General features: G+C 73.2%; 42 protein-coding genes and 1 pseudogene. 12 read left to right on the plus strand and 31 right to left on the minus strand.

Annotated features, from left to right (window positions below; all coding sequences use genetic code 11):
* From IE249_RS36575 to IE249_RS07320, 10 genes and pseudogenes are all read right to left on the minus strand, one after another.
* Positions 1-224: pseudogene (locus IE249_RS36575) on the minus strand (hypothetical protein); the annotation flags it as partial.
* The gene (locus IE249_RS07280) at positions 221-1,711 is read right to left on the minus strand and encodes an aldehyde dehydrogenase (protein ID WP_189703934.1); all 1,491 of its coding nucleotides are present in this window, start codon (positions 1,709-1,711) and stop codon (positions 221-223) included. The gene IE249_RS07280 and the pseudogene IE249_RS36575, both read right to left, overlap by 4 nt.
* A gap of 72 nt (positions 1,712-1,783) precedes the next feature.
* Positions 1,784-3,241 carry an APC family permease gene (locus tag IE249_RS07285; protein ID WP_189703935.1) on the minus strand — a complete coding sequence of 486 codons (1,458 nt, stop codon included), beginning with the start codon at positions 3,239-3,241 and terminating at the stop codon, positions 1,784-1,786.
* Positions 3,242-3,361: 120 nt separating this feature from the next.
* Positions 3,362-3,931, minus strand: a complete 570-nt coding sequence (locus IE249_RS07290; RefSeq protein ID WP_229857850.1) for a TetR/AcrR family transcriptional regulator — start codon at positions 3,929-3,931, stop codon at positions 3,362-3,364.
* A gap of 313 nt (positions 3,932-4,244) precedes the next feature.
* A complete protein-coding gene (locus IE249_RS07295) occupies positions 4,245-5,090 on the minus strand; it encodes a fumarylacetoacetate hydrolase family protein (protein WP_189703936.1) in 846 nt (281 codons plus the stop codon).
* Between the two features lie 15 nt (positions 5,091-5,105).
* Complete coding sequence (locus tag IE249_RS07300) at positions 5,106-6,035, minus strand: 3,4-dihydroxyphenylacetate 2,3-dioxygenase (protein ID WP_189703937.1); 930 nt, start codon at positions 6,033-6,035, stop codon at positions 5,106-5,108.
* Positions 6,028-7,491 carry an aldehyde dehydrogenase gene (locus IE249_RS07305; protein ID WP_189703938.1) on the minus strand — a complete coding sequence of 488 codons (1,464 nt, stop codon included), beginning with the start codon at positions 7,489-7,491 and terminating at the stop codon, positions 6,028-6,030. Before IE249_RS07305 ends, IE249_RS07300 begins: the two co-directional genes overlap by 8 nt.
* A gap of 34 nt (positions 7,492-7,525) precedes the next feature.
* Positions 7,526-8,332 carry an acetoacetate decarboxylase family protein gene (locus IE249_RS07310; RefSeq protein WP_189703939.1) on the minus strand — a complete coding sequence of 269 codons (807 nt, stop codon included), beginning with the start codon at positions 8,330-8,332 and terminating at the stop codon, positions 7,526-7,528.
* 12 nt (positions 8,333-8,344) lie between these two features.
* Positions 8,345-9,553 carry an NAD(P)/FAD-dependent oxidoreductase gene (locus tag IE249_RS07315; protein WP_189703940.1) on the minus strand — a complete coding sequence of 403 codons (1,209 nt, stop codon included), beginning with the start codon at positions 9,551-9,553 and terminating at the stop codon, positions 8,345-8,347.
* A 3-nt stretch (positions 9,554-9,556) separates the two neighbouring features.
* A complete protein-coding gene (locus IE249_RS07320; RefSeq protein ID WP_189703941.1) occupies positions 9,557-9,745 on the minus strand; it encodes a ferredoxin in 189 nt (62 codons plus the stop codon).
* 353 nt (positions 9,746-10,098) lie between these two features.
* Here IE249_RS07320 and IE249_RS07325 point away from each other — a divergent pair, with 353 nt between their 5' ends.
* The 3 genes from IE249_RS07325 (at position 10,099) to IE249_RS07335 (ending at position 14,151) form a co-directional block, all read left to right on the plus strand.
* A complete protein-coding gene (locus IE249_RS07325; protein WP_189703942.1) occupies positions 10,099-11,454 on the plus strand; it encodes a glutamine synthetase family protein in 1,356 nt (451 codons plus the stop codon).
* A gap of 19 nt (positions 11,455-11,473) precedes the next feature.
* Positions 11,474-12,832 carry a cytochrome P450 gene (locus IE249_RS07330; protein ID WP_308434316.1) on the plus strand — a complete coding sequence of 453 codons (1,359 nt, stop codon included), beginning with the start codon at positions 11,474-11,476 and terminating at the stop codon, positions 12,830-12,832.
* 98 nt (positions 12,833-12,930) lie between these two features.
* Positions 12,931-14,151, plus strand: a complete 1,221-nt coding sequence (locus IE249_RS07335; protein WP_189703943.1) for an MFS transporter — start codon at positions 12,931-12,933, stop codon at positions 14,149-14,151.
* A gap of 284 nt (positions 14,152-14,435) precedes the next feature.
* On the opposite strand, the gene IE249_RS07340 is transcribed toward IE249_RS07335, so the two are convergent.
* On the minus strand, positions 14,436-16,973 hold the full coding sequence (locus tag IE249_RS07340; RefSeq protein WP_189703944.1) for an ATP-dependent Clp protease ATP-binding subunit: 2,538 nt from the start codon (positions 16,971-16,973) through the stop codon (positions 14,436-14,438).
* A 151-nt stretch (positions 16,974-17,124) separates the two neighbouring features.
* On the opposite strand from IE249_RS07340, the gene IE249_RS07345 reads away from it, so the two are divergent.
* The gene (locus IE249_RS07345) at positions 17,125-17,868 is read left to right on the plus strand and encodes a maleylpyruvate isomerase family mycothiol-dependent enzyme (RefSeq protein WP_189703945.1); all 744 of its coding nucleotides are present in this window, start codon (positions 17,125-17,127) and stop codon (positions 17,866-17,868) included.
* 23 nt (positions 17,869-17,891) lie between these two features.
* Here the strand turns inward: IE249_RS07345 and IE249_RS07350 are convergent, their stop codons facing one another.
* The 3 genes from IE249_RS07350 to IE249_RS07360 all read right to left on the minus strand — a co-directional run bounded on the left by IE249_RS07350 (position 17,892) and on the right by IE249_RS07360 (position 20,699).
* Positions 17,892-18,557: a response regulator transcription factor gene (locus IE249_RS07350; protein ID WP_189703946.1), complete on the minus strand. Its 666-nt coding sequence runs from the start codon at positions 18,555-18,557 to the stop codon at positions 17,892-17,894.
* A complete protein-coding gene (locus tag IE249_RS07355; RefSeq protein WP_189703947.1) occupies positions 18,554-19,780 on the minus strand; it encodes a sensor histidine kinase in 1,227 nt (408 codons plus the stop codon). The genes IE249_RS07350 and IE249_RS07355 overlap by 4 nt, the downstream gene beginning before the upstream one ends.
* Before the next feature lie 229 nt (positions 19,781-20,009).
* Positions 20,010-20,699 carry a TetR/AcrR family transcriptional regulator gene (locus tag IE249_RS07360; RefSeq protein ID WP_189703948.1) on the minus strand — a complete coding sequence of 230 codons (690 nt, stop codon included), beginning with the start codon at positions 20,697-20,699 and terminating at the stop codon, positions 20,010-20,012.
* 127 nt (positions 20,700-20,826) lie between these two features.
* On the opposite strand from IE249_RS07360, the gene IE249_RS07365 reads away from it, so the two are divergent.
* Positions 20,827-21,306: a nitroreductase family deazaflavin-dependent oxidoreductase gene (locus IE249_RS07365; protein ID WP_229857770.1), complete on the plus strand. Its 480-nt coding sequence runs from the start codon at positions 20,827-20,829 to the stop codon at positions 21,304-21,306.
* On the opposite strand, the gene IE249_RS07370 is transcribed toward IE249_RS07365, so the two are convergent.
* Positions 21,296-22,549 carry a geranylgeranyl reductase family protein gene (locus IE249_RS07370; RefSeq protein ID WP_189703950.1) on the minus strand — a complete coding sequence of 418 codons (1,254 nt, stop codon included), beginning with the start codon at positions 22,547-22,549 and terminating at the stop codon, positions 21,296-21,298. The genes IE249_RS07365 and IE249_RS07370 overlap by 11 nt on opposite strands.
* Before the next feature lie 216 nt (positions 22,550-22,765).
* Between IE249_RS07370 and IE249_RS07375 the strand changes: the two genes are divergently transcribed.
* Positions 22,766-24,118: a dipeptidase gene (locus tag IE249_RS07375; protein ID WP_189703951.1), complete on the plus strand. Its 1,353-nt coding sequence runs from the start codon at positions 22,766-22,768 to the stop codon at positions 24,116-24,118.
* A gap of 690 nt (positions 24,119-24,808) precedes the next feature.
* Here IE249_RS07375 and IE249_RS07380 read toward each other — a convergent pair.
* Together IE249_RS07380 and IE249_RS07385 are read right to left on the minus strand one after the other, a co-directional pair.
* Positions 24,809-25,849 carry an NUDIX hydrolase gene (locus IE249_RS07380; RefSeq protein ID WP_189703952.1) on the minus strand — a complete coding sequence of 347 codons (1,041 nt, stop codon included), beginning with the start codon at positions 25,847-25,849 and terminating at the stop codon, positions 24,809-24,811.
* 195 nt (positions 25,850-26,044) lie between these two features.
* On the minus strand, positions 26,045-26,239 hold the full coding sequence (locus tag IE249_RS07385) for a hypothetical protein (protein WP_189703953.1): 195 nt from the start codon (positions 26,237-26,239) through the stop codon (positions 26,045-26,047).
* A 244-nt stretch (positions 26,240-26,483) separates the two neighbouring features.
* On the opposite strand from IE249_RS07385, the gene IE249_RS07390 reads away from it, so the two are divergent.
* Positions 26,484-28,565 carry an NPCBM/NEW2 domain-containing protein gene (locus tag IE249_RS07390; protein WP_189703954.1) on the plus strand — a complete coding sequence of 694 codons (2,082 nt, stop codon included), beginning with the start codon at positions 26,484-26,486 and terminating at the stop codon, positions 28,563-28,565.
* A 21-nt stretch (positions 28,566-28,586) separates the two neighbouring features.
* Here IE249_RS07390 and IE249_RS07395 read toward each other — a convergent pair whose 3' ends face one another.
* On the minus strand, positions 28,587-29,543 hold the full coding sequence (locus IE249_RS07395) for an ROK family protein (RefSeq protein WP_189703955.1): 957 nt from the start codon (positions 29,541-29,543) through the stop codon (positions 28,587-28,589).
* A gap of 180 nt (positions 29,544-29,723) precedes the next feature.
* On the opposite strand from IE249_RS07395, the gene IE249_RS07400 reads away from it, so the two are divergent.
* Positions 29,724-30,821: a LacI family DNA-binding transcriptional regulator gene (locus IE249_RS07400; protein WP_373304355.1), complete on the plus strand. Its 1,098-nt coding sequence runs from the start codon at positions 29,724-29,726 to the stop codon at positions 30,819-30,821.
* Positions 30,822-30,847: 26 nt separating this feature from the next.
* Here the strand turns inward: IE249_RS07400 and IE249_RS07405 are convergent, their stop codons facing one another.
* From IE249_RS07405 to IE249_RS07425, 5 genes are all read right to left on the minus strand, one after another.
* Positions 30,848-32,164 (minus strand): DUF6986 family protein, encoded by a 1,317-nt coding sequence (locus tag IE249_RS07405; RefSeq protein ID WP_189704184.1) that lies wholly within the window; start codon positions 32,162-32,164, stop codon positions 30,848-30,850.
* Positions 32,165-32,345: 181 nt separating this feature from the next.
* On the minus strand, positions 32,346-33,308 hold the full coding sequence (locus tag IE249_RS07410) for an electron transfer flavoprotein subunit alpha/FixB family protein (protein ID WP_189703957.1): 963 nt from the start codon (positions 33,306-33,308) through the stop codon (positions 32,346-32,348).
* A gap of 54 nt (positions 33,309-33,362) precedes the next feature.
* The gene (locus IE249_RS07415) at positions 33,363-34,148 is read right to left on the minus strand and encodes an electron transfer flavoprotein subunit beta/FixA family protein (RefSeq protein ID WP_189703958.1); all 786 of its coding nucleotides are present in this window, start codon (positions 34,146-34,148) and stop codon (positions 33,363-33,365) included.
* A gap of 221 nt (positions 34,149-34,369) precedes the next feature.
* A complete protein-coding gene (locus tag IE249_RS07420; protein ID WP_189703959.1) occupies positions 34,370-34,879 on the minus strand; it encodes a flavin reductase family protein in 510 nt (169 codons plus the stop codon).
* Between the two features lie 244 nt (positions 34,880-35,123).
* Positions 35,124-35,516 (minus strand): TlpA family protein disulfide reductase, encoded by a 393-nt coding sequence (locus IE249_RS07425; protein ID WP_189703960.1) that lies wholly within the window; start codon positions 35,514-35,516, stop codon positions 35,124-35,126.
* Positions 35,517-35,792: 276 nt separating this feature from the next.
* Here IE249_RS07425 and IE249_RS07430 point away from each other — a divergent pair, with 276 nt between their 5' ends.
* The gene (locus tag IE249_RS07430) at positions 35,793-36,515 is read left to right on the plus strand and encodes a lysophospholipid acyltransferase family protein (RefSeq protein WP_189703961.1); all 723 of its coding nucleotides are present in this window, start codon (positions 35,793-35,795) and stop codon (positions 36,513-36,515) included.
* Positions 36,516-36,573: 58 nt separating this feature from the next.
* Here the strand turns inward: IE249_RS07430 and IE249_RS07435 are convergent, their stop codons facing one another.
* From IE249_RS07435 to IE249_RS07455, 5 genes are all read right to left on the minus strand, one after another.
* Positions 36,574-37,167 carry a transglutaminase domain-containing protein gene (locus IE249_RS07435; protein ID WP_189703962.1) on the minus strand — a complete coding sequence of 198 codons (594 nt, stop codon included), beginning with the start codon at positions 37,165-37,167 and terminating at the stop codon, positions 36,574-36,576.
* Positions 37,168-37,419: 252 nt separating this feature from the next.
* Entirely contained in the window at positions 37,420-37,740 is a 321-nt protein-coding gene (locus IE249_RS07440; protein ID WP_229857771.1) for a barstar family protein, read from the minus strand.
* Positions 37,741-37,957: 217 nt separating this feature from the next.
* On the minus strand, positions 37,958-39,028 hold the full coding sequence (locus IE249_RS07445; protein ID WP_189703964.1) for a threonine aldolase family protein: 1,071 nt from the start codon (positions 39,026-39,028) through the stop codon (positions 37,958-37,960).
* Entirely contained in the window at positions 39,025-39,780 is a 756-nt protein-coding gene (locus tag IE249_RS07450) for an SDR family NAD(P)-dependent oxidoreductase (protein WP_189703965.1), read from the minus strand. The genes IE249_RS07445 and IE249_RS07450 overlap by 4 nt, the downstream gene beginning before the upstream one ends.
* 41 nt (positions 39,781-39,821) lie before the next feature.
* Entirely contained in the window at positions 39,822-41,219 is a 1,398-nt protein-coding gene (locus tag IE249_RS07455) for a DUF6421 family protein (RefSeq protein ID WP_189703966.1), read from the minus strand.
* 427 nt (positions 41,220-41,646) lie between these two features.
* Here IE249_RS07455 and IE249_RS07460 point away from each other — a divergent pair, with 427 nt between their 5' ends.
* The gene (locus tag IE249_RS07460) at positions 41,647-42,330 is read left to right on the plus strand and encodes a glycerophosphodiester phosphodiesterase (RefSeq protein ID WP_189703967.1); all 684 of its coding nucleotides are present in this window, start codon (positions 41,647-41,649) and stop codon (positions 42,328-42,330) included.
* 16 nt (positions 42,331-42,346) lie between these two features.
* On the opposite strand, the gene IE249_RS07465 is transcribed toward IE249_RS07460, so the two are convergent.
* Positions 42,347-42,919, minus strand: a complete 573-nt coding sequence (locus IE249_RS07465; RefSeq protein ID WP_189703968.1) for a GNAT family N-acetyltransferase — start codon at positions 42,917-42,919, stop codon at positions 42,347-42,349.
* A 71-nt stretch (positions 42,920-42,990) separates the two neighbouring features.
* On the opposite strand from IE249_RS07465, the gene IE249_RS07470 reads away from it, so the two are divergent.
* Together IE249_RS07470 and IE249_RS07475 are read left to right on the plus strand one after the other, a co-directional pair.
* Positions 42,991-43,392 (plus strand): VOC family protein, encoded by a 402-nt coding sequence (locus IE249_RS07470; RefSeq protein ID WP_189703969.1) that lies wholly within the window; start codon positions 42,991-42,993, stop codon positions 43,390-43,392.
* Positions 43,393-43,484: 92 nt separating this feature from the next.
* Positions 43,485-44,249, plus strand: a complete 765-nt coding sequence (locus IE249_RS07475) for a VOC family protein (RefSeq protein ID WP_189703970.1) — start codon at positions 43,485-43,487, stop codon at positions 44,247-44,249.
* A 3-nt stretch (positions 44,250-44,252) separates the two neighbouring features.
* Here the strand turns inward: IE249_RS07475 and IE249_RS07480 are convergent, their stop codons facing one another.
* Positions 44,253-44,846 carry a MarR family winged helix-turn-helix transcriptional regulator gene (locus tag IE249_RS07480; RefSeq protein ID WP_189703971.1) on the minus strand — a complete coding sequence of 198 codons (594 nt, stop codon included), beginning with the start codon at positions 44,844-44,846 and terminating at the stop codon, positions 44,253-44,255.
* A 179-nt stretch (positions 44,847-45,025) separates the two neighbouring features.
* Positions 45,026-46,705 (minus strand): FUSC family protein, encoded by a 1,680-nt coding sequence (locus tag IE249_RS07485; RefSeq protein WP_189703972.1) that lies wholly within the window; start codon positions 46,703-46,705, stop codon positions 45,026-45,028.
* Positions 46,706-46,743 lie beyond the last annotated feature (38 nt).

Here is a 46,743-nt window from a genome sequence, read left to right on the forward strand (position 1 = left end):
GCGAGCCGCGCGGCCACGTCGTCCCGGGCGGGGTCGGCCGGGTGGATGCTCACCGGTTCGCCGCCGGCCCGCCACACCGCCGTGACCAGGGCGCGGGCGTTGACCTCGGCGGCGTGGCGCAGGGCCGAGGTGGTGGCGGAGAAGCGGGCCGGGATCGCGATGAGGGGGCGGGCGGGTGCCGCGACGAAGGGGCGGGCGGGTGCGGGGTCCGGGGTGCGGGTCACAACTGGATCCAGGTGGTCTTCAGTTCGGTGTACTTCTCCAGGGCGTGCGCGGACTTGTCCCTGCCGTTGCCCGACTGCTTCATGCCGCCGAACGGCACGGTCAGGTCGCCCTCCTCGTAGCAGTTGACCCAGACCGTGCCGGCCTTGAGGGCGCGGGAGACGCGGTGGGCGGTGGACAGGTCGGAGGTCCACAGGCCGGCGGCGAGGCCGTACTCGGTGGCGTTGGCGAGGGCGACCGCCTCGTCGAGGTCGTCGAAGGCCAGCACGGACAGGACCGGTCCGAAGATCTCCTCGCGGGCGAGCCTGCTGCCCGGGTCCACGCGGTCGAAGACGGTGGGTTCGAGGAACACCCCGCCGGTCTCCGCCAGGGTGCGCGAACCGCCGGTGCGCAGCCGGGCGCCGTCCTCGCCGCCGTGCCGCACATGCTCCAGTACGCGGCCGAGGTGCGCCTCGCCGACCAGGGCGCCCATCTCGGTGTCCGGGTCGAGCGGGTCGCCCACCCGCAGTGCGCGCGCCCGGGCCACGACCGCCTCGGTGACCCGCTCGGCCACGGAGGAGTGCACCAGGAGCCGGGAGGGCGCGGTGCACATCTCGCCCTGGTTGAAGAAGATGCCCCAGGCCGCGGTGGCGGCGGCCCGGTCCAGGTCGGGGGCGTCGGGCAGGACGATGTTGGGTGACTTGCCGCCCAGCTCCAGCCATACGCGCTTGAGGTTGGAGTCGGCGGAGTAGCGCAGGAAGTGCCGGCCGACGGCCGTCGAGCCGGTGAAGGCGAGCACGTCGACGTCCGGATGGAGTCCGAGGGCCCGTCCCGCGACCGGTCCCTCACCGTTCACCACGTTGAGCACGCCGGGCGGCAGACCGGCCTCGGTGGCCGCCCGGGCGAGCAGCAGCGCGGACAGCGGGGAGTTCTCGGAGGGCTTCAGTACGACGGTGCAGCCGGCCGCGAGCGCCGGGGCGACCTTCCAGCCGGCCAGCGTGAGCGGGAAGTTCCACGGCACCACCGCGCCGACCACTCCGGCCGGCTCCCGGGTGACCAGGGCGAGGGCGTCCGGCGCGGTGTGCGGGGACTCGTCGGTGAGCTTGCCGGCGAGCTGCCCGTACCAGCGGAAGGTGTTGACGACCGCCCGCAGTTCGATGTCGTGGGCGTCGGTGACGGGCTTGCCCATCTCCAGGCTCACCGTGAGCGCGAGTTCCTCGCGCCGCTCCTCGAGGAGGTCGGCGAGGCGCTGGAGGACCCGGCCGCGGTCGGCGGGCGCCCACCGCGGCCACGGCCCGCTGTCGAAGGCCCGGCGAGCGGCGGCCACGGCGGCGTCCACTTCGGCGGTGCCGCCGTCGGCGACCTCGGCCAGCACCTGGCCGTCCCGGGGCGAGACCACGGTGAAGGCGGCGCCGCCACCGGGTTCCTCGGCGCCGTCGATGTGGTGCGCGCGAGGCGGTCGGTACGCCTTCGCCCGGCGGAGCCATTCGTCGTGGGTGACAGCGGGCATGCGGTCCTCCAGACCACGTCGATCGTTCGGAAGAGCGGGTGGGGCGGGGTGGAGCGGGTGGAGCGGGATCGGCTACTGCCCGGTGGTGCGGCCGCGCCGCCTGACCCGTTCGCCGACCACCCCGAGCAGCAGCACCGCCGGCACCGAGAGGGCCAGCCACACGGCCGTGCTGGTCTCCCCGCCGATGAGGGTGGTGAAGTTGGCGAGGATCAGCCAGATCGCGCCCGCGAGGCCGACAGCGCCCAGGGCCGGGGCGATCAGGGTGTTCCAGCGGCGGGTGTCGAGGCGCTCGCGCCGGAAGAAGACGATCACCGACACGGACGTCAGCAGGTAGAGCAGCATCATGGCGAGCACGGCCAGTCCGCTGAACCAGGAGAAGAGGGTCAGCACCGGGTCCTTGCCGGCGAGCGCGAAGGGGACGACCAGGGCGAGGGCGATGACGGTCTGCACCCAGCCGGCGACCCACGGCGAGCGGCGGGCGTTGAGCCGGCACAGGCCCTTGGGCAGCCGGCCGTCGCGGCCGAGCGAGAACAGGTAGCGGTTGGCGGAGTTGTGGAAGGTGAGGATGCCGGCGAAGAGGGAGGTGGCGAGCAGGACGGGCAGCACTTCGTTGACCCAGCCGCCGAACTGCGCGGCGATCGGGGCGAAGACGAAGCCCGCGGAGTCGCCGCTCTCCAGGGCCCGGCCGGCGGCCGCCGGTGCGTGCGAGGCGCCGTAGGCGGAGATGAGCATCCAGGAGGTCAGGGCGAAGAAGCCGGTGACGACCACCACGGCCAGGTAGGTGGCCCGGGGGACGGTGCGCCGGGGGTTGCGGGCCTCCTCGCCGTAGATCGCGGTGGCCTCGAAGCCGAACATGGAGGCGACCGCGAACATCACGGCGACGCCCGGCGCGCCCTGGAGCGCGGCGGAGGGCGAGAAGCTGTCGACCACGCCCAGGCCCTCGGGGCCGCCGCCCTTGAACAGGGTGACCAGGCCGAACACCAGCAGGATGCTGAACTCGGCCGTGACGAAGACGGCCAGCACGCGGGCGCCCATCTCGATTCCGGTTGCCCCGAGCGCCTGCACCACGGCCATGGTGACCAGGGCCCAGACCCACCACGGCAGGTCGAGGCCGAGGTGGCTGTCGACCAGACCGGCCACGATCGAGCCGTAGAGCCCGTACATGGCGGCCTGGATGGCGCAGTACGCGAACAGCGCGACACCCGCGCTGCCGGCGCCGGCGGTGCGGCCGAGGCCGGTGCCGATGTAGGTGTAGAAGGCGCCGGCGTCGACCACGTGGCGGCCCATCGCGACGAAGCCGACCGAGAACAGCAGGACCATCGCGCCCGCCAGCACGTAGGCGGCGGGGGTGCCGGCGCCGTTGCCGATGGCCACGGAGATCGGGGCCGCCCCGGCGATGCCGGTCAGGGGGGCCTGGGCGGACAGGACGAAGAAGAGGATGCCCAAAACGCCCAGCGCATTGGGCTTGAGCGTGGAAGCGGTGGATGTGTCCCGCACGGTCCGCTGCGCGGAGGCCGTCTGACTGTCCACTCGGATCACCTGCCAGAAGTGGGGAGGGTCGTTTCAGGCCAAACGAGTTGCCTCATCGTGCGGGCAAACTATCCGTTTGACAAGGGGTCCAGGACGCCCAATTGCCCTCGCCCCGGATCCTCACCGCGCGGGCGGGGGCTCCTCGGCCAGGTGCGTGAGCAGGGCGCGGAGGGAGGTGAGGGCTTCCTCGGTGACCTCGCGCTCCCCGAAGACCAGCTGGTGCAGCACCAGGCCCTCGAGGGCGGCGAAGACCAGCCTGGTCAGGCCGCGGTCGGCCGGGGCGGGGAGCATACGGGTCAGGTCGCGCCGGGTGGCCTCGAAGTACTCCTCGTACAGCGCGCGCAGGTGGCGCAGCAGCTCCGGGCGGCGCCGGGCCTCCAGGAGCAGTTCGTACTGGAAGGCCTGGAGGTCCGGCCCGTTGTCCACCATGTCCGCCAGGCCCCTGGCGAAGTCGACGGGCCGACCCGTGCCGGGGTCCAGCGCGCTGCTGTCCAGCGAGGAGCGGATGGCGTGGGTGACGGCCTCCTCGATCAGCGCGTCGCGCGAGCCGAAGTGGTGCACGACGAGCCCGTGGGTGACCCCGGCCTCCTCCGCCACGGCCCGGTAGGTGAGCCGGCGCAGCCCGCCCCGGGCCACCACGCGCACGGCGGCGTCGAGCAGGGCCTCCCGGCCCGCGCCGTAGTTCCGCACCCGCTTGCGCGGCCGGGACCCGCCGGCGGACCCGGCGGATCCCGGAGCACCCGGTCCAGCCGACTTCGCACCACCGGACTCGTGGGAGGCCGCACGTCCGGACCCGGCCGACTCCCCGCCACCGGACCCGGCGGATCCCGGAGCACCGGACCCGGCCGGCTCCGCGGCCCCGGCGTCCGCCATGCCGCCTCCCGCGCCGTCCGCCGGACCGGCCCCGCGGGGCGCCGCGGGGCTCGCGGGCTCGGCCGGGTCGGCGGGCGTGGGCGCGGGTACGGGCTCGGTCATGGCCCCGACCCTACCGACGCGCCCCCGCTCAGCGGCGAGGCGGCCGGATCCCACGGAACTCCCAGTCGCCGCCGAGCGCGGTCGACAGCACTTCCTCGGACTCGGTCGGCTGCGCCCCGACGTCCGCGCGGACCGGCGTGGGACCGGTGACGACGTGGTTGGTGAGCCGCCCCAGCCCCTCGACCTCCACCTCGACGACGTCGCCCGGTCGCACGGGGCGCGAGTTGGCGGGCGTGCCCGACAGCAGCACGTCACCGGGGTGGAGGGTGATCGTGCGGGCGATGTCGGCGACCAGGTAGTGCATGTCCCAGGTCATCTCGTCGGTGGAGCCGTCCTGGACCACCTCGCCGTTGACGTAGGTGCGCAACCGCTTGCCGTGGAAGTCCCAGTCGGTGACGAGGCCGGGGCCGAGCGGGCAGAGGGTGTCGGAGCCCTTGACCCGGAGCATGGAGCCGGCGTCGGTGTCGCGGAAGTCGTGCAGGCCGAAGTCGTTGGCGACGGTGTAGCCGGCGATGTACTCGCCCGCCTCGGCCGGGGCTATGTTGCGCGCGGTCCGGCCGATGACGATGGCGACCTCGCCCTCGTAGTTGAGCCACTTGCAGCCCTCGGGGCGCACGATCGCGCCCCGGTGCGAGTTGAGGGCGGAGGTCGGCTTGTGGAAGTAGGTCGGGGTGCGGGGCAGGCCGATGCCGAACTCCTCCACCCGGCTGCGGTGGTTGAGGTGGACGGCGATCACCTTGGAGGGGACGACCGGGGGCAGGTGCCGGGCGTCTTCGGTCTTCACCCGGCGGCCGTCCCCGGCGACGAGTTCGTCCCCGTCGACGGTGACCTGGACGGCGGCGCCGTCGAGGAGGACGCGGCGGAATTCAGGCATGGGGGACCTTCCTGGTTACGGCTGTGAGGTGGGGGCGGCGGTGGAGGCGGGCAGGCCGGCGCCGGTCCAGCCCCCGGCCGGGCGGTCGAACCACAGGTGGACCTGGCCGGTGCCGATGGAGTTCTCGTACTCCCCGTACTGGCGGGCCCGCGCCACGCAGGCCCGCTCGCCGAGCGCGCCGGCCATCATCAGGTAGTGGAAGAACCTCGCCTCGGGCCTGTACTTCCAGAACTCGTCCATGGTGTCGAGGACCTTGTCGTGGCGGCCCTCCTTGAACCAGGCGATCCGCTCGTGGTCGGCCTCGCGGGCGGCGGGCGTGAAGATGTGCGCCGGGTCGCTGGACTCGTGGTCGCGCAACTCGCGCAGCGGCCAGAAGGTGTGCGACAGCGCACCGGAGGCGATCAGCAGGACGCGCCGGCCGGGTGTGGCCGCGATGCCGTCCGCGAGCGCCCGGCCCAGGCGCAGGTGGTCCTCCATGTCGCCGGTCTGGCAGACCCCGATGGTCACCCACCGCTTGCCGGGCAGGCCCTCGCCGAGGAACTTCCAGAGGTTGATGGTGGCGTAGTAGACCGGCAGGAAGGCGTCGTCGACGGGGGTGATCCAGGTGCCGTGCTTCTCGGCGAACCCGGCTATGTTGCGAGCGAGTTCGGGGTCGCCGGGATAGTCGTACGGCATTCTGCACATGCCGCGCGGCAGTTCCTCGGAGGTGAACAGGCCGGCCCGGCGCTCCTGCGCGGTGACGACGAACTCGACGGTGGTGGCCCAGTGCGAGTCGAGGACGACGACGGTGTCGTAGTCGTCGCGCGCGAAGACGTCCTCGCGCAGTCGGCGCAGGCCGGTGACGAGGGTGATCTCCTTGCCCTCGTTCAGGGCGAGCCGGTCGGCCTCGGGCAGCACGATGGTGGGGACGTGGGCGAGCAGTCCCGCCCCGGTGATCTCACCCATGGCCGTTGAATCCCTTCGAGGCGGTGACGGTGTTCTTCAGGTCGCAGTAGAAGTCGAAGCTCCAGGTGCCGCCCTCGCGGCCGACGCCGGAGTGGCGGGAGCCGCCGAAGGGCGCGCGCAGATCGCGGACGAAGAAGCAGTTGACCCAGACGGTGCCGGCGACGAGCCGCTCGGTGACGCGTGCGGCGCGCTCGGCGTCGCCGGTGGCGAGGGTGGCGGCGAGGCCGAAGCGGGTGTCGTTGGCCAGCCGGACGGCCTCGTCCTCGGTGCTGAAGGTCTGCAGGGTCAGTACGGGACCGAAGACCTCCTCCTGGACGATCTCGGAGTCCTGGGCGACGTCGGTGAGCAGGGTCGGCGCGTAGTGGTGGCCGTCGCCGCGGTGTCCGCCGAGGACCACGCGGGCGCCGGCCGCGACCGCCCGCCGTACGAAGCCGTCGATCTTCTCCAGCTGGCGCTCGTGGATGTTGGGCCCGATGTCGGTGCTCTCGTCGCGGGGGTCGCCCTGTCTGAGGGCCGAGGCCCTCTCGGTGAAGCGGCGGGTGAACTCCTCGGCGACCGTCTCCTCGACCAGGAGGCGGGTGGCGGCGAGGCAGACCTGCCCGGCGTTGTCGTACTGCTCGACGGCGAGGTCGACGGCGAGGTCCAGGTCGGCGTCGGCGAACACCAGCAGGGGCGACTTGCCGCCGAGTTCGAGGCTGAGGGGGGTGAGGTTCGCGGCGGCCGACGCGGCGATCCGGCGGGCGGTGGGCACCGAGCCGGTGAAACTGATCCGGCGCACGTCCGGGTGCGAGGTGAGCGCGTCGCCGATCTCGCAGCCGTAGCCCTGGACGACGTTGAGGACGCCGGCCGGCAGGCCCGCCTCGGCGGCGATGTCGGCGAGCAGCGAGGCGGTGAGCGGAGACCACTCGGCGGGCTTGAGGACCACCGTGTCGCCCGCGGCGAGGGCCGGGGCGACCTTCCAGGTGGCCAGCATCAGCGGGGCGTTCCACGGGGTGATCAGGACGCAGGGCCCGGCGGGGTCCCAGCTGACGTGGTTGGTGTGGCCGCGGGTGTCGAAGTCGTCGTGGCCGAGGGTGAGCAGCCAGTCGGCGAAGAAGCGGAAGTTGTGCGCGACGCGCGGCATGACGCCTCGGCGGTGGGAGCGCAGCAGGGCGCCGTTGTCGCAGGTCTCGACGATCGCGAGGTCTTCGAGGCGCTTCTCCACGCCGTCGGCGATCGCGTGCAGGATGCGGGCGCGCTCGGCGCGCGGGGTGGCGGCCCAGCCGGGGAAGGCGGCCTTGGCCGCGGCCACGGCCGCGTCCGCCTCCGCCGCGGTGCCCCGGGCGATCCCGCCGAGGGTCGCGCCGTCGACGGGCGAGACGTCGGGGAAGGTCGTGGCGGAGGCGACGCGTTCGCCGCCGATCCAGTGCCGGGTGTCGACGGCGACCCCGGCGACGGTGAGGGTGTGCTCGGTCATGTCCGGGTCTCCAAGTCCTCTGGTGAATGGGGGGTCACTGAGCGCCGGAGGTGCCGGACTCCAGGAGCCGTCCCCCGTCCCACACCACGCCGACCTGCCGGTAGTACGCGGCGATCGGCTCGCGGATCTCCAGCCGGGCCAGTTCCTCATTGGGCGCCTCGAACAGCTCCAGCTCGGCGTCGCCGGTCCAGGCCTGCCCGCCCTCGAAGGAGGCGGCGCCGGACTCGATCAGCTCGTCCAGTGCGAGGCCCTTGCCCTTCTCGATGGAGGGCAGCCAGCGGTGGTGGGCCATGGGGTGGCCGTTGACGAAGCCGTTCACCGGGGACGGCTCGCGCAGGGTGACCACGGCCTGGGCCAGACGCCGGTCGGCGGCGGCCAGGGTCGCGCCGAAGCGGGCGCCCGCCTCGACGCGCGGGGCGGGGCCGTAGGGGTGCGGGCGGGTCTGGTGGATGGAGCCGAGCTTCTTGGGATAGCCCTGGTGCAGTCCGCGCGCGATGGCGAAGTCCTTGTCCACCCAGATGTAGACGCAGCGCGTGTAGGTCTGTCCGCGGTACTGGCAGCGGACCACGGCGAAGGCCTCCTTGTACTGGGCGCGCACGGGGTCGAGCAGCTCCTCGGCCGAGGACGAGCAGGACTGCCAGTCGGCCCAGATCAGCGCTACCGCGCCGGGGTCCTCATCGGCCAACTCCAGTGGTTCGGGCAGCAGTTCGCGCACGCGGTCCGGGTCGGTGCGGTACTCGACGGTGAGCAGGTCGCCGGAGTAGTGCCAGGGCGGCGAGGGGATCAGCGACGAGGCGCCCGTCGCCGTCTTGGGGTGGAGGTATCCGCGGACGGTGGTCATGGCAGGCGTTCCTTACGCGGTGAGGGCGGGCGTCTTGAGCAGTTCGGCGCGGTGGCGGGCGGCGGCGGCCGCGGCACCCGTTCCGCCGAGGGCGACGACACCGACGAGCCGGCCGCCCCGGTGGTAGCCGGCGAGCAGGTCGCCGTCCGGGCCGCCTTCGATGACCCGCACGTCGTCGAGGCCGAGGGCGGGAGCGCCGAAGGACTGGAGCCGGAAGTCGTGCTGGTCGCTCCAGAAGGTGGGCAGCGGCGCGAAGGGCGCCGGCTCGGGCTCGGCGCCGCCGAGCTGGGCGGCGAGCACGCGGGCGGCGTGCTTGGCGGTGTCGGTGGGGATGGACCAGTGCTCGACCCGGCGGGGTACGCCGTCGTAACGGGCGTTGGGGAAGCGGGCTACGTCGCCGACCGCGACCACGTCGGGGCGGCCGCCGGCGCGCAGGTGCTTGTCGGTGAGGACCCCGTCCGTGAGGTCGAGGCCGTTGCCGTCGAGCCACTCGGTATTGGCGACCGAGCCGACCGACTCGACCACCACGTCGGCCGGGAGCACGGTGCCGTCGTCCAGCACCACTCCGGTGACGTGGCCGTCACCGTCGAAGCCGGTGACGCCGGCGCCGAGCGCGAAGCGCACACCGCGCGCCTCGTGCCGCCGGAGCAGGGCCCGGCCGAGGAGTTCGCCGAGGGGTCCGGCCATGGGCAGGGGCAGCGGGTCGACGACGGTGACCTCGGCGGCGCCGAGGGCGACGGCGGTGGCTGCGACCTCGCAGCCGATGAAGCCGGCGCCCACCACGACCACGCGGACGCCGGGCCGGGTGAGGGCCGCGCGCAGTCCGCGGGCGTCGGCGAGGGTACGCACGGTGTGGCGTCCGGCGAGGGGGCCGGGGCAGCGCAGCCGGCGGGGGCGCATGCCGGTGGCGACGACGAGAGCCGCGTAGGACAGGGTCCCGCCGTCGTCGAGCCGGACGCGCCGCCGGTCGAGATCGGCGGAGACGACCTTGGTGCCCAGGCGCCACTCGACGTCGGCGACGGCGGCGCGGGGCCGGAAGGCCAGCGACTCGAAGGAGGCCTTGCCGGCCAGCACCTCCTTGGACAGCGGCGGCCGGTTGTAGGGCATGTGGGGCTCGTCGCCGATCAGGGTGATCGGCCCGGTGTGTCCGGCGGCGCGCAGCTGCTCGGCGGCGCGCAGGCCGGCCATGGAGGCGCCGGCCACCACGACGGGTGCGCTCACGGCTCAGTCCTCGATCCGGATGGCCTGCAGCGGGCAGACGTCGGCGGCCTCCTCGACCTCGTCGCGCAGCGCGTCGTCGGGGTCGGGGACGTAGGCGAGGCGTCCGGCCTCGTCGAATCGGAACACGTCGGGGGCGGCGAAGACGCACTGTCCGTGGTCCTGGCACTTGTTCATGTCGACGACGACCTTCATGGCCGGTCCTCCTGGTGCTGAGGGCGTCGGGGCGGGGGACTGGGAAGACGGGGAGAGGAAGGGGCCCGGTCCGGATGCGGCCGGGCCCCGGCCAACGGGGTGGGCGAGAGCCGTACCCCGGACTCGTTTGGCGTCAAACAACATAGGAACCGAGCCGGCCCTGGTCAATACCTATCCGGATGGATAAATTTTTCGGGCCGGCCTCTTGCGGCGAGGCGGGCGGGCTCCATACCGTTTGGTACCAAACGTTGAGCGGCCCCTGCTCCTCCCCGCAGTGCGACGCCGCCCCCGCGCCCCTCCCCCGGCGCCCGCTCGGGCCCGGGAGCGCCCCCCATCCCGCAGAGGAGACACCGGTGAGCGCATCCGACTCCCCATCCCCAAGCCGGCACCTGGACCGGCTCGCCGCCGAGGGCGTCGACGTGGTCCGGGTGACCTATCCCGACCTCATCGGCACCGACCGCGCCCGGGACGTCCTGCTGGAGCACCTGCCCTCGGCCTGCGACCACGGCCTGGCCTTCTGCCGCGCCGTCTACCACACCACCCCGCAGGGCGACGTCGTCCCGGTCGCCGGCGGACTGGACGCGGGCCTGCCCGACGTCTGCGTACGGCCCGACCTCGGCACCCTCCTGCCGCTGCCCTGGGAGCCGGGCGTCGCGAGCTGTCTGGGCGAGGTCACCGACCCGGTCACCGGACTGCCGGCCCCCGAGTCGCCCCGCGACCTGCTGCGCACGGTGCTCGGCCGGGCCCACGAGCGCGGACTGCGCCCGGTGGTCGGGCCCGAGCTGGAGTACTTCCTGTGCGAGGCCGCGCCCGGCTCCCCGCGCGGCTGGCGCCGCTACAGCGAGGCCCGCGGCGTCGTCTACACGGCGGGCCTGCGCGCGGACCACGACAACCACCTGCTGCGCACCCTGCGCCTGCTGCGCGACGCCGGGCTCGGCGTCAGCAGCGGCAACCACGAGTTCGACGGGTCGCAGTTCGAGATCAACCTGACCCACTCCGGGGCCCTGGACGCGGCCGACCGCGCCTTCCGTTTCAAGGCGGCGGTCAAGGAACTGGCCCGCAAGGAGGGCCGCCTGGCCACCTTCATGGCCAAGCCCTTCGCCGACGCGGGCGGCTCCGGCTTCCACCTCCACCTGTCCTGCGAGGACGAGGACGGCGCCAACGCCTTCGACGACCCCCCGGCGCCGCACGGCCTGTCCGCCACGGCACGCCACGCGGTGGCGGGCGTCCTCGCCCACGCGCCCGCCCTCGCGGCTCTCGCCAACCCGACGGTCAACTCCTACAAGCGCTTCGGCCCGGACACACTGGCGCCCTGGCTGATCGACTGGGGGCTCGACAACCGCAGCGCGATGGTCCGCGTCCCGCCCGAGCGCGGCGCCGGCGCCCGCTTCGAACTGCGGCTCGGCGACGCCGGTGCGAACCCGTACCTGCTGATCGCCGGGACCGTCGCCGCCGCCCTGCTCGGCATCGAGGCCGGCGAGGAGCCCCCCGCCCCGCTCGACGGCTACGGCTACGACACCGCCAGGGCCGCCATGCTCCCCACGAGCCTGTCGGCCGCCCTGGACGCCCTGGAGGCGGACACCCCCCTGACCGACCTCCTCGGCAAGGCCTTCACCACCTCCTACCTGACCTACAAGCGCGACGAGGTCGAACGCTTCCGACGGCACGTCACCGACTGGGAGTTCACCGAGTACGCCTACCACCTGTGACGCCGAGGAGACGCCACCCATGAGCACGCCCACCACCGCGCGGACCGAGCCGTCCGCGACCGACGCGCCGGCCGTGACCACCGCGTCCGCGGCCGCCGCGCCGTCCCCGGCCGACGCGATCCGCGAGCCGCTGGCGCTCGCCGACGTGAACCTCGCCGACCTCGACAACTTCACCGACGGCATCACGCCCTGGCGCATGTTCCACACCCTGCGCCACGAGGACCCGGTGCACTGGCAGCCCGAGGAGGCGCCCAACTCCGGCTTCTGGGCCGTGACCCGGCACGCGGACATCGCCCGCGTCGACCGCGACGCGGAGACCTTCACCTCCACGAGGTTCGTCAATCTCGAGGAGGTCGACGACGACCAGATCAAGAAGCGCGCCTCCATCATGGAGCTGGACGGCGTCCGCCACCGCGCGCTGCGCAGCCTGATCCAGCGCCAGTTCGGGGCGGGCGTGATCAACAGTTACGCCGACTTCCTGCGCGGCCTGACCGCGACCACGCTGGACAAGGCGCTCGCCAAGGGCACCTTCGACTTCGTCAAGGAGGTCTCGGCGGACTTCCCGATCAACGTGCTGGCCCGGCTCCTCGACGTGCCGCAGGACGACAACCAGCAGCTCATCGACTGGGGCAACCGCATCATCGGCAACACCGACCCCGACTACGCCGACGTACTGCTGCACAGCGAGGAGAGCGAGAAGTACCGCGACCTGCCCTTCCGCTCCCCCGCCTCGCTGGAGGTCTTCGCCTACGGCCGCGAACTGGCCCGGCAGCGGCGCGGGGGCGAGGGCACCGACCTGGTCTCCCGGCTGGTCAACGGCTCCCCGCGCGACGGCGTCCCGCTCTCCGCACAGGACTTCGACAACTACTTCCTGCTGCTGGTGGTGGCCGGCAACGAGACCACCCGGCACACCATCACCCACTCGATGCTGGCCCTCCTCCAGCACCCGGAACAGCTCGCCCGGCTCCAGGAGGACCCTTCCCTGATCCCCGCCGCCGTCGAGGAGTTCCTGCGCTGGGCCTCCCCCGTCTACCACTTCCGCCGCACGGCCACCCGGGACGTGGAGCTGGGCGGCAGGCGCGTCAAGGAGGGCGACAAGGTCGTCATGTGGTTCGCCTCCGGCAACCGCGACGAGGAGGTCTTCGGCAACCCCTACGACTTCGACGTCACCCGGCAGAACAACGACCACGTCACGTTCGGCAAGGGCAGCCCCCACCTGTGCCTGGGCAACCTCCTGGCCCGCACCGAGATCCGCATCATGTTCGAGGAGCTGATCCCGCGCCTGGCCGGCATCCGTCTCGCCGGCGACGTTCCCCGGGTGCGCTCCAACTTCGTCAACGGCATCAAGCGGCTGCCGGTGGAGGTCACGCTCGCCTGACGGGCGCCGGCGCTCCCGTGGCCGCCCTTGCCGCGGAGCGCCGGGCCTCCTAACCTGCATTTGTGCCGCTACTAAACAAAGTCCGTTCGCACAGTGCCGTGCCGGACCACACCCTCGCCCGTCTCCGTGTCGCCCTGACCACCTTCTTCGCCCTGGACGGCTTCGTCTTCGCCGGCTGGGTCGTGCGCATCCCCGCCATCAAGCACCAGACCCACGCCTCCGCGGGGGCCCTGGGCATGGCCCTGCTCGGCGTGTCCGCGGGCGCGGTGATCACGATGACCCTGACCGGGCGGCTGTGCCGCCGGTACGGCAGCCATCCCGTCACCGTCGTCTGCGCGGTCCTGCTGTCCCTCAGCGTCGCGCTGCCCCCGCTCACCCACTCCGTGTGGGCCCTGGGGGCCGTACTGCTGGTGTTCGGCGCCGCGTACGGGGGCATCAACGTCGCCTTCAACAGCGCGGCCGTCGACCTGGTGGCCGCGCTGCGGCGGCCGGTGATGCCGACTTTCCACGCCGCCTTCAGCCTGGGCGGCATGGCGGGCGCGGGCCTCGGCGCGATCGTCGCCGGGCACCTGTCCCCCGCGCGCCACCTGCTCGGCCTCACCGTGATCGGGCTCGCCGTCACGGCGGTCGCGGGCCGCACACTGCTGCGGATCCAGCCACCGGCCCCGGCGGACGAGCCGGTCCCGGCGGACGAGCCCGGCCCGGTGGACGAGCCCGCCGGCCCGTGGGGCCGCGAACGCCCCGGCGGTTCCGCCGTGCGCCACGCGGGCGGCCGGACCCGGGGGGTCGTGCTCGTGCTGGGGCTGGTCGCCCTGTGCACGGCGTACGGCGAGGGGGCCATGGCCGACTGGGGCGCGCTCCACTTCGAGCAGGACCTGGGCGCCTCGCCGGCTGCCGCCGCGGTCGGCTACTCGTGCTTCGCGCTGGCGATGACGGTCGGGCGGCTGAGCGGGACGGCCCTGCTGGAACGGCTGGGCCGCACCCGTACGGTCGTGGCGGGCGGCGCCACCGCCGCGGCGGGCATGCTGCTCGGCGCGCTCGCGCCCTCCGTGTGGGCCGCGCTGCTCGGCTTCGCCGTCACCGGCCTGGGGCTGGCCAACCTCTTCCCGGTTGCCGTCGAGCGCGCCGGCGCCCTCGCGGGCCCGAGCGGCGTCGCGACCGCCTCCACGCTCGGCTACGGCGGCATGCTCCTCGGCCCCCCGGCGATCGGCTTCATGGCCGACTGGCTCTCCTTGCCCGCCGCGCTCACCAGCGTCGCCGCACTCGCGGCCGTCGCCGCCACGATCGGCTTCGTGACCCGTCGAGCGCTGCACGACTGACGCGGAACGGCCGCCCACGCGGCGGGGCCCGACGCCGAGGCGGAGGACGCGGCGGCCGTCACCGCGACGACGGCCGGCAGTCGCCCACGGACGTGCTGTGCAGCCACCCGCGGCACATGGCCGAGGCGGAGTGCGCCGCGGCCCGAGCCGCGGCGCCACCGCCGAGCCCGGTGGTCCCGGCGGCGCCACCGCCAGGACCACCGGGACGGTCCACCACGCCGGCCCCGCCGGCCGCGTCCGCCCCGCCGGCGCCGCTCGCTTCCCCCGCGCCGCTCGCGGGAAGGTCAGGCGGTCGGCGCGGTGGCGGTCGCCTGGCCGTCGCCGCCCGGCGCCGTCGGCCGTTCCACCCGGCAGACCAGGGCGTCGTTGACGACGTCGGCCACAATCGTGTCGCCCGGGTCGGCCGAGTCGCTGAGCAGCAGGGAGGCGATGCGGTTGTCCAGCTCGGACTGGATCGTGCGGCGCAGCGGGCGGGCGCCGAACTCCGGCTGGTGGCCGTGCGCGACGAGCAGCCTCTTCGCGGCGTCGGTGACCTCCAGCTCCATGCCCTGGGCCCGCACGCGCCGCCTGCTGTTGTCGAGCAGCAGGTCCACGATCCGGTCGAGGTCCCGCTCACCGAGCGCGTGGAAGATGATGATCTCGTCGATGCGGTTGAGGAACTCGGGCAGGAACCTCGCCCGCAGGTCCTCCATCAGCTCGTCCTTGATGGCGCTCACGTCGCCGTGGTGGGCCAGGATCCGCTGGGCGCCGATGTTGGAGGTCATGATGACCACGGTGTTGCGGAAGTCGACGGTGCGGCCCTGGGCGTCGGTGAGCCGGCCGTCGTCGAGGACCTGGAGCAGGGTGTTGAAGACGTCCGGGTGGGCCTTCTCCACCTCGTCGAACAGCAGCACGCTGTACGGCTGGCGGCGCACCTTCTCGGTGAGCTGGCCGGCCTCCTCGTGGCCGACGTAGCCGGGCGGGGCCCCGACGAGCCGGGAGACCGTGTGCTTCTCCTGGAACTCGCTCATGTCGAAGCGGACCATGCGGCTCTCGTCGCCGAAGAGCAGTTCGGCGAGCGCCTTGGCCAGCTCGGTCTTGCCCACGCCGGTGGGACCGAGGAAGAGGAAGCTACCCACCGGCCGGTCGGGGTCGCTCATGCCGGCGCGGCTGCGGCGCACCGCCTGGGCGATGGCGGTGACGGCCTCGTCCTGTCCGACGACCCGGTCGTGCAGGGCGTCCTCCAGCTTCAGCAGCCGTTCCTTCTCGGTCTCGGTCAGCTGGGCGACAGGGATGCCGGTGCGCCGGGACAGCACGTCGGCGATGTCGTCGACGGTGACCTCCAGGACGCCCTCGCGGCGCTCGGCGAGCCCTTCGAGCTCGGTCTCCACCTCGACGATGCGGTCCTTGAGCCCCGAGGCGCGCTCGAAGTCCTCGGCGGCGACGGCCTCGTCCTTCTCGCGGCGCAGCTTGGCCAGCCGGTCCTCGCGCTCGGCGACCTCGGTGGACCGGCCCAGCGAGCGCAGCCGCACCCGGGCCCCGGCCTGGTCGAGCAGGTCGATGGCCTTGTCGGGCAGGAACCGGTCGGTGACGTAGCGGTCGGAGAGCCCGGCCGCGGCGGCGAGGGCGCCGTCGCTGTAGCGGACCTGGTGGTGGGCCTCGTAGGAGTCGCGCAGGCCCTCCAGGATCTGCACGGTCTCCTCGACGCTCGGCTCGGGCACCATGACCGGCTGGAACCGGCGCTCGAGGGCGGCGTCCTTCTCCACGTACCGCCGGTACTCGTCGAGGGTGGTGGCGCCGACGACGTGCAGTTCGCCGCGGGCGAGGGCCGGTTTGAGGATGTTGCCCGCGTCCATGGAGCCCTCGCCGGTGGCGCCGGCGCCGACGACGGTGTGCAGTTCGTCGAGGAAGAGGACCGTCGACTCCGAGGCCGCCTTGACCTCGTCGATGACGTTCTTCAGCCGCTCCTCGAACTGCCCGCGGTACTGGGCGCCCGCCACCAGCCCGGTCAGGTCGAGCGCGACCACCCGCTTGTTCTCCAGCGTCTTCGGCACGTCCCCGGCGACGATCCGCTGGGCGAGGCCCTCGACGATCGCGGTCTTGCCGACGCCGGGCTCGCCGATGAGGACGGGGTTGTTCTTGGAGCGGCGGGAGAGGATCTCCACGGTCTGCTCGATCTCCAGCGCCCGCCCGACCACGGGGTCCAGCTTCCCGGCCCGGGCCTCCTCGGTGAGGTCGCGGCCGTACTGGTCGAGGGTCGGGGTGGTGCTCGGGGTCTCGGCACCGCCCTGGCCGGCCTCGGCGCGCGCGGCCGTCTCGGCGCCGCGGCGCAGTTGCTCCGCCTCGAGGCCGTGCGTGGCGAGGACCCGGCCGGCCGCCGCGCCCGGGGTGTCCAGCAGGGCGCCGAGGATGTGTTCCGGGCCGATGTACGACACTCCGGCCGCCCGCGAGTGCTCGTAGGCGCGCAGCAGCACGCGCTTGGCGGCCGGGGTGAGGCCCGGCTGGGCGGAGGGGACGCCGCTCTCGCCGGGCAGCGCCTCGGCGAGGTCGGAGCCGAGCCGGTCGGGGTCGGCCCCGGCCTGGGCGAGCAGACCGCGGGTCGGTTCCACCTGGGTGCACGCCCACAGCAGGTGCTCGGTGTCCAGGTCGGAGCTGCCGTCCTCGGCGGCCCGGCTGGTGGCGCGGTTGATCAGTTCGCGCGCGGACTCGGTCAGCAGCCGTCCGATGGGCACCCTCTGCACCTGCGGGGGCGAGGCTCCCGGCGTCATGCCGAAGAACCGGTTGAGGATCTCGGAGAACGGGTCCGGGCCGCCGAAGGAGGCGCCGAAGGGGGACATCGTCATGATCGCCGTCCGGGACACTGGGAAGTGAGTCCTCTCCACCCCAACCCACCGGATGGCCCACCGCAACGCGGCATACGCCGACCCGGGACGCGGGGCCGCCGGGCGGGACCCCCTTGCCCGGGTGCGGGGCCCGTCGGGCACACTCCCTCGCATGGACACCGAGGAGTTCCTGCGCGCACTCGACCAGGAAGGCCGCCTGCTGGCGGCGGCCGCCGAGGAGGCGGGGACGGGGGCCGGGGTGCCGCCCTGCCCCGGCTGGCGGGTGCGGGACCTGCTGCGGCACACGGGCGCCGTGCACGAGTGGGCCGCCGCCTTCGTCGCCGACGCCCGTCCCGCGCCGCGCCCCATCGGCGACGGTCCGGACCTCGACGGCGCCGAGCTGGTGGCCTGGTACCGCGAGAGCCACCGCCGGCTCGTCGAGACACTGGCGAAGGCCCCTTCGGACGTCGAGTGCTGGACGTTCCACCCGGCGCCCTCGGCCGACCCCTCTGCGCTGGCGTTCTGGACCCGCCGCCAGGCGCACGAGACGGCGGTCCACCGCTTCGACGCCGAGTCGGCGCGCGGCGGCGCCCCGTCCGCGATCGGCGCGGACTTCGCCGTGGACGGCGTCGACGAGCTGCTGCGCGGCTTCCACGCCCGCTCCCGCAGCCGCGTCCGCAGCCCCGAGCCGAGGGTGCTGCGGGTGCGCGCCACGGACGCCGACGCGGTGTGGACGATACGTCTGTCCAACGCGCCGCCGGTCACCGTCCGGGATGCCTCGGGCCCGGCCGACGCCGAACTCACCGGGCCGGCCGACCAGTTGTACCTGTCCCTGTGGAACCGGCGCCCGATTCCTGAGGTGACCGGAGACCCCGCCCTCGCCGGACTGTGGCGGCGGACCTCGGCGATCACCTGACCCCGCGATGGACCTGGCGTACGTCAGCCCAGCCAGCCCGGGCGGACCAGTCCCGACTCGTAGGCGAGGACGACCAGTTGGGCGCGGTCGCGGGCGCCCAGCTTGATCATGGTGCGGCTGACGTGCGTCTTGGCGGTCAGCGGGCTGACCACCAGGCGGCGGGCGATCTCGTCGTTTGACAGGCCGATGCCGACCAGCGCCATGACCTCGCGCTCGCGATCGGTGAGCCGGGACAGCGCGCCGGCGGCCGCGGGCTGCTTGGAGCGGGCGGCGAACTCGGCGATCAGGCGGCGGGTCACGCCGGGCGAGAGCAGGGCGTCGCCGGCGACCACCGCCCTGACGGCGCGCAGGAGTTCATCGGGTTCGGTGTCCTTGACCAGAAAGCCCGAGGCGCCGGAGCGGATCGCCTCGAAGACGTACTCGTCGAGTTCGAAGGTGGTCAGCATGACCACCTTGACCTCGCCGAGCGCCGCGTCCCCGCTGATGCGCCGGGTCGCGGCGAGGCCGTCGAGCAGTGGCATGCGGATGTCCATCAGGACGACGTCCGGGCGCACTTCGCGGACCTGGCGCACGGCCTCCTCGCCGTCGGCGGCCTCCCCGGCGACCTCGATGTCCGGCTGCGCGTCGAGCAGGGCCCGGAAGCCGGCCCGCACCAGCGACTGGTCGTCGGCGAGCAGTACGCGGATCACCGCTTCTCCTCCTGGTTCCTCAGGGGCAGTACGGCCAGCACCCGCCAGCCGCCGCCGGGCCGTTCACCGGCGTCGATGGTGCCACCGAGCGCGGCGGCCCGCTCCCGCATCCCGGCCAGCCCGTTGCCGCTGCCGCCCGCGTCCGCGCCGGTTGCCGGCCCGTCGTCGTCGATACGCAGCCGCAGCGTGCCGCCCTCGTGCGCGATGCGCACCCGGGCGCGCCGGGAGCCCGAGTGCCGCACGACGTTGGTGAGCGCCTCCTGGACGATGCGGAAGGCGGCGAGGTCGGCACCGGGCGGCAGCGGGGGCGCCTCGCCCTCCACCTCGACGGTGAGTCCGGCGCCGGCCGCCTGTTCCACCAACTCGGGCAGCCGGCCGAGGCCGGGCGCCGGGGCGCGCGGGGCGGCGCCGGGGGCGCGCAGGGTGTCGAGCACCTGGCGCACCTCACCGAGCGCCTCCTTGCTGGCGGCCTTGATGGTGGTGAGCGCGGTGCGCGCCTGCTCGGGGTCGGTGTCCAGGAGCGCGAGCCCGACGCCGGCCTGGACGTTGATGACGGAGATGCTGTGGGCGAGGACGTCGTGCAGTTCGCGGGCGATCCGCAGCCGTTCCTCGTCGGCGCGCCGCCGGGCGGCGGCAGCCCGCTCGGCGCGCTCCCTCGCCCACTGCTCGCGGCGGATCCGGGCGAGCTCGGAGACGGCGAGGAGCGCCACCACCCAGGTGGCGATGACGAGTTGCTGCCCCCAGGAGGAGGCGGTGTCGCCGGACGGGGGCAGCAGGCGGTAGAGCCGGAGGGCGATGAGCGCGTGCCCGGCCCACAGCGCACCGACGGCCGTCCAGGCGGCCCGGCGGTGCCCCGCCACCACCGCGCTGAAGCAGGCGACCACGACGGTGAGGAAGACCGGCCCGTACGGGTATCCCGCGGCGAAGTAGGCCAGGGTGGCCGCCGCGGTGCCGAAGACCACGAACACCGGGTACCGCTTGCGCCACAGCAGCAGCCCGGAGGTCACCAGGAGCAGCAGCACGGCGTAGACGTCCAGCGGCTCACGGTGGCCGTGCTGGTTGCGGGCCGCGAAGGAGGAGCCGATGAGCACGAAAGCGGTGAGTACGACGGTGGACACCCACGGCCACCGGCCGCCCGGTCCTTCCTCGCCGCGACCTCGCCGTGCCGGCCCGGGCCGGCCCCACCCCGGCGGCCCGTCCCGGCGTATGCGCTGCTCTCCCATGACGGCCACGCTAGACGGCCCCCGCCGCGGGGCGCGTCGGCCGCAGGAGGTGATCACCCGTACTCCCGGAGAAGTACACCGGGCGGGCCGGACCGAGCGGCCGGGGCGGACTCAAAGGCCGGGGCAGGCCGAAAAGCCGGGTCAGGCTGAAATGCCGGGTCAGGCTCGGCAGCCGTCCGGGGTCGGAGACAGGTCAGGATCGGAGGCCGCGCCAGGCTCGGGGGCAGGGTCAGTCCCGTAGGCCGATCGACCGCCCGAGCCTGGCGACCGCGTCCCGGAAGAAGGGTTCGCGGTCCTCCACGACCCGGTGGAACTGGCCGAACAGCTCGAAGCCGACCAGCCCGTACAGCTGCGCCCAGGCGGCGACCAGCGGGGCCGCCGCCTCCGGGGGCATGCCGGGGGCGAAGTCGGCCGTCATCCGCTCGGCCTCGGCCCGCAACTCGCCGGGGAGCGGGGGCGGGGTCAGGGCGCCGCGTTCGTGGGCGTCGCGGACGACGCCGATGAGGAGCAGGCCGACCCTGGCCGCCGCGGGGACGGTGGTCTGCGGCGCGACGTAACCGGGCACGGGCGAGCCGTAGATGAGGGCGTACTCGTGCGGATGCGCGAGCGCCCAGCCGCGCACCGCCACACACACGGCGGTCCAGCGCACGGCCGGGATCTCGTCGGCGACCGCCTCGTGGGCCTCCTCCGCGGCGGCCCCCAGGGAGTCGTAGGCGTCGATGATGAGGGCGGTCAGCAGGTCGTCGCGGCTGGGGAAGTACCGGTACAGCGCGGAGGACACCATGCCGAGGGCGCGGGCCACGGCGCGCAGCGAGAGTTTCGCGGCGCCCTCGGCCGCGAGCTGTCTGCGGGCCTCGTCCTTGATCGCGGCGGTGATCTCCGTCCTGGCCCGGGCGCGGGCTCCCTGTGGGGTGTTCATGGGAAGAGTGTTCCACGATTTCGGAGCACCGCACACAAATGAGAGCACTGCTCTTGCCATGGAGCACCGATCCGGCGCACACTGTTCTCAACCGAGAGCACTGCTCTCCCAACCAGTGGGGGTCACCATGTCGCCGGCTTCGTCTTCCTCGTCGTCCTCTCCGTCGCCGTACTACCTCAAGGGCAGCCCGATGACCGTCCGGCTCAACGGCGTCATCGGCTGGCTGGCCCGGCACGGGATCAGCCTCGCGGGCTCGGCGGAGCTGTCCGTGCCCGGCCGCAAGAGCGGCAAGCCGCAGCGGATCCCCGTCAACCCGCACACGTACGGCGGCGAGCAGTTCCTCGTCTCGGCCCGCGGCCACTCCCAGTGGGTGCGCAACATGCGTGCCGCGGGCGGCGGCGAACTGCGGGTGGGCCGCAAGGTCCGCGCCTTCACCGCGGTGGAGCTGTCCGAGGCCGAGAAGCTCCCCGTGCTGCGGACCTACCTGGAGAAGTGGGGCTGGGAGGTCAACCAGTACTTCCAGGGCGTGACGGCCAAGTCCTCCGACGAGGAGATCGCCGCGTCCGCCGGCGACCACCCCGTCTTCCGGATCACGGTCAGGGACTGACCGCGTCCTCGGCGGCGGCCGGCGCGGACGGCGCGGTCCGCCGGTCCATCGCGGTCAGGGCGCGCTGGGCCATGGGGTGGGTGCGGACCAGCTCGCCCAGCGAGGTGGAGCCCTGCGTGATGTCCCGGAAGGCCCGCCAGGCGGGACGGAAGCCGGTCAGGGCGGCGTGGAAGAGGCCGGGACGACGCTCGAACAGGGCCAGCATCCGCTTGCCGACGGACATCTCGACACCGAGGCCGGCCTTGACCGCGAAGGCGTAGTTCAGCGCCTGGCGGCGGGTGTCCACGGCGTCGTGCGCCTCCGCGATCCGCACCGCCCACTCCCCCGCGAGCCGCCCGGACCTGAGCGCGAAGGAGATGCCCTCGCGTGTCCACGGCTCCAGCAGTCCGGCCGCGTCCCCGCACACCAGCACGCGCCCGCGCGACAGCGGCGAGTCGTCGGCGCGGCAGCGGGTCAGATGGCCGGAGGAGATGCTCGGCTCGAAGCCGGCGAGGCCGAGCCGGGCGACGAAGTCCTCCAAGTACCGCTTGGTGGCGGCGCCTTCGCCACGGGCCGAGATCACGCCGACCGTCAGCGTGTCCCCCTTGGGGAACACCCAGCCGTAACTGCCCGGCATGGGACCCCAGTCGATGAGGACCCGCCCCCGCCAGTCCTCCGCGACGGTCTCGGGCACCGGGATCTCCGCCTCCAGGCCGAGGTCGACCTGGTCCACCTTGACCCCGACGTGCGCCCCTATCCGGCCGGCGCTGCCGTCCGCGCCGACCACCGCCCGCGCCAGCACCGTCTCGCCGCCCTGGAGCACCACCGCGACCGTGCGCCGGTCCGGCACCGCCGAGCCGTGCTGCTCGACCCGGGAGACGGCCACGCCGGTACGCAGCTCGGCGCCCGCCTTCTGCGCGTGCTCGACCAGTTGCTGGTCGAACTCGGGCCGGTTGATCAGGCCGAACAGCATCCTCTTGGAGCGGCGGGTGCGGGTGAAACGGCCGTTGTGGGAGAACGTCACCGCGTGCACGCGGTCCTTCAGCGGCAGCTCGAAACCGGGCGGCAGCGCGTCGCGCGAGGGGCCGATGATGCCGCCGCCGCAGGTCTTGTACCGGGGCAGCTCCGCCTTCTCCAGCAGCAGCACGCGCCGCCCCGCGACCGCCGCCGCGTAGGCGGCCGAGGCCCCCGCGGGTCCCGCGCCCACCACGACGACGTCCCACACCTGCCGCACGTCGTCCGCCGAAGAGTTCTCGCTGCTCACGATGGTCTACCGCTCCCGATCAAGCCGCTCGCTGCTGCTGTCTCCCGCATCCTACGGCGGCCCCGGCCGGTGACCGCTGTGGGAGGATCGGCAGCGTATGCGCACCACACACCGGGACGCGCCTACGCTGACCCGGTCATCCGGAACACCCAGGTGCCCGGAAGTACCACCCGAGGTACCCGCCGGCACCGAGTCGCACCTACGAGGAGCGTGCCCATGTCGTCGCATCCGGTCGCCGAGACCGTCGCCTCCCTGATACCCAGGGCCCGGGCCGAGCTCGCCGAGCTGGTGGCCTTCAAGTCGGTGGCGGACTTCGACCAGTACCCGCGGAGCGAGAGCGAGGGCGCCGCGAACTGGGTCGCCGACGCGCTGCGCGCCGAGGGCTTCACCGATGTGGCGCTGCTCGACACGCCGGACGGCACCCAGTCGGTGTACGGCTTCCTGCCCGGCCCCGAGGGCGCGCGGACCGTCCTGCTGTACGCCCACTACGACGTGCAGCCGCCGCTGGACGAGGCCGGCTGGGACACGCCGCCCTTCGAGCTGACCGAGCGCGACGGCCGCTGGTACGGGCGCGGGGCCGCGGACTGCAAGGGCGGGATCATCATGCACCTGCTCGCGCTGCGCGCCCTGAAGGCCAACGGCGGCGTACCGGTGCACATCAAGGTGATCGCGGAGGGCTCCGAGGAGCAGGGCACGGGCGGCCTGGAGCGCTACGCGGAGGAGCACCCCGAACTGCTGCGCGCCGACACCATCGTGATCGGCGACGCGGGCAACTTCCGCGTCGGACTGCCCACGGTCACCACCACCCTGCGCGGCATGACGCTCGTCCGCGCCCAGGTCGACACGCTCCAGGGCAACCTGCACTCCGGCCAGTTCGGCGGCGCCGCGCCGGACGCGCTCGCGGCGCTGATCCGTGCCCTGGACTCGCTGCGCGCCGAGGACGGCTCCACGACCGTCGACGGCCTGCCCGGCGGGGCCGCGTGGGAGGGGCTGCAGTACGACGAGGAGCAGTTCCGCAAGGACGCCAAGGTGCTCGACGGCGTGGAGCTGATCGGCTCGGGCACGGTCGCCGACCGCATCTGGGCGCGGCCGGCCGTCACCGTCCTCGGCATCGACTGCCCGCCCGTCGTCGGCGCCACCCCCTCGGTGCAGGCGAGTGCCCGCGCCCTGATCAGCCTGCGCGTGCCGCCGGGCGTCGACGCGGCCGAGGCGACCAAGCTGCTCCAGGCCCACCTGGAGGCCCACACCCCGTGGGGCGCCCGGGTGCGCACCGAGCAGATCGGCCAGGGCCAGGCCTTCCGCGCCGACACCACCAGCCCCGCCTACCGCGCCATGGCCGACGCGATGGCCGTCGCCTACCCGGGCGAGCGGATGCAGTACGCGGGCCAGGGCGGCTCCATCCCGCTGTGCAACACCCTCGCCGCGCTGTACCCGGAGGCCGAGATCCTCCTCATCGGCCTGAGCGAGCCCGAGGCCCAGATCCACGCCGTCAACGAGAGCGTCTCCCCCGGGGAGTTGGAGCGCCTGTCGGCCACGGAGGCCCTCTTCCTCCTCAACTACGCGGGCTGAAACGGCCGTCGGCGGCTCGCGGGGGGCTGCACGCCACGGGAGGCGGCGGGGCAGCCCCCTCGCGGACGAACAGCCACTCCGGGGCACGCCGGGGCCGGAAGCGGGCGCCGCTTGACAGCGGTGCCGGACAGCAGCGCGCCTGAACGGCGGCCTACCGGACGGCCTGCACTCGCGGGCCGCGGCAGCGGCACGGGCCGGGATCGGCGGCTGCCCCGGGCCCGGTCCAGCACGCCAGGGACGGCGACCGACCCCGCGCCCGGGAACCCGCCGACGGCGACCGGCCCGGGCCACGGACGGCGACCAACCCAGTGGCTGGGGACCCGCCGACGGCGAAGGGCCCGAGCCACGGATGACGACCGACCCCGCGCCGGGGGACGCGCCGGCGGCGACCGGCCCGGGCCACCAACGACGACCGACCCCGCGCTGGGGGAACGCGCCGACGGCAGCCGGTCCCGAGCCACCGATGGCGGCCGACCCGGCGCCCGAGGATCCGCCGACGGCGCGGCCGGTTCCGGGCCAGGAATGGCGGCCGACCCGGTGCCGGGGCATGCGGGCCGTGGCGCGGGCGGGCGGCGGTGTCCGGGCCCTGGTCGGCGGCGTCACCCGTGGGGACGGCCCTCCGCCGGAGGCGCGCGCCGAGGGGGCGGCTTCCGGGCCGGAGTTCGAAGCGGCACCGCGGATCGCGGCCGGTCAGCCGACCGGCACGCCCGCTTCCAGGTACAGGGCGGCGCCCCGTTCGCGGGCACGGAGGGCCCAGCGCAGGCGTTCGTAGCGCACGGGCGGGAGGAGGTCGGCGGCCTCCCGCTCGGTGACGAAGCGGCAGTCCCGCAGTTCGGGCCCCGGCAGCAACAGCCGTCCGGCGGCGGCCGAGTCGAGCCGGCCGCCGTCGAAGAGCAGGCGCAGGCCGCCGTATCCGGGCGGCGCCGGCGGCTCCCAGTCGACGACGAGCAGCCGGGGCACGTCGGCCAGGCGTATCCCGGTCTCCTCGGCGACCTCGCGCATACCGGCTCGCGCGGGAGCCTCGCCGGGCTCGACGACACCGCCGGGGAACTCCCAGCCGGCCTTGTAGGTGGGGTCGACGAGCAGCACGCGGTCGTGCTCGTCGAAGAGCAGGACGCCGGAGGCCACCGTCTCCGCCGTGGGCTCGGGGGTCTGCACGATGTCGCACACGGGCACCGTCCCGCTCCCCACCGCCTCGGCTATCCGGACGGCCGTGGCGTACGGCGTGAGCGCACTGGTGTCCACGAGGTGGGCGTCGGAGGCCAGCCAGGAGGCGAGGGCCGCGCGGTAGGGCTCGATGTGGTCGTAGGACCACTGGCGCATCCGCATCTCGCCGTCCGGGAGGTCGGGCGGGACCTCCCGGCCCCCTATTCGCTCGCGCAGGATCGTTTCGGCCGGGGCGAGCAGGATGTGCCGGACGCCGATGCGGCGCGCGGCGAGACCGCCGAAGATCTCGTCGCGGTACTCCTGGCGCAGCAGGGTCATGGGGACCACGAGGGTGCCGCCCAGCTCGGCGAGCATCGCGGCCGCCGTGTCGATCACCAGCCGCCGCCAGATCGGCAGGTCCTGGTAGTCGCCGACCTCGGCCAGACGCTTGGCCGGCAGCAGGTGCGGGAGCGCTCCACCAATGACTTCGGGGTCGAAGAGCGTGCTGTTCGGGATCAGCTCGATCAGTTCCCGTGCGGTGGTCGTCTTTCCCGCACCGAACGCGCCGTTGATCCAGACGATCACGTTTCCCCCTCTTCTGTTGGCCCCCTGTGGCTTGCCCGCTCCACCCTGCCACGGAAACCAGCCCCAGTTGAGGGCGCCGCGCACGAGGACACCTGCCTCCTCACCGCGGGCATGCCACGGCGCCGGGGCCCTGCGGCAGGGCGCCGGCGCCGTGCGCGGCGGCGCTGTCTCAGCCGCCCCGCCCAGGGGACGGACTCAGTCGCCCTGCCCCAGGGCGTCGTCGTCCATGGCGAGGCCGTCCTGGCCGACGAGGTGGTCGACGCTGCCCACGGTGTCCTTCACGTGCAGATCCCCGAGCGCGTCGTGACCTGCGGCGTGCGACGGGGTGACGGCGGCCACCACGAAACCGGTGGCGAGGGAGGCGAGGGCGAGCATGCTGCGCTTCTTCATGCCCTGTCAACGCGGACGGGCGCCATTGGTCACGGTCCCGGCGAACCGCGAGGGGACCGGAATCCGACGCGTCGGCACGCTTTCCAACAGAGTCGGACACGTCCTACCGTAAACGCGCACAGCTTGACGCGGACATGAAGCCACCGCAAGGCCGGTGCCGACCACGGCAAGCCACGGCCGCACCGCGAAAGACCACAGCACCGCATCACCCCGCATCCCACGCGAGTCCGGAGGAACGTCGACCATGCGTCACCCGCACACGCGCACCGCCCCCACGAACACCACACCCACCCGTACCGCCCCCATCGCCCGCCGCGGACGGCTGCTCGGCGCGGTCACCGCGGTACTGCTCTGTGCGGCGGGCGTCACGCCCATCGCCCTGACCGCCCCCGCCGTCGCCGCCCCCGCGGAGGTTCCCGCCGAGGCCCCCGCCCTGGCCGACGGCCTCGCTCTCACCCCACCCATGGGCTTCAACAACTGGAACTCCACGCACTGCCGCGCCGAGTTCGACGAGTCGATGGTCAAGGGCATCGCCGACCTCTTCGTCGACAGGGGCCTGAAGGCCGCCGGCTACAGGTACGTCAACCTCGACGACTGCTGGGCCCTGCCCGAGCGCGACGCGGACGGCAAGCTCGTCCCCGACCCGGCCCGCTTCCCGAACGGGATCAAGGCGGTCGCCGACTACGTCCACTCCAAGGGCCTCAAACTCGGCATCTACACCAGCGCGGGCACCAGGACCTGCAACAGCGCCGGGTTCCCGGGCGCGCTGGGCCACGAGTACAGCGACGCCCGGCAGTTCGCGGACTGGGGCGTCGACTACCTCAAGTACGACAACTGCAACAACCAGGGCGTGGACGCGAGATCGCGCTACACCACCATGCGCGACGCGCTGAAGGCCACCGGCCGCCCCATCGTCTACAGCATCTGCGAATGGGGCGAGAACAAGCCATGGGAATGGGCCTCGGACGTCGGCCATCTGTGGCGCACGACGGGTGACATCAGCGACAACTGGGGCTCCATGCTGTCGATCCTGAAGAAGAACCTGCCCCTCGCCCCCTACGCCGGCCCCGGCCACTGGAACGACCCCGACATGCTGGAGGTCGGCAACGGAGGCATGACCGACACCGAGTACCGCACCCACTTCTCGATGTGGTCGGTCATGGCGGCCCCGCTCCTCATCGGCTCCGACCTGCGCAAGGCCTCCCAGGCGACCTTCGACGTGCTCGGCAACAAGGAGGTCATCGCCGTCGACCAGGACCCGCTGGGCAGGCAGGGCACGGTGATCTCCTCCGAGGGCGGCCGCTGGGTCGTCGCCAAGGAGATGAAGGACGGCAGCCGCGCGGTCGCCCTGTTCAACGAGACCGCCGCCGCGCAGCGCGTCACCACCACCGCACGGGCCGTGGGACTCCCCGCCGCGCCCGCCTACACCCTGCGCGACCTGTGGCAGCACCGCAGCCTGCACACCGCCGGCACCATCGCGGCGACCGTCCCCGCCCACGGCACCGTGCTCGTACGGGTCTCTGCCGGCAGCGGCTGGGCCGCGCATCCGCCCGCCGTCGGAACCGGCCTGGACGGCGCCCCGTTCGTGACGGCCGGCACGCCCGCGACGCTCACCACCTCGGTCACCGACCTCGGCCGCACCCCCGCCACCCGTCTGACCGTGTCCCTGAGCGGCCCGCAGGGCTGGACGGTACGCGCCCTGTCGCCCACCGGCACGGCCGCCCTCCCGGCCGGCAGGGTGCTGCGCATCCGGTGGTCGGTCACGGCTCCGGCGGGCACGCCCATCGGGTCGTACGACCTGACGCTGAAGACGAGTTACCGCTCCCCGGCCGGGATCCACGCCGACAGCGCGGTGCCGCTCACCGCGTCGGTGGTCGTGCCGCCGCCCACCGGGACCTCCTACCTCGGCGACCTCCCGTGGCTGTCCGCGGTCAACGGCTACGGACCGGTGGAGCGCGACACGAGCAACGGGGAGAGCGCCGCGGGCGACGGTCATCCGATCACCCTGGGCGGTGCGGTGTACGCCAAGGGCCTCGGTGTGCACGCGGACAGCGCGGTGGAGTACTACACCGGCGGGACGTGCACCAGGGTCACCGCGGACGTCGGCGTGGACGACGAGAAGGGCGGCAAGGGCACCGTCGCCTTCGAGGTCTGGGCGGACGGCGCCCGGGTCGCCTCGACCGGCGTCCTGACCAACGCCATGCCCGCCCGGTCCCTCACGGCGGACGTCACCGGCGCGCAGGTGGTCCGGCTGGTCGTCACCGACGGCGGCGACGGCATCGACTCCGACCACGCGGACTGGGCCGACGCGCGGCTCTCCTGCTGAGCAGGGGTTCCTCCGGCGCCGTCAGACCCCGGCGGCCGTGGTGGGGGCGGTACGGCCCGCGAGCGCGGCGGCCGCCGCCCCCACCAGGCCGGCGTCCGTGCCCATCTGGGCCGGGGCGACCGTCAGCCGCCGCACGAAGGACAGGGTGGCGTAGTCGCCGAGGGCCTTGCGCAGCGGCTCCAGGAGCACGTCCCCGGCCTTGCCGACGCCGCCGCCGATCACCGCGATGTCGATCTCGACCAGGGTCGCGGTCGCGGCGATCCCCGCGGCCAGCGCCCGTGCGGCACGCTCGAAGGAGGCCAGGGCCACCGGGTCCCCGACGCGCGCGGCCGCGGCCACGGCGGCGGCGGAGGCGTCGCCGTCGGGGCCCGGCCGCCAGCCGTTCTCCAGCGCCCGGCGCGCGATGTTGGGGCCGCTGGCGATGCGCTCCACGCAACCGCGCGAGCCGCACGGGCACGGATCGCCGTCCAGGTCGACGCTGATGTGGCCGATGTGGCCGGCGTTGCCGGTCGGGCCCGGGTGCAGCCGCCCGTCCAGGACCAGGCCGCCGCCGACGCCCGTGGAGACCACCATGCACAGCGCGTTGTCGTGGCCGCGGGCGGCGCCCTGCCAGTGCTCGGCCGCCGTGATGGCCACGCCGTCGCCGATCAGCTCGACCGGCAGCCCGCCGGCGGCGGCCCGGGCCCGCTCCACCAGCGGGTAGTCGCGCCAGCCGGGCACGTTGACGGGGCTGACCGTGCCGGCCGAGGCGTCGACCGGGCCCGCGCTGCCGATGCCCAGGGCCGTGGCGCGTCCCCACAGCGGCGACCCGGCCAGGTCGCCGAGCACCTCCTCGACGGCCCGCATCACGGTGTCGCCGTCCTCCTGCGCGGGCGTCGCTCGCTGGGCCCGCACCAGGATGCTGCCGCGGCCGTCCACCAGCGCTCCGGCGATCTTGGTGCCGCCGATGTCGAGCGCGGCCACGAGGTCGGTGTGCATCAGAGTCAGATCTCCCCGTCAACCGTGAAGGAACCAAGAGGTGGGTGCAGCCCGGTCTCGCGGTGGGGGCGCAGGCCCGGAGTGTGCGATGGACAGTCTCTCGTGCGTATGACAACGTTGTCCAGGCTCTATGCTCGACGCCACATCCTCATACAACCCCATGGACCGACGCATCCCCCCGTGGACGACAGGACAGGACGCCGCATCGTGCCAGAGACCGCCCGCCGAGCCGACCGCCCCGCAGACCGCTCCGACCGCCTCTCCGGGACCCGTTACGGCAACCGTCCGACCATGAAGGACGTGGCGGCCCGGGCGGGGGTGGGCCTCAAGACCGTCTCCCGCGTGGTGAACGGCGAGCCCGGGGTCACCCCGGACACCGAGCGGCGCGTCCAGGAGGCCATCGAGGCGCTGGGCTTCCGCCGCAACGACAGCGCGCGGGTGCTGCGCAAGGGCCGCACGGCGAGCATCGGGCTGGTTCTGGAGGACCTCGCCGACCCGTTCTACGGCCCACTCAGCCGCGCGGTCGAGGAGGTCGCGCGGGCGCACGGGGCGCTGCTCATCAACGGCTCCAGCGCGGAGGACCCCGACCGCGAGCAGGAACTGGCGCTGGCGCTGTGCGCGCGGCGGGTGGACGGGCTGGTGGTCATCCCGGCCGGGGACGACCACCGGTACCTGGAGCCCGAGATCAAGGCGGGCGTCGCCACGGTGTTCGTCGACCGGCCGGCCGGGAGGATCGACGCGGACGTGGTCCTGTCGGACAACTTCGGGGGCGCCCGGGACGGCGTGGCGCACCTGATCGCGCACGGGCACCGGCGGATCGGGTTCATCGGCGACATGCCCCGTATCCACACGGCCGCGGAGCGGCTGCGCGGGTACCGGGCGGCGATGGAGGACGCGGGGATACCGGTCGAGGACTCGTGGATGTCCCTCGGGGTCACCGATCCGGAGCGGGTACGGCGGGCGGCCGAGGCGATGCTGTCCGGGCCGGAGCCGGTGACGGCGATCTTCACCGGCAACAACCGGGTGACGGTCACCGTGATCCGCGTGCTGGCCGAGCGGAGTCGTCCGGTGGCGCTGGTGGGGTTCGACGACATCGAGCTCGCCGATCTGCTGCAGCCCGGGGTGACGGTGGTGGCCCAGGACGCGGCGGCGCTCGGCCGCACGGCCGCGGAACGCCTCTTCCGTCAGCTGGACGGCAGCCTCGTCGGCCCTGAGCGCATCGAGCTGCCCACGAGGCTGGTGACCCGCGGCTCGGGCGAGCTGCCCCCGGCCGGCTGAACACCGCCCCCGCACCCCGCGCCGTCTCAGCGGGGCGTGGTCGTGAGGCCGGCCCGCCGGGGGCTCGCGAAGGATTCCAGAGCCGGGCGGGTCAGGCCGGTCAGGTCGGTGATCTCGGCGAGGGTCAGGGCGCCGCAGTCCAGGCCGCGCAGCAGGTGGGCACCGAGGGCCTTGGCCGTGGCGGGCTCGTCGAGGACGTCCCCGGCGGTGCGGGCCGCGTAGCGGGCGAGGCGGGTCGCGGCCTCGCGGAAGCCCTCGCGATAGAAGGCGAACACGGCCGCGTACCGGGTCGGGAGGTGCGCGGGGTGCATGTCCCAGCCCTGGTAGTAGGCGCGGGACAGGGCGCGGCGGGTGAGCCCGTAGTGCAGGCGCCAGGCCTCGTGGACCTTCTCGGCCGGGCCGACCGGCAGCACGTTGGTGGAGCCGTCCGAGAGGCGTACGCCGGTGCCCGCGGCCGCGACCTGCATGACCGCCTTGGCGTGGTCCGCGGCGGGGTGGTCGCTCGCCTGGTACGCGGCGGAGACGCCGAGGCAGGCGCTGTAGTCGAAGGTGCCGTAGTGCAGACCCGTGGCGCGGCCCTCGGCGGCCTGGATCATGCGGGCCACGGTGGCGGTGCCGTCGGCGGCGAGGATCGCCTGGCTGGTCTCGATCTGGATCTCGAAGCCGAGGCGGCCCTCGTCGAGACCGTGGGCCTTCTCGAAGGCCTCCAGCAGCCGCACCATAGCGGTGACCTGCTCGGCGTACGTCACCTTCGGCAGCGTCAGGACCAGTCCGGCGGGAAGGCCGCCGGCCTCCATCAGTCCGGTGAGGAAGATGTCCAGGGTGCGGATGCCGCGGTCGCGGACCTGCGCCTCCATGCACTTCATGCGGATGCCCGTCCAGGGCGCACCCGTGCCGTCCGCGCAGGTTGCGGCGACGAGGCGGGCCGCCCGGGCCGCGTCCCGGTCCTCCTCGTCGTCGGAGCGCCGGCCGTAGCCGTCCTCGAAGTCGATCCGCAGATCCTCGACCGGCTCGCGTTCGAGCTTGGCGCGCACGCGCTCGTGGACGGGCACCGCGAGTTCGTCGTCCAGGCCGAGCACCGCGGCGAACGACTCCGCGTCCGGGGCGTGCTCCTCCAGCGCGGCGAGGGCCTGACCGCCCCAGGAGCGGACGGTGCCGGCGGCGAAGGCGTCGCCGGGCACGTAGACCGTGTGGACGGGCTGGCGGGTGCCCGGGTCGCCCGGGTAGCGGCGCTCCAGCTCCGCGTCGACCGGCGCGAGTCGGGCGCCGATCTCCTCGCGGACCGCGCCCGTGAGAGTGGTCGCCACCCGCTCCTGCCCGTCGTGCCCCTGGCCCTGGCCCATGCCCCCACGCCCTTCCATGAGAATCAACAAAGTGTTGAAGTTGATGGGGTCGAAGGTATCCACGGCTCTTTCCGCCGGTCAACACCTGCTCGCAGCCTGGACCCAGGGGCGCGGCGGGGACAAGCCGAGGCCCCCGTGACCAGCGGGTCACGGGGGCCTCGTACAGCCGGGACGGGAGAACTCAGCCCTTGCGGGTCTTGATCTCCTCGGTGAGCTGCGGGACGACGTCGAAGAGGTCGCCGACCACGCCGTAGTCGACCAGGTCGAAGATCGGGGCCTCGGCGTCCTTGTTGACGGCCACGATGGTCTTCGAGGTCTGCATGCCGGCCCGGTGCTGGATCGCGCCGGAGATGCCGTTGGCGATGTAGAGCTGCGGCGAGACGGACTTGCCGGTCTGGCCGACCTGGTTGGTGTGCGGGTACCAGCCGGCGTCCACCGCGGCGCGCGAGGCGCCCACGGCCGCGCCGAGGGAGTCGGCGAGGGCCTCGATGATCGCGAAGTTCTCCGCGCCGTTGACGCCACGGCCGCCGGAGACGACGATCGCGGCCTCGGTCAGCTCCGGGCGGCCGGTGGACTCACGCGCCGTGCGGCCGGTGACCTTGGTGCCGGTGGCCTTGTCGGAGAAGGTGACGGACAGGGCCTCGACCGCACCGGCGGCCGGGGCGGCCTCGACGGCGGCCGAGTTCGGCTTGACGGTGATGACCGGAGTGCCCTTGGAGACACGGGACTTGGTGGTGAAGGACGCGGCGAACACCGACTGGGTGGCCACCGGGCCCTCGTCGCCGGCCTCGAGGTCGACGGCGTCGGTGATGATGCCGGAGCCGATGCGCAGCGCCAGACGGGCGGCGATCTCCTTGCCCTCGGCGGAGGACGGGACGAGCACGGCGGCCGGCGAGACCTGCTCGACGGCGGCCTGCAGCGCGTCCACCTTCGGCACCACCAGGTACTCGGCGTACTCGGAGGCGTCGTGGGTGAGGACCTTCACCGCGCCGTGCTCGGCCAGGGCGGCGGCGGTGTCGGCGGCGCCCGCGCCCAGCGCGACGGCGACCGGCTCGCCGACGCGGCGGGCGAGGGTCAGCAGTTCGAGGGTGGGCTTGCGGACGGCACCGTCCACGTGGTCGACGTAGACGAGGACTTCAGCCATGGGATTGCTCTCCTGCGGAAACGAAGTTGAGGGGCGGTCGGCGGGCGCGAGCCCTTAGATGAACTTCTGGCTCGCGAGGAACTCGGCGAGCTGCTTGCCGCCCTCGCCCTCGTCCTTGACGATCGTGCCCGCGGTGCGGGCCGGGCGCTCGGCCGCGGCGTCGACCTTCGTCCAGGCGTTCTCCAGGCCGACCTCGTCCGCGTCGATGTCCAGGTCGGACAGGTCCCAGGACTCCACCGGCTTCTTCTTGGCCGCCATGATGCCCTTGAAGGACGGGTAACGCGCCTCACCCGACTGGTCGGTCACCGACACCACGGCCGGCAGCGAGGCCTCGAGCTGCTCCGAGGCGGCGTCACCGTCGCGGCGGCCCTTGACGGTGCCGTCCTCGACCGACACCTCCGACAGCAGGGTCACCTGCGGCACGCCCAGGCGCTCGGCCAGCAGCGCGGGGACGACGCCCATGGTGCCGTCGGTGGAGGCCATGCCGGAGACGACCAGGTCGAAGCCGGCCTTCTCGATGGCCTTGGCCAGCACCAGGGAGGTGCCGATGGCGTCGGTGCCGTGCAGGTCGTCGTCCTCGACGTGGATCGCCTTGTCCGCGCCCATCGACAGGGCCTTGCGCAGCGCGTCCTTGGCGTCCTCCGGACCCACCGTCAGGACGGTGACCTCGGCGTCGTCCGCGTCCTCGGCGATCTGCAGCGCCTGCTCGACCGCGTACTCGTCCAGCTCGGAGAGCAGACCGTCCACGTCGTCACGGTCGACGGTCAGGTCATCGGCGAAGTGCCGGTCGCCAGTGGCGTCGGGCACGTACTTCACAGTGACAACGATCCTCAAGCTCACGCCGGCTCTCCTACTGCATCGTCATTTCTGGGCTGCCTTCTTGCAGGCAGCATAGGCGCCTGAAGCGGCCGATCCCGGTCGGGGCGACCCCGCGCTCCGACCGGAATATTACTCGTCAGTACACCCAGTTCATTCCCGCTAAGCAAGCGCTTTGAACTGTGACCTTCGCAACGCAGCGTAACCGGAATTCGACGTCCGCGCAGAAGGGCGCGGCCGCGTGGTCAGTCGCGCAGGCCGCTGAAGCGGCCCTGGTGGTACAGCAGGGGCCGGCCCGCGCCCGCCGGATCGCCGAGGACGACCTCCGCAAGGACGATGCGGTGATCACCGGCCGGAACCCGCCCCACGACGCGGCAGACCAGCCAGGCGAGCACGTCGTCCAGGAGCGGCACGCCCTCGGGACCCTCGCGCCAGGCGGTGGGCGGGCCGAAACGGTCGGCGCCGCTGCGGGCGAAGGTTGCGGCAAGCTCCTGCTGGTGCTCGCCGAGTATGTGGACGCCGACGTGGCCGGTACGGGAGATCGCCGGCCAGCTCGACGCGCCGGTGCCGATGCCGAACGAGATCAGCGGCGGGTCGGCGGAGACGGAGGTGAGGGAGGTCGCGGTGAAGCCGACCGGTCCGGCCTCACCGCCGGCGGTGATCACCGCCACACCCGCGGCGTGCCGGCGGAAGACGGAGCGCAGGAGATCGGGCGAGGCGAGCTGGAACGCGGTGAGGCCGGGTGTGGCCGTCATGGAGTTGTCCTTCTGCTGGTGGGACGAGCGGGATCCGGGGGTTCTCACCGGCCCGGACAGCGCGCGCTCGCGTGACGGGCGAGATCGACGTCCGCCCGCCCGAACAGAAGGAGTTCCAAAGGCATGCAGTCAGGCTGACGATAGGTGGCGCGCCCAGTCAAGTACGTCCCAGGATCTGGGAGATGCCTCACCGTCACGGCGAAGGGCGCCGGAAGGAGTGCGGCAACGGATGCCGGAAGGGCTGTCAAACCGCCGCCCCCAGGGCCGCGATGACGTCCGCCTTGCGCGGCAGCCCGGTGGCCCGCCGCACGATCCGGCCCTCAGCGTCCAGTACGAGCACGGTGGGCGTCCTGACGATGCCGAGCTCGCGCACCAGCCCAAGCCGGGCCTCCGCGTCGATCTCGATGTGGGCGACCCCGGGCACGACGTCCGCGACCTCACGGAGGATCCGCCGGGTGGCGCGGCAGGGGGCGCAGAAGGCGCTGGAGAACTGCACCAGCGTGGCGCGCTCCCCCAGGTGGCCGCCCAGTTCCCCGGCACCGAGCCGTCCGCCCTCGTCGCGCTCGCGCACCCGTTCTCTCCCGTTCCGCCGCCGATGCGGCACTCCTCGGGCGCTCGCCGCCGCGCCCGCCGCCACTCAGGTCGTCGTCCTCCTTCAGCGTTCGGACGACCGCAAGGATTCCCGCCCGGAATGCGAGATGCGTCCGCCGGCGCAGTAGGTGACGGTGCGTAGGAAGTGACGGCTGGGGCGGCGCCATTGGGCCGACGTGACGAGGATCTCGCCCCGGCCGGGCACGCGGGCTGGCTCCCCGGCCGTTCTTGGGGCACGATCTGCGACATGCCGTAAACCTACGGCAGCGTAACTTCCGCCGGGAGTCCGCTCACCTGGCAGACAGAAGGGTCCGCCCCGCTCATGGCCGAGCTCGTCTACCGTCCCGTCATCGGTCTCGCCCGCACGATGTTCAAGGTGTGGGACCTCCGGATCGACTGCCGCGGCTCGGAGAACATCCCGCGCTCGGGCGGCGCCGTGTTGGTGAGCAACCACATCAGCTACCTGGACTTCGTCTTCAACGGCCTGGCGGCCCTGCCCCAGAAGCGGCTGGTGCGCTTCATGGCGAAGGAGTCGGTGTTCCGGCACCGGATCTCCGGCCCGCTGATGCGCGGCATGAAACACATCCCGGTGGACCGCGCCCAGGGTGAGGCGGCGTACGCCCACGCGCTGGACTCGCTGCGGTCGGGCGAGGTGATCGGGGTCTTCCCGGAGGCCACGATCTCGCAGTCGTTCACGCTCAAGAGCTTCAAGTCGGGGGCGGCCCGGCTGGCCCAGGAGGCGGGCGTGCCGCTGGTGCCGATGGCGGTCTGGGGCACGCAGCGGCTGTGGACCAAGGGCCACCCGCGCAACTTCAAGCGCAGCCACACCCCCATCACGATCCGCGTCGGCGAGCCGGTGGAGGCCCCGCGCGAGCAGTACGCGGGCGCCATCACCCGCCGGCTGCGCGAGCGCGTCCAGGAGCTGCTCGAGGCGGCCCAGCGGGCCTATCCGGTGCGCCCCAGGGGCCCGGAGGACACCTGGTGGATGCCGGCCCACCTCGGCGGCACGGCCCCGACCCCGGAGCAGCTGCGCACGGCTCACTGACCTGGAGCCCCTCCGCCGACCGTAAGCTGAGACGCCGGCCGCCGGGAGCCACCGGGACTCACAGGGCGCTGGGGAGCGTCTTCCACAGCCGCGGCCGGTCGGGGGCGGCCCTCAGGGCGCCGAGCACGGCCGGGAGCGGCGCCGCGTACAGGACCGGGTGGTCGTACTCGCCCGCGGCCGGGTCGGGCGTGAAGGCCAGGCGCTCGCCCGCGAGGGAGAAGCGGGCGTCCACTCCCGGCTTGTTGCCGCGCGGGTCCTGCCGGTGCCAGGCTCCGTTGAACCGCACGGCGACGAGCCCGTGCACCACGTGTCCGGCGCCGTCGTCGTGGGTGAGCCGCTGGTAGCACAGCGCCGTGGGGATGTCCTCGGCGCGCAGCAGGGCGGCCAGCGCGTGCGCCTTGGCGTGGCAGATCCCGGTACGGCCGCTCAGCACGTCGGAGGCGCGCCAGGTGACGCGCGGGTCGCCGGCGTCCTGGGAGTGCGGGATGGTGTCGCGTACGAACTCGTAGGCGGCTCGCGCATAGGCATACGAGTCCGCCACCCCCTCGGTCAGGCGCGCGGCCGTCTCGCGGACCACCGGATGCTCGTGGTCGATCGCCTCGTCGGCGGCCAGATAGGCGGACAGATCGGGGGTGTCCTGGATCAGCTCCATGCCCGCAGAGCATAGGAATGCGATCACTCGCCAGTCAATGACTTTTCGAATGATCGCATAACTATGCAGATCGCACCACCGCTCCGGCGGGGACCCGGCGCCAGGGCCTTCCACCCGCGACCGGCGGCAAGATCCCGCGGAGAGTCGAGCTGTGGTCAGGGCCCACTGGACACCCACACACCACAGGATCCCAGCCTGCCCCGGCGTTGATCACATGCCACCGGGGGCAGTTCTCGGCTTCCGCCCGAGCGGCTATTCCCTTGAAACGAACACGCGAACCTGTTTTGGCTGTCCGGCTGTGTACGTCCGATCAGCCAGGGACTCGGCGACTTCGGCCAGGACCGAGCATGCGTTCTCGAATTCTCCCGGAGAATCCTCAGAGAAACGTGATGAGTCTTCCCAGATGATCGCGATTTTCTGGTCGCCGGTTGACGAGATCCCGCCCCAGAGAGAATCTGAAAGCGCGTCCAAGCTGCGCGAGCTCACCACCGGAGGATCCAGTGGAATGGCCGCGCGAACGGCATTGAAGAATGCCGCACGGCCTGAATCGCCGGCAGTGGTGATGGTGTACACACGATAACCCTGCTGGGCGACACTACTCGCAAGAGCACGCAGTTGATCACTGTGGACCAGCGTGAGGCCCGACTCGGAATCTTTCATGCACGATCACCGAAATCCGGAATCGTCATGGTGCGTCCATGTGCCTGACATCAGCAAGGCCCCCTGTCCCCGCCCACAACCACACCGCCGATCGACCTGGCCGTCAGTCACGGCAGGCACCGTCGCAGTACTAGCGGGCCATCTCCTCCTTGAGCGCGGCCACGAAGGCGTCCACGTCGTCCTCCGTGGTGTCGAAGGAGCACATCCAGCGGACGACCCCCTCCGCCTCGTCCCAGAAGTAGAAGCGGAACCGCTTCTGCAGGCGCTCGCTCACGTCGTGCGGGAGCCTGGCGAAGACGCCGTTGGCCTGGACGGGGTAGAGGATCTCCGCCCCGTGCACGGCCCGCACGCCCTCCGCCAGCCGCTGCGCCATCGCGTTGGCGTGCCGGGCGTTGCGCAGCCACAGGTCCCTGGCGAGCAGGGCCTCCAACTGCACCGAGACGAAGCGCATCTTGGAGGCGAGCTGCATGCTCATCTTGCGGATGTGCTTCATCCTGCGCACGGCGTCCTGGTTGATGACGACGACCGCCTCGCCGAACATCGCGCCGTTCTTCGTCCCGCCCAGCGAGAGGATGTCGACGCCGACCGCGTTGGTGAACGTCCGCATGGGCACGTCCAGCGAGGCGGCCGCGTTGGCGATGCGGGAGCCGTCCAGGTGCACCTTCATGCCGTGCGCGTGGGCGTGCTCGCAGATCGCGCGGATCTCCTCGGGCGTGTAGAGCGTGCCGAGCTCCGTGCTCTGGGTGATCGAGACGACCTGCGGCATCGCGCGGTGCTCGTCGTCCCAGCCGTACGCCTGCCGGTCGATGAGCTCGGGGGTGAGCTTGCCGTCGGGCGTGGGCACGGTGAGCAGCTTCAGGCCGCCCATACGCTCGGGCGCGCCGCCCTCGTCGACGTTGATGTGCGCGCTCTCGGCGCAGATCACCGCGCCCCAGCGGTCGGTGACCGCCTGGAGCGCGACGACGTTGGCGCCGGTGCCGTTGAACACCGGGAACGCCTCGGCGGTGGCGCCGAAGTGGCTGCGCACGATCCGCTGGAGGTTCGCGGTGTAGTCGTCCTCGCCGTACGCGACCTGGTGCCCGCCGTTGGCCATGGCCAGGGCGGCGAGCACCTCCGGGTGGACCCCGGCGTAGTTGTCACTGGCGAAACCGCGTGTCTCCGGGTCGTGACGGCGTCGTGCGTCGGTCCGGGGAGGGTTCACGGCTTCTCGGTCAGCCACAGACGGTTTCCGTTCACTTCCGCGGCGGGCATGCTCCAGACGTTCTCGATGGCCTCGGCCAGGTCCTCGACGTCCGTGAAGCCCGCGAACTTCGCGTTGGGGCGCTCGGCGCGCATCGCGTCGTGCACCAACGCCTTCACCACCAGGATCGCAGCCGCCGACGTCGCGCCCTCGGCGCCCTCCGCCTTCCCGGCCTTGCGGAAGTAGTCGGCCATGGCCAGGGTCCAGGCCTCGGCCGCGGCCTTGGCGGCGGAGTAGGCGGCGTTGCCCGCGGTGGGCCGGGTGGCGCCGGCCGCGCTGATCAGCACGTACCGGCCGCGGTCGCTGCGCTGCAGCGCCTCGTGGAAGGCGAGGGAGGTGTGCTGCACGGTCTTGACGAGCAACAGCTCCAGGAAGTCCCAGTCGTCGAGGCTGGTCTTGGTGAAGGTCTCGCTGCCGCGCCAGCCGCCCACGAGGTGGACCAGGCCGTCGACGCGGCCGAAGTCCTTCTCGATGTGGGCGGCCCAGTCCCGGGTGGACTTCAGGTCGAGCAGGTCGACGGTGTCGCCGGTGACGGTGGCGCCGCCGGAGGCGTAGCGGGCGGCGTCCACGGCCTCCGAGAGCCGCTGCGGGTCGTTGTCGGCGCCGATGACGGTGGCGCCCGCCTCGGCCAGGCGCAGCAGTGCCGCCCGGCCGGCGGGTCCGCCCGCGCCGGCCACCGCGATCACCGCACCGCTGAGAGCCCCGTTCCCCATCTTCTTCGCCTCCGTAGCAGCAGTGTTCCGGGCGCGGTCGCTCACGCGGCGATCCGCTCGGCGCCGTCCGCCGTGATGCCCTTGGTGGAGGCGATCACATTCTTCAGCTTCTTGGACAGTGCCTCGTAGAACATGCTGAGCGGAAACTCGTCCGGAAGCACGTCATCGACGAGCTTGCGCGGCGGCTGGGTCAGGTCCAGGGCCTCGGGGCCCTTGGCCCACTTGGAGCCGGGGTGCGGGGCGAGGTAGGTGGAGACCAGCTCGTAGCCGGCGAACCAGTGGACGAGCTTGGGACGGTCGATGCCGTCGCGGTACAGCTTCTCGATCTCGGCGCACAGCTGGTTGGTGACCTGCGGGGCGCGCTCCCAGTCGATGGAGAGCTTGTTGTCGGTCCAGCGCACGACGTCGTGCTTGTGCAGGTAGGCGAAGAGCAGCTGGCCGCCGAGGCCGTCGTAGTTGCGCACCCGCTCGCCGGTGACCGGGAAGCGGAACATGCGGTCGAACAGCACCGCGTACTGCACGTCACGCGCCTGGGCGACGCCGTCCGCCTGGAGCTTGACGGCCTCCTTGAAGGCGGTGAGGTCGCAGCGCAGCTCCTCCAGGCCGTACATCCAGAACGGCTGGCGCTGCTTGATCATGAACGGGTCGAACGGCAGGTCGCCGTGGCTGTGGGTGCGGTCGTGGACCATGTCCCACAGCACGAAGGCCTCCTCGCAGCGCTTCTGGTCGTGGACCATGGCGGCGATGTCCTCGGGCAGCTGGAGGCCGAGGAGGTCCACGGCGGCGGCGGTGACCCGGCGGAAGCGGGCGGCCTCTCGGTCGCAGAAGATGCCGCCCCAGGAGAATCGTTCCGGCGCTTCACGCACGGCGATGGTCTCGGGGAAGAGGACGGCGGAGTTGGTGTCGTAGCCGGCCGTGAAGTCCTCGAAGGTGATGCCGCAGAACAGCGGGTTGTCGTAGCGGGTGCGCTCCAGCTCGGCCAGCCACTCGGGCCACACCATGCGCAGGACGACCGCCTCGAAGTTGCGGTCGGGGTTGCCGTTCTGCGTGTACATCGGGAAGACGACCAGGTGCTGCAGACCGTCCGCGCGGCTCGCGGCCGGCTGGAAGGCCAGCAGCGAGTCCAGGAAGTCGGGCACCTCGAAGCCGCCCTCGGCCCAGCGGTTCAGGTCCCTGACCAGTGCCTCGTGGTACGCGGCGTCGTGCGGCAGCAGCGCGGACAGCTCCTCGACCGCGCCGATCACCTGGCGCACCGCCCGCTCGGCGTCCGCGCGGGCGGGGGCGCCCTCGGCCTCGAAGTCGATCGACCCGTCCTTGGACTGCCATGGCCGGATCTGCTCCACGGCATCCTTGAGCACGGGCCATGTCGGGTGCTCCACCACCCTGCTCGCCGGAGGAACCTGTCCCTCCGCACCCACCTGCACAAGAATTTCCGTCATGTCCCATCCTCCACGGGAGAAGCTCGCGTAAGGAGACCGTATACGTACGTGGTTTCCGCCAGCAAGGGCACCCTCCGTAAATTATTCTGCGCAGACCCATCTTTGCCGTCCATTTTCCTGCCGGACACCCGGACGGCAGCCAGTTCCCCTAGGCCGGTCGGGTGAGTCAACCCTCTGTGGGCGACGGCGAGTTCCAGCCGCGCGGGGCGCGGCGGGCGGGGGTCAACGCGCGCGGGACTCGCCCACGCCGGGGTGACCGCCCCGGCGGATCCGCGCCCGGCACATCCCGGCCGTCACCCCACTGCCCCGCGCAGGCACGGGTTCATCGGGCGCCCGGACGGTTAGGCTCCCGGCACTGCCGCGCGGACGACGACGTCCGGTCGCTCCGCGCCGCGCCGAGCCGCCGTCGACGGAAGCGAGTTGAACCTTGAACTTCCTTACCATCGGTCACCGCGGAGTCATGGGTGTCGAGCCCGAGAACACCCTCCGTTCCTTCGTCGCCGCCCAGCAGGCCGGCCTCGACGTCATCGAACTCGATCTGCATCTGAGCAAGGACGGCGCGCTCGTCGTCATGCACGACGCCGACGTGGACCGCACGACCGACGGCAGCGGCCCGATCGCCGACAAGACGCTGGCCGAGCTGCGCGCGCTCGACGCCGGGCACGGCGAGCGGATCCCGGTCTTCGAGGAGGTCGTCGACGCCGTAAGGACCCCGCTGCAGGCCGAGATCAAGGACGCCGCGGCGGCGCGCGTCCTGGCCGAGGTGATGCTGCGGCGCGACCTGGTCTCCCGGGTCGAGGTGCTGTCCTTCCACGACGAGGCGATCGCCGAGGTCGCCCGCCTGGTCCCCGGTGCGCGCACCGCGCTGGTCGCCGAGCACTACGGCACCGAGGTCGTCGAGCGCGCCACCGCCGTGGGCGCGGCCACGCTGGTGCTCGACATCCGCCGCCTCACGCTGGAGATCGTCGAGCACGCGCGCAAGGCCGACCTGCGGATCATCGGCTGGGTGGTCAACACCCTGGACCACCTCAGGCTGGCGCGCGCCCTGGAGCTGGACGGCGCGACGACCGACTACCCGGAGATCAAGCGCACGGGGCGCTTCATCGCGTAGCCGGCGGCCGTGTGCGTCACGCGACTTCCTTGTCCTTGAGTTCCTTGACCAGCAGTTCGAACTCGAGGTCGTCGCGCTGCGGGATGCCGAAGCGCTCGTCGCCGTACGGGAAGGGCGTGGTCCTTCCCGTACGGCGGTAACCGCGGCGCTCGTACCAGGCGATCAGGTCCTCGCGCACGGTGATCACCGTCATGTGCATCTCGGTGGCGCCCCAGGTCTCGCGGGCCAGGCGCTCGGCCTCGGCGATGACGACCTTGCCCAGCCCGGCGCCCTGGAGCGCGGGGCTCACCGCGAACATGCCGAAGTAGGCGTGCGCGCCGCGGTGCTCGAGCTGGCAGCAGGCGACCACACGCCCGTCGCTCTCCACGGTCAGCAGCCGGCTGTCGGGCGACTTGATGACCTCCAGGACGCCCTCCGGGTCGGTGCGCTGCCCTTCGAGGATGTCCGCCTCGGTGGTCCAGCCGGCCCGGCTGGAGTCCCCGCGGTACGCCGACTCGATCAGCGCGACGAGCGTGTCGACGTCGGCGTCGGTGGCATCGCGGAAGACGAGGGCGGTCGCGGCGGAAGGGGCGGTCGCGGCGGACTCCATGGATCATGCCTTTCGTTCTCGGGCGCGGCAGCGGGGGGCCGGACGCCATCCTGCCACTAGGGTCCGGATGCATGGTGCACGTACTCAGCAGCCGGACACTGCTCCGGCCCATGGATCCCGAGCGTTCCCGTGTCTTCTACGGCGAGCAGCTGGGCCTCGCCGTCTACCGCGAGTTCGGCACCGGGCCGGAACGCGGCACCGTGTACTTCCTCGGCGGCGGGTTCCTCGAGCTCTCCGGGCGCGCGGAGGCCGCCGCGGACCCGCAGGCCGCGCCGGTGCGGCTGTGGCTCCAGGTCGCGGACGCGGCCGCCGCCCACGAGGAGCTGCGCGCCAAGGGCGTGGAGATCGTGCGCCCGCCGGTGCGCGAGCCGTGGGGGCTGGTCGAGATGTGGGTCGCCGATCCGGACGGCATCCCCGTGGTGCTCGTGGAGGTGCCGGCGGACCACCCGCTGCGCTACCGACCGGGGATCTAGCCGGGAGTGACAGCGGTGTGCTCCGGCTGGCCGCCGTCGTTGCCCGGGGCTAGCGTGCTGGTGGTGGGGACGAGCCATCCCGGAGGAGTGCCATGGAGTTCGACAAACCGGTGGTCGGCGGCCCCTGCTGGGCTGAGCTGGGAACCAGCGATCTCCAGGCGGCCAAGCGGTTCTACGGGGAGGTCTTCGACTGGCGGTGCGAGACGGACCCCCGTGAGGAGCTGCGCGGATACACCGTCGTCCGTCTGGGCGACGCGGCCGTGGCCGGGCTCGGGCCGCTGTACCGGCCCTCGCAGCCGGTGGCCTGGAGCGTGACGTTCGCCGTCGGAAACGCGGACGCGGCCGCGAACAAGGTCGCGCAGGCCGGCGGCACGGTGATCCGGGGGCCGATCGACGTCTTCGACGAGGGCCGGCTGACGGTGGCGCTGGATCCCTCGGGCGCCGCGTTCCATCTGTGGCAGGCCGGCGAGTTCTGCGGTGCGGACGTGTTCAACCGGCCGGGCTCGCTGGGCTGGGTGGAGCTCTCCACCCGCGACATCAAGCGCGCCCGGGACTTCTACACGTCGGTGTTCGGCTGGAGCGTGAACGCCTCGGAGTGGTACACGCAGTGGGGCCTGCACGGCGAGGACTTCGGCGGCGTGACGTCGATGCACGACCGCTTCCCGGCCGACGTGCCGCCGCACTGGCTGCCGTACTTCGCGGTCGAGGACGTGGACGCCACCGCCGAGACCGCGCTGCGGGCCGGGGCCAAGGCCCTGCAGGAACCCACCTCGGTGCCGGACGGTCCCCGCATCGCGGTCCTCCGCGACCCCCAGGGCGCCGCCTTCGGCGTCTACCAGGCCGGCCAGGAGCGCTGAGACCTACACGCGCGGTGTGCGCGGGCGGCCCTCCAGGCGTTCGAGGAGTTCGCCGAGGAGCACCGCGAGGTCGCCGCGGTCGCCGCGGTCGAGGGCGGACAGGAGCTCGCGCTCGTGGGCGAGCTGCGCGGGCAGGATGCCGTCCACGAGGTCGCGTCCGGCGTCGGTGAGGCGGACGTGGGCGACCCGGCGGTCGCGGGTGTCGCCGCGGCGTTCGGCCAGGCCGCGTTCGGTCAGCTGCTTGAGCCGCTTGGTGACGGCGGCTCCGGAGGAGAAGGTCTCCCGGGCCAGCTCGCTCGGGGTGAGCTCGTGTCCGGTACGGCGCAGGGCCCCGAGCAGGTCGAACTCGGCCCGGGTGAGCCCGGCCCGGCGCAGCGGGGCGTCCTCGGCCTGCTGGAGCAGGGCGGCACAGCGGTTGATACGGCCGATGATCTCCATCGGCGCGGTGTCGAGCCCCGGATCCACGACCCGCCACTGCCGAACCACGGCGGCGACGGTGTCGTCACGGACCGGGTACGGTCCCCCGGCGGCCGACTGCTCTGCGGTGGGCTGCCGGTCGCCGGCGGTTTGCGGTTCCGCGGGGGCCGGCGGCTCCACGGCGGCCCGCTGCCCTGCGGGAGGTTGCCGGTCGCCGGCGTTTTGCGGGCCCGCGGCGGCCTGCCGGCTTCCGGCGGCACGCGGTTCTGCGGGGGGCTGCGGGTCTCCGGCGGTCTGCGGGCCCCTGGTCGTCGGGGCCGGTGTCGGGTCCGGGCCGGTCGGTTGGCTGGTGCTCGCCGTCATGGCCGTACGTCCTCCGTCGTGCTGCCCGTGTCCGCCGGGGTGTGCAGGCCCTGGCGGCGTACCGTCGCGGCGAGCGTACGGTGTGCGGTCCGCTCGGTGAGCACCACCCGCTCCTGGGGCAGCGCGCGCTGCCACCACTCGCCCGCGGCGGCCTCGGCGGTCGCCCGCAGTTCCACCAGCGCGGCGGCCAGGTCGCGGCGGGCGCTCTCCAGGGCGGCGGGCGCGGGCCGCTCCTCGGCGAGCAGACGGGCGGCGCGCTCGCGGCAGCGGTCGACGGCGGTCAGCGCCTGCTCGATACGGTCCCCGGCGCGGCGGTTGGTGACGGCGATCGCGGCGGCGAAGCCGACCAGGGCGCCGACGACGGTGTCCAGGGCGCGCTCGGTGATCAGCTCGCCCGCCGGGTGCTGTCCGGCGAACTCGGTGATGAGCAGGGCCATGGGGGTCACGCAGATGGTGCCGAGCCAGTAGTTGCGCCCGATGAGTGCCTCGGCGCCGAAGTTCAGCGCGACGCAGCACAGCACGAGGGCCAGGCCGTCGGCGTGGGCGAGTGGGGCCACGACGGCGAAGGCGAGGACGCCGATCAGGTTGCCCACGACGCGCTGGACGCCCCGCCGCCAGGTGAGGGTGATGTTGGCCTGGTAGAGGGAGGCGGCGGTGACCAGGGCCCAGTACGGGCGGCCGACACCGAGCGCCAGGGAGGCGTATCCGGCGAGCGCGCAGCCCAGCGCCGTGCGCAGGGCGATCGGCGCGAGCGGGCCGAGCCGGCGCCACCAGGGGCGGTGCCGGGCGGTGAGCTCGGCGTCCACGCCGAGGAGTTCCTCGGTGGCCGCCTCGGTCCGGCCGGTGTGCGGGACCGGGCCGCTGCCGCACAGGTCGCGGGCCCAGCTCCGCAGCGGTACGGGGTCGGTGTCGGCGGGGGCGGCGAGGGCGACCTCGGCGCGGACGAGCAGCCGCTCCAGGGCGCGCCGGGGCTCCGAGCGGGCGCCGGTGGACAGCAGCGCCTGCCAGGCGGCCTGCACGGCGGCCGCGGCCGCGGCGCGGGCCCGGGCGTGTCCCTCGCCGGTGCCGCGGGTGGCCGCATAGGCGGCGGCCGCGTTCAGCGCCTGGGCGGTGGCGCGGCGCTCGGGGCCGTGCGGGCGCAGGAGGCCCGGCGCCATGCCGACCAGCCAGGCCCAGGCGGCCGCGGCGGCGGCCAGTCCCATATGGGCGGGGATCTGTCCGAGGGACTGCGGGACGAACAGCGAGGCGGAGCTGATGAAGGTGAGGACGACGTTGCCGGGCGGGCCGATGCGGGTGGCGTCGCACAGTGCCTTCTGCGCGGCGGCCATCAGCGCGCCGACGGTGACCAGGACGACCGCGTTACGGGTGAGCGAGGCGGCGAGCAGGGCGACGGCGAGGCCGGAGAGCATGCCGAGCACGACCCAGGCCAGGGCGCGAGCCCGGGCGGCGTAGGGCCGGTTGTGCGCGTACAGGGCGCACAGCGAGCCGGCCATCGTGTAGACGGCCAGGTCGAGGCGGCCGAGGGCGAGCAGCAGCAGGTTGGGCGGGGCGACCGACGCGACGACGCTGAGGGCGGGTTTGAACCAGATGTCCGAGGGACGGCCCAGCCGCAGTACGCCGGCGAGCGGAAGACGCCGGGCGAGGCGGGTCGCGGAGGTGGGGGTGGCACTGCTCATGGTTACAAGCTTAACATGTGTTTTACCTGTAAAGCATC

It is taken from the genome of Streptomyces anandii JCM 4720 (assembly GCF_014650655.1).
Taxonomy (GTDB): domain Bacteria; phylum Actinomycetota; class Actinomycetes; order Streptomycetales; family Streptomycetaceae; genus Streptomyces; species Streptomyces anandii.

Excerpts from the sequence above, each read along its gene's own strand:
- IE249_RS07485 (WP_189703972.1), bottom strand. The coding sequence starts at position 46,705 with ATGAGCAGTGCCACCCCCACCTCCGCGACCCGCCTCGCCCGGCGTCTT.
- IE249_RS07340 (WP_189703944.1), bottom strand. The coding sequence starts at position 16,973 with ATGACGATGTCCCCCTTCGGCGCCTCCTTCGGCGGCCCGGACCCGTTC.
- IE249_RS07345 (WP_189703945.1), top strand. The coding sequence starts at position 17,125 with ATGGACACCGAGGAGTTCCTGCGCGCACTCGACCAGGAAGGCCGCCTG.
- IE249_RS07430 (WP_189703961.1), top strand. The coding sequence starts at position 35,793 with ATGGCCGAGCTCGTCTACCGTCCCGTCATCGGTCTCGCCCGCACGATG.
- IE249_RS07375 (WP_189703951.1), top strand. The coding sequence starts at position 22,766 with ATGTCGTCGCATCCGGTCGCCGAGACCGTCGCCTCCCTGATACCCAGG.
- IE249_RS07310 (WP_189703939.1), bottom strand. The coding sequence starts at position 8,332 with ATGACCACCGTCCGCGGATACCTCCACCCCAAGACGGCGACGGGCGCC.
- IE249_RS07395 (WP_189703955.1), bottom strand. The coding sequence starts at position 29,543 with ATGCACACCGACCTCGTGGCCGCGCTCGACATCGGCGGCACCAAGATC.
- IE249_RS07320 (WP_189703941.1), bottom strand. The coding sequence starts at position 9,745 with ATGAAGGTCGTCGTCGACATGAACAAGTGCCAGGACCACGGACAGTGC.
- IE249_RS07355 (WP_189703947.1), bottom strand. The coding sequence starts at position 19,780 with ATGGGAGAGCAGCGCATACGCCGGGACGGGCCGCCGGGGTGGGGCCGG.
- IE249_RS07435 (WP_189703962.1), bottom strand. The coding sequence starts at position 37,167 with ATGGAGCTGATCCAGGACACCCCCGATCTGTCCGCCTATCTGGCCGCC.
- IE249_RS07450 (WP_189703965.1), bottom strand. The coding sequence starts at position 39,780 with ATGGGGAACGGGGCTCTCAGCGGTGCGGTGATCGCGGTGGCCGGCGCG.
- IE249_RS07390 (WP_189703954.1), top strand. The coding sequence starts at position 26,484 with ATGCGTCACCCGCACACGCGCACCGCCCCCACGAACACCACACCCACC.
- IE249_RS07385 (WP_189703953.1), bottom strand. The coding sequence starts at position 26,239 with ATGAAGAAGCGCAGCATGCTCGCCCTCGCCTCCCTCGCCACCGGTTTC.
- IE249_RS07300 (WP_189703937.1), bottom strand. The coding sequence starts at position 6,035 with ATGGGTGAGATCACCGGGGCGGGACTGCTCGCCCACGTCCCCACCATC.
- IE249_RS07280 (WP_189703934.1), bottom strand. The coding sequence starts at position 1,711 with ATGCCCGCTGTCACCCACGACGAATGGCTCCGCCGGGCGAAGGCGTAC.
- IE249_RS07330 (WP_308434316.1), top strand. The coding sequence starts at position 11,474 with ATGAGCACGCCCACCACCGCGCGGACCGAGCCGTCCGCGACCGACGCG.
- IE249_RS07410 (WP_189703957.1), bottom strand. The coding sequence starts at position 33,308 with ATGGCTGAAGTCCTCGTCTACGTCGACCACGTGGACGGTGCCGTCCGC.
- IE249_RS07365 (WP_229857770.1), top strand. The coding sequence starts at position 20,827 with ATGTCGCCGGCTTCGTCTTCCTCGTCGTCCTCTCCGTCGCCGTACTAC.
- IE249_RS07475 (WP_189703970.1), top strand. The coding sequence starts at position 43,485 with ATGGAGTTCGACAAACCGGTGGTCGGCGGCCCCTGCTGGGCTGAGCTG.
- IE249_RS07295 (WP_189703936.1), bottom strand. The coding sequence starts at position 5,090 with ATGCCTGAATTCCGCCGCGTCCTCCTCGACGGCGCCGCCGTCCAGGTC.
- IE249_RS07305 (WP_189703938.1), bottom strand. The coding sequence starts at position 7,491 with ATGACCGAGCACACCCTCACCGTCGCCGGGGTCGCCGTCGACACCCGG.
- IE249_RS07360 (WP_189703948.1), bottom strand. The coding sequence starts at position 20,699 with ATGAACACCCCACAGGGAGCCCGCGCCCGGGCCAGGACGGAGATCACC.
- IE249_RS07420 (WP_189703959.1), bottom strand. The coding sequence starts at position 34,879 with ATGACGGCCACACCCGGCCTCACCGCGTTCCAGCTCGCCTCGCCCGAT.
- IE249_RS07470 (WP_189703969.1), top strand. The coding sequence starts at position 42,991 with ATGGTGCACGTACTCAGCAGCCGGACACTGCTCCGGCCCATGGATCCC.
- IE249_RS07465 (WP_189703968.1), bottom strand. The coding sequence starts at position 42,919 with ATGGAGTCCGCCGCGACCGCCCCTTCCGCCGCGACCGCCCTCGTCTTC.
- IE249_RS07405 (WP_189704184.1), bottom strand. The coding sequence starts at position 32,164 with ATGGGCCAGGGCCAGGGGCACGACGGGCAGGAGCGGGTGGCGACCACT.
- IE249_RS07455 (WP_189703966.1), bottom strand. The coding sequence starts at position 41,219 with ATGACGGAAATTCTTGTGCAGGTGGGTGCGGAGGGACAGGTTCCTCCG.